At 54.0% G+C, this 46181-nt stretch carries 43 protein-coding genes and 2 tRNA genes; 18 read left to right on the top strand and 27 right to left on the bottom strand.

Going from position 1 to position 46181, the window contains the following annotated elements:
- Positions 1-49: 49 nt before the first annotated feature.
- Positions 50-436: a 2-iminobutanoate/2-iminopropanoate deaminase gene (ridA, locus tag ACFL9S_RS23175; protein ID WP_133844004.1), complete on the top strand. Its 387-nt coding sequence runs from the start codon at positions 50-52 to the stop codon at positions 434-436.
- A gap of 48 nt (positions 437-484) precedes the next feature.
- On the opposite strand, the gene ACFL9S_RS23170 is transcribed toward ridA, so the two are convergent.
- Entirely contained in the window at positions 485-2857 is a 2373-nt protein-coding gene (locus ACFL9S_RS23170; RefSeq protein ID WP_405264219.1) for a beta-N-acetylhexosaminidase, read from the bottom strand.
- A 141-nt stretch (positions 2858-2998) separates the two neighbouring features.
- A complete protein-coding gene (locus tag ACFL9S_RS23165) occupies positions 2999-5551 on the bottom strand; it encodes a DEAD/DEAH box helicase (protein WP_405264218.1) in 2553 nt (850 codons plus the stop codon).
- Positions 5552-5847: 296 nt separating this feature from the next.
- Between ACFL9S_RS23165 and nrdD the strand changes: the two genes are divergently transcribed.
- Together nrdD and nrdG are read left to right on the top strand one after the other, a co-directional pair.
- The gene (gene nrdD / locus ACFL9S_RS23160; protein ID WP_405264217.1) at positions 5848-7986 is read left to right on the top strand and encodes an anaerobic ribonucleoside-triphosphate reductase; all 2139 of its coding nucleotides are present in this window, start codon (positions 5848-5850) and stop codon (positions 7984-7986) included.
- Positions 7983-8447, top strand: coding sequence for an anaerobic ribonucleoside-triphosphate reductase-activating protein (gene nrdG, locus ACFL9S_RS23155; protein WP_405264216.1), 465 nt, complete (start codon positions 7983-7985; stop codon positions 8445-8447). Before nrdD ends, nrdG begins: the two co-directional genes overlap by 4 nt.
- A 3-nt stretch (positions 8448-8450) precedes the next feature.
- Here the strand turns inward: nrdG and ACFL9S_RS23150 are convergent, their stop codons facing one another.
- Complete coding sequence (locus ACFL9S_RS23150) at positions 8451-8849, bottom strand: DUF350 domain-containing protein (protein WP_405264215.1); 399 nt, start codon at positions 8847-8849, stop codon at positions 8451-8453.
- A 25-nt stretch (positions 8850-8874) separates the two neighbouring features.
- On the opposite strand from ACFL9S_RS23150, the gene ACFL9S_RS23145 reads away from it, so the two are divergent.
- Entirely contained in the window at positions 8875-9279 is a 405-nt protein-coding gene (locus ACFL9S_RS23145; protein ID WP_405264214.1) for a GIY-YIG nuclease family protein, read from the top strand.
- Here the strand turns inward: ACFL9S_RS23145 and ACFL9S_RS23140 are convergent.
- Positions 9266-9769 (bottom strand): GNAT family N-acetyltransferase, encoded by a 504-nt coding sequence (locus ACFL9S_RS23140; RefSeq protein WP_405264213.1) that lies wholly within the window; start codon positions 9767-9769, stop codon positions 9266-9268. The genes ACFL9S_RS23145 and ACFL9S_RS23140 overlap by 14 nt on opposite strands.
- Positions 9763-10290, bottom strand: coding sequence for an SCP2 domain-containing protein (locus ACFL9S_RS23135; RefSeq protein ID WP_405264212.1), 528 nt, complete (start codon positions 10288-10290; stop codon positions 9763-9765). The genes ACFL9S_RS23140 and ACFL9S_RS23135 overlap by 7 nt, the downstream gene beginning before the upstream one ends.
- A 205-nt stretch (positions 10291-10495) precedes the next feature.
- Between ACFL9S_RS23135 and ACFL9S_RS23130 the strand changes: the two genes are divergently transcribed.
- The 3 genes from ACFL9S_RS23130 to ACFL9S_RS23120 all read left to right on the top strand — a co-directional run bounded on the left by ACFL9S_RS23130 (position 10496) and on the right by ACFL9S_RS23120 (position 13666).
- Positions 10496-11491: a peptidase U32 family protein gene (locus ACFL9S_RS23130; protein WP_405264211.1), complete on the top strand. Its 996-nt coding sequence runs from the start codon at positions 10496-10498 to the stop codon at positions 11489-11491.
- An 8-nt stretch (positions 11492-11499) separates the two neighbouring features.
- Positions 11500-12378, top strand: coding sequence for a U32 family peptidase (locus ACFL9S_RS23125; RefSeq protein WP_405264210.1), 879 nt, complete (start codon positions 11500-11502; stop codon positions 12376-12378).
- Positions 12379-12658: 280 nt separating this feature from the next.
- A complete protein-coding gene (locus tag ACFL9S_RS23120; protein ID WP_405264209.1) occupies positions 12659-13666 on the top strand; it encodes a luciferase-like monooxygenase in 1008 nt (335 codons plus the stop codon).
- Between the two features lie 89 nt (positions 13667-13755).
- Here ACFL9S_RS23120 and ACFL9S_RS23115 read toward each other — a convergent pair whose 3' ends face one another.
- The 17 genes from ACFL9S_RS23115 to rlmE form a co-directional block, all read right to left on the bottom strand.
- Positions 13756-15687, bottom strand: coding sequence for a DEAD/DEAH family ATP-dependent RNA helicase (locus ACFL9S_RS23115; protein ID WP_405264208.1), 1932 nt, complete (start codon positions 15685-15687; stop codon positions 13756-13758).
- A gap of 16 nt (positions 15688-15703) precedes the next feature.
- A complete protein-coding gene (gene yrbN, locus ACFL9S_RS23110; RefSeq protein ID WP_100229640.1) occupies positions 15704-15760 on the bottom strand; it encodes a protein YrbN in 57 nt (18 codons plus the stop codon).
- Between the two features lie 104 nt (positions 15761-15864).
- A complete protein-coding gene (gene nlpI, locus ACFL9S_RS23105; RefSeq protein WP_405264207.1) occupies positions 15865-16749 on the bottom strand; it encodes a lipoprotein NlpI in 885 nt (294 codons plus the stop codon).
- 129 nt (positions 16750-16878) lie between these two features.
- Positions 16879-19014 carry a polyribonucleotide nucleotidyltransferase gene (gene pnp / locus ACFL9S_RS23100; protein ID WP_405264206.1) on the bottom strand — a complete coding sequence of 712 codons (2136 nt, stop codon included), beginning with the start codon at positions 19012-19014 and terminating at the stop codon, positions 16879-16881.
- A gap of 309 nt (positions 19015-19323) precedes the next feature.
- Positions 19324-19593: a 30S ribosomal protein S15 gene (rpsO, locus tag ACFL9S_RS23095; RefSeq protein ID WP_133844034.1), complete on the bottom strand. Its 270-nt coding sequence runs from the start codon at positions 19591-19593 to the stop codon at positions 19324-19326.
- A gap of 107 nt (positions 19594-19700) precedes the next feature.
- Positions 19701-20645: a tRNA pseudouridine(55) synthase TruB gene (gene truB / locus ACFL9S_RS23090; protein ID WP_405264205.1), complete on the bottom strand. Its 945-nt coding sequence runs from the start codon at positions 20643-20645 to the stop codon at positions 19701-19703.
- The gene (gene rbfA, locus ACFL9S_RS23085) at positions 20645-21058 is read right to left on the bottom strand and encodes a 30S ribosome-binding factor RbfA (RefSeq protein WP_405264204.1); all 414 of its coding nucleotides are present in this window, start codon (positions 21056-21058) and stop codon (positions 20645-20647) included. The genes truB and rbfA overlap by 1 nt, the downstream gene beginning before the upstream one ends.
- A gap of 73 nt (positions 21059-21131) precedes the next feature.
- Positions 21132-23825, bottom strand: coding sequence for a translation initiation factor IF-2 (infB, locus tag ACFL9S_RS23080; protein ID WP_405264203.1), 2694 nt, complete (start codon positions 23823-23825; stop codon positions 21132-21134).
- A gap of 24 nt (positions 23826-23849) precedes the next feature.
- A complete protein-coding gene (gene nusA / locus ACFL9S_RS23075) occupies positions 23850-25355 on the bottom strand; it encodes a transcription termination factor NusA (RefSeq protein ID WP_405264202.1) in 1506 nt (501 codons plus the stop codon).
- 24 nt (positions 25356-25379) lie between these two features.
- On the bottom strand, positions 25380-25832 hold the full coding sequence (rimP, locus tag ACFL9S_RS23070; protein WP_048914488.1) for a ribosome maturation factor RimP: 453 nt from the start codon (positions 25830-25832) through the stop codon (positions 25380-25382).
- Between the two features lie 210 nt (positions 25833-26042).
- Positions 26043-26119 (bottom strand) — tRNA-Met (locus ACFL9S_RS23065).
- Between the two features lie 48 nt (positions 26120-26167).
- Positions 26168-26254: transfer RNA gene (locus ACFL9S_RS23060), tRNA-Leu, on the bottom strand.
- Between the two features lie 57 nt (positions 26255-26311).
- Complete coding sequence (gene secG / locus ACFL9S_RS23055; protein WP_133844044.1) at positions 26312-26644, bottom strand: preprotein translocase subunit SecG; 333 nt, start codon at positions 26642-26644, stop codon at positions 26312-26314.
- Positions 26645-26921: 277 nt separating this feature from the next.
- Positions 26922-28256 carry a phosphoglucosamine mutase gene (glmM, locus tag ACFL9S_RS23050; RefSeq protein ID WP_405264201.1) on the bottom strand — a complete coding sequence of 445 codons (1335 nt, stop codon included), beginning with the start codon at positions 28254-28256 and terminating at the stop codon, positions 26922-26924.
- Position 28257: 1 nt separating this feature from the next.
- Positions 28258-29097 (bottom strand): dihydropteroate synthase, encoded by an 840-nt coding sequence (gene folP / locus ACFL9S_RS23045; protein ID WP_405264200.1) that lies wholly within the window; start codon positions 29095-29097, stop codon positions 28258-28260.
- A gap of 101 nt (positions 29098-29198) precedes the next feature.
- Complete coding sequence (ftsH, locus tag ACFL9S_RS23040; RefSeq protein ID WP_405264199.1) at positions 29199-31109, bottom strand: ATP-dependent zinc metalloprotease FtsH; 1911 nt, start codon at positions 31107-31109, stop codon at positions 29199-29201.
- A 114-nt stretch (positions 31110-31223) separates the two neighbouring features.
- The gene (gene rlmE, locus ACFL9S_RS23035) at positions 31224-31853 is read right to left on the bottom strand and encodes a 23S rRNA (uridine(2552)-2'-O)-methyltransferase RlmE (RefSeq protein WP_405264198.1); all 630 of its coding nucleotides are present in this window, start codon (positions 31851-31853) and stop codon (positions 31224-31226) included.
- Between the two features lie 128 nt (positions 31854-31981).
- Between rlmE and yhbY the strand changes: the two genes are divergently transcribed.
- The gene (gene yhbY, locus ACFL9S_RS23030; RefSeq protein WP_048914482.1) at positions 31982-32275 is read left to right on the top strand and encodes a ribosome assembly RNA-binding protein YhbY; all 294 of its coding nucleotides are present in this window, start codon (positions 31982-31984) and stop codon (positions 32273-32275) included.
- 143 nt (positions 32276-32418) lie between these two features.
- Here yhbY and greA read toward each other — a convergent pair whose 3' ends face one another.
- The gene (greA, locus tag ACFL9S_RS23025; protein ID WP_405264197.1) at positions 32419-32901 is read right to left on the bottom strand and encodes a transcription elongation factor GreA; all 483 of its coding nucleotides are present in this window, start codon (positions 32899-32901) and stop codon (positions 32419-32421) included.
- A gap of 249 nt (positions 32902-33150) precedes the next feature.
- Between greA and dacB the strand changes: the two genes are divergently transcribed.
- The 8 genes from dacB (at position 33151) to ACFL9S_RS22985 (ending at position 41413) form a co-directional block, all read left to right on the top strand.
- Positions 33151-34584, top strand: coding sequence for a serine-type D-Ala-D-Ala carboxypeptidase (gene dacB / locus ACFL9S_RS23020; protein WP_405264221.1), 1434 nt, complete (start codon positions 33151-33153; stop codon positions 34582-34584).
- 4 nt (positions 34585-34588) lie between these two features.
- The gene (gene pmrA / locus ACFL9S_RS23015; RefSeq protein WP_405264196.1) at positions 34589-35251 is read left to right on the top strand and encodes a two-component system response regulator PmrA; all 663 of its coding nucleotides are present in this window, start codon (positions 34589-34591) and stop codon (positions 35249-35251) included.
- The gene (gene pmrB, locus ACFL9S_RS23010; protein WP_405264195.1) at positions 35248-36303 is read left to right on the top strand and encodes a two-component system sensor histidine kinase PmrB; all 1056 of its coding nucleotides are present in this window, start codon (positions 35248-35250) and stop codon (positions 36301-36303) included. The genes pmrA and pmrB overlap by 4 nt, the downstream gene beginning before the upstream one ends.
- Positions 36304-36571: 268 nt before the next feature.
- Positions 36572-37747 carry an isochorismate synthase gene (locus ACFL9S_RS23005; RefSeq protein WP_405264193.1) on the top strand — a complete coding sequence of 392 codons (1176 nt, stop codon included), beginning with the start codon at positions 36572-36574 and terminating at the stop codon, positions 37745-37747.
- An 11-nt stretch (positions 37748-37758) separates the two neighbouring features.
- The gene (locus tag ACFL9S_RS23000; RefSeq protein WP_405264192.1) at positions 37759-39372 is read left to right on the top strand and encodes a (2,3-dihydroxybenzoyl)adenylate synthase; all 1614 of its coding nucleotides are present in this window, start codon (positions 37759-37761) and stop codon (positions 39370-39372) included.
- 16 nt (positions 39373-39388) lie between these two features.
- Entirely contained in the window at positions 39389-40243 is an 855-nt protein-coding gene (locus ACFL9S_RS22995) for an isochorismatase family protein (protein ID WP_405264191.1), read from the top strand.
- A complete protein-coding gene (gene dhbA, locus ACFL9S_RS22990) occupies positions 40243-41001 on the top strand; it encodes a 2,3-dihydro-2,3-dihydroxybenzoate dehydrogenase (RefSeq protein WP_405264190.1) in 759 nt (252 codons plus the stop codon). The genes ACFL9S_RS22995 and dhbA overlap by 1 nt, the downstream gene beginning before the upstream one ends.
- The gene (locus ACFL9S_RS22985) at positions 40976-41413 is read left to right on the top strand and encodes a hotdog fold thioesterase (protein WP_405264189.1); all 438 of its coding nucleotides are present in this window, start codon (positions 40976-40978) and stop codon (positions 41411-41413) included. Before dhbA ends, ACFL9S_RS22985 begins: the two co-directional genes overlap by 26 nt.
- 57 nt (positions 41414-41470) lie before the next feature.
- Here ACFL9S_RS22985 and cgtA read toward each other — a convergent pair whose 3' ends face one another.
- The 4 genes from cgtA to rplU form a co-directional block, all read right to left on the bottom strand.
- On the bottom strand, positions 41471-42652 hold the full coding sequence (cgtA, locus tag ACFL9S_RS22980) for an Obg family GTPase CgtA (protein WP_405264188.1): 1182 nt from the start codon (positions 42650-42652) through the stop codon (positions 41471-41473).
- Positions 42649-43635, bottom strand: coding sequence for a DMT family transporter (locus ACFL9S_RS22975; RefSeq protein WP_405264220.1), 987 nt, complete (start codon positions 43633-43635; stop codon positions 42649-42651). The genes cgtA and ACFL9S_RS22975 overlap by 4 nt, the downstream gene beginning before the upstream one ends.
- Positions 43636-43748: 113 nt before the next feature.
- Positions 43749-44006: a 50S ribosomal protein L27 gene (rpmA, locus tag ACFL9S_RS22970; RefSeq protein WP_013204035.1), complete on the bottom strand. Its 258-nt coding sequence runs from the start codon at positions 44004-44006 to the stop codon at positions 43749-43751.
- 15 nt (positions 44007-44021) lie between these two features.
- Complete coding sequence (gene rplU, locus ACFL9S_RS22965; RefSeq protein WP_405264187.1) at positions 44022-44333, bottom strand: 50S ribosomal protein L21; 312 nt, start codon at positions 44331-44333, stop codon at positions 44022-44024.
- A 254-nt stretch (positions 44334-44587) separates the two neighbouring features.
- Between rplU and ispB the strand changes: the two genes are divergently transcribed.
- Together ispB and ACFL9S_RS22955 are read left to right on the top strand one after the other, a co-directional pair.
- A complete protein-coding gene (gene ispB, locus ACFL9S_RS22960) occupies positions 44588-45562 on the top strand; it encodes an octaprenyl diphosphate synthase (protein ID WP_405264186.1) in 975 nt (324 codons plus the stop codon).
- Between the two features lie 310 nt (positions 45563-45872).
- Positions 45873-46133 carry a helix-turn-helix domain-containing protein gene (locus tag ACFL9S_RS22955; RefSeq protein WP_405264185.1) on the top strand — a complete coding sequence of 87 codons (261 nt, stop codon included), beginning with the start codon at positions 45873-45875 and terminating at the stop codon, positions 46131-46133.
- Positions 46134-46181 lie beyond the last annotated feature (48 nt).

Genomic DNA, 46181 nt, shown 5'->3' with positions numbered 1-46181 from the left:
GGGCATGCCCGACCCGCAGCCGTATAATCAACACTATCAAGGAGAGCACATGTCTCGCGAAATCAGTACGGAAAACGCACCCGCCGCTATCGGCCCTTATGTTCAGGGTGTGGACCTCGGCAGCATGATCTTCACGTCAGGCCAGATCCCGGTCGATCCTAAAACCGGTGCTGTGGCGGACGATATTGCCGCGCAGGCACGCCAGTCGCTGGAAAATGTGAAAGCGATTGTTGAGGCCGCAGGTTTGAAAGTGGGTGATATCGTCAAAACCACCGTGTTCGTGAAAGATCTGAATGACTTCGCCACGGTGAATGCCACCTACGAAGCCTTCTTCACAGAGCACCAGGCCAGCTTCCCGGCGCGTTCATGTGTGGAAGTGGCCCGCCTGCCAAAAGATGTGAACATCGAAATCGAAGCGATCGCAGTACGTCGTTAATCGATCGTGATGAACCGTTTTGCGGGTCGATCGCCGATCGACCCGCTGTTATTTCCCATAACGTAATAATTTCTCCACCGGATACACCAGCGCGATCACCACTTCATCCTGCGTGAGCGCCGCCTGATCCAGCCGTTGATGCATCTTCGCCACTTCGCGTGCGCCAAAGGTCTGTTCCTTTTCCATAGCATCCAGCAGTGACAATCCTATCTGAGTGATCTCCGCCACCTGCCCCGCCACCGGCAGCAGCGGCCGTAACTGCGGGTTCTGCGCCAGCACCGGTTCCACCAGCGGAATATTGTGCTGCCACAGCAGAAGCTGACGGCGAACCGCCTGCGCCGCCTGACGATCGCCGCGATTGGCAATCAGCGCGTCTACCTGCTGATCCAGCTCACGGACTTTGTTACTTTCGGATGGAAGCACATCGGCCAGCCGGTTCAACGGTTCCGCCTGCGTGTAATGCCCGGCCTGATATTTCAGATGCTGACGGGTATAGAACTGCGCAGGCTCCAGCGCTTCAGCGAAGATTTGCAGCGGCACCGTGTCGCTACTGTTCGCCAGACGCATCATCTGGAGCTGCGTTTCCGCGTGCTGTTGCAGGCCCACCGAAACGGCAGACCAGCTATCGACGGCCGCCAGGCGCTGATACATATTCTTTTCATCCGTCACGTCAGAAGCCGACCACAGCCGCTCTGCCACCACAAATGCCCGGGGCCACAAACGGACGTCGATAACGTTCTCATCGACGATTTCGCTCCACAGCGCCGCTTCCCCGCCCAGCAGATTATTTCTCAACTGTGCGTCATCCGGCAGTACCGGTTTCATGCCCTGCGGTGGCTGCGGCAGCCTGCTGCCCACCGTGGGATAGCGCACGTTACCGATGCGCCAGTAGCCGCTCATCTTGTCGCCCGCCAGGGTCAGCACCGGACGAAGTTCGCCCATCCAGCTGTCGACCCGGAAAGTGAACTGGGTAGGAGACAGCCAGCGCATCTCCCGCACCATGCGCCGCGAGCGCCCTTCAAAGTCAATAAACCCACGCCATCCGCCAGCGGCATCAATCAGCGTAAAACTGCCCGTTAGCGGCTTGCCCTTCAGGCGTGGCAGCGTAAATTGCCAGCTCTGCGCCGTTTCGCCTTCTTTGATCCGGTCGGCATCGTTCAGCCCCTGCGGCCAGACTTCATTACGATAATGGAACGCCGCAGGCTGGGCCTGATCGACATAGAAGCCGGTCGACAGGATGCCGCGATAGTTGTTTTTTGCCACTTCGCCCAGCGCATCCGGCCCGCGCCAGGACTGGATCACAATGCTGCGCGGCAGATCGGGATGATAGATTTCATCCCAGCCGATCATCTGCCGCTGGTGTTTTTCCAGGATCTTCTCCACCCGCTGATTGAAATACGCCTGCAACGCGTGGCTGTCTTTCAGCCCTTTCTGCTGCATAAACTGGCGGATCGCCTCAGAGTGTTCCCACTGGCTGGCATCCACTTCATCGCCACCAATATGCAGATAAGGATCGGGGAAGATAGCCGCCACCTCGCCCACCAGCGTATCGATAAACTGATAAACCTGTTCGCGCGACGGATCGAGCAGGGGTTTAAATACGCCCCAGCCACGTTCCATTTGATAAGGCCCCGGTGCCGCTATCAGTTCCGGCATCGCCACCGCCAGTGCGGATGCATGCCCTGGGAAGTCAATTTCCGGCACCACGCGCACGCCACGACGGGTGGCATAGCTGACGATATCGCGCATCTGCTGCGGGCTGTACCACAGTCCGTCGCTGGCTTTTTCCTGCAACTGCGGGAAATGGCTGGAACCAAAACGCCAGCCCTGGTCGTCGGTCAGGTGCCAGTGGAAGACGTTCATGCGCGCGGCGGCGATGCCATCAATCTGGCGCTTCAGCGTCTCAATGGGCATAAAGTGGCGGGCAGAGTCAATCAGGATCCCGCGCCACGGGAAGCGCGGATGGTCGTTAATCGTCACCAGTGGCACCGTGCTGTTGTGCACCAGTTGCAGCAGTGTTTCCATGCCGCGCATCGCGCCAAAACGGGTGGCCGCATCCAGCGTGATACCGTCAGCGCTGACCACCAGCCGGTAGCTCTCATCACTGTCCGGCTGGGGGATGGCGTCAACCTGTCGGGCGATACGGATTTGTAACGATGTGGCACTGGCAGAAATCGGCAGGTCAGGGTTGCCAGTCTGGCGCGCCAGGCGTTGCTGCCAGCGCGGAAGCGCCTCGTGCAGGTTATCGCCTTCGACCTGAATCGCCAGCGGCGTGGTCAGGGCCAGATTTCCCCCACCTTCAGGCTGCTCCACCTGCTGCGGCCAGGGCATCAGTGGCAGCGTCCCTGCCGGGTCGGCCACCACAGTGAATGGCAGGAACAGGGAACAGGCAAGCAGCAGCGGGCACAGTGACCATGACATATCAGAACATCCTTTTTTTGTGATGACCTCTTAAAACATAATTCGCGTGTTACATCAAGTTACATCCCATGAAACGAGATCCATGAGGTGCAGGAGCGCCTGTCTTTCTGACGCTATCTGAGGCGATGGTGTGGGGGTAAATCAGGAGAACAGCGCGGCCAGATCGTCCTGACTGAAGCTGGACGGTTCACTCAACTCATCGTCAAGGATCTCTCCGGCCAGTTCCGCTTTTTGCTGCTGCATCGCGACGATCTTCTCTTCGATGGTATCCGCCGCGATCAGCTTATACACAAAGACCGGTTTGTCCTGCCCGAGGCGATAGGCGCGATCGGTCGCCTGATTTTCAGCGGCCGGGTTCCACCAGGGATCGTAGTGGATCACGGTGTCTGCCGCCGTCAGATTCAGCCCAACGCCACCCGCTTTCAGGCTGATCAGAAACACCGGTACTTCACCCTGCTGAAAACGCCGTACCGGCTCGGTGCGGTCACGGGTGCTGCCCGTCAGGGTGACATAAGGAATACGTGCTTTCTGCAACTCTTCCGCGATGATGCCCAGCATGGTGGTGAACTGCGAGAAGATCAGGATACGCCGATCTTCTGCCAGCAGGTCATGCAGCATCTCGCGCAGCAGCGCCAGCTTGGCAGAATGTTTCACCCGCTCGGCGCGCGGATCGGACAACAGGCGCGGATCGCAGCAGATCTGGCGCAGTTTTAGCAACGCATCCAGCACCAGCAGATGGCTGCGGCCCGGTCCCTGCTGCTGCATCGCTAACTGTACGCGGTCCTGCATCGCGGCGCGTACCTGGTCGTACAGGTCTCGCTGCGCACCGTCCAGCGGCACGCTGCGCACAATGGTATTTTTCGGCGGCAGCTCTTTGGCCACCTCCTGCTTGCGGCGGCGCAGCATAAATGGCCGCACGCGCTTCGCCAGCAGCTCACGCCTGACTTTATCGCCGTTGCGCTCCACCGGAATACGCCAGTTCTGGGTGAAGTCGCGTTCGCTGCCGAGGAAGCCCGGCAGCAGAAAATCAAACTGCGACCACAGCTCTCCGAGGTGATTTTCCAGCGGTGTCCCGGTCAGGCAGAGACGATGCCGCGTCTTCAGGGTGCGGATCACCGAGGCCGCGCGTGAGGCGCTGTTCTTCACATACTGCGCTTCATCGAGGATCAGCAGGTGATAATAGTGCGCCACCAGCTGCGGCTGATCGCGCCACAAAAGTGAATAGGTGGTGATCACCACATCGTACTGTTCCATCTGATCGTAAAAGTCTTTGCGCTGCGGCCCGGTCAGTGCCAGCACCCGCAGGCCCGGCGCAAAGCGCCGTGCTTCACAGCACCAGTTATGGACCAGCGTGGTCGGCACCACGATCAGTGCAGGCCGGTCCAGGCGCCCCGCTTCTTTCTCCAGCAGCAGGTGGGCCAGCGTCTGAATGGTTTTTCCCAGCCCCATATCATCGGCCAGCACGCCCGCCAGCTGATGCTGACGCAGGAACTGCATCCAGTTAACCCCCTGCTGCTGATAGTCGCGCAGCGTGGCCCGCAAACCAACAGGTGGGTCAATAGCCTGCACACCGCTGTGCCCGTTCAATCGTTCTGCCAGCTGATGAACGGCGTTATCACCGTCAAATACCCAGCGGTTACGATCGCCGGACTCACTGAGACGCCCGATATCCCAGGCGGCCAGCCGCAGCGGTTGGTGTGCGCCAAACAGGTCAATCAGATTGCCCACCAGCGGCTTAAGCTGGCCTGCGCGGAACAGCAATCGCTGATTCTTATCGTCACGTAGCTCAATTTGCTCGTCGTCATCGATCAGGCGCAGATTGCCGGACATCCAGCGACGGTCGTGCTCAAACAGCTTCGCCAGCAGCGGTTCCAGACGCACGCGACGGCGGCCAATCTTCATCGCCAGCTCAAGATCGAACCAGCCGTCCTCGCCCTGTATTGCGCGCCCTTCAATGGCATCAACGTCGGAGACATTCCAGGTGAAATCATCATCCATGCTGATGCGCCAGCCGCGTTTGCGCAGCGCAGGCAGGCCTTTTTTAATGAAATTACGCCACTGCGGCGGCGATGCCGGGGCGAAGATCGCCGGGGGTAACGGAGCTGGCGTATAAATATGCCCGGCGGGGATGGCATTCAGCCCGACCGTGTCAATCTGCGCCAGCCAGGACTGCTCCTCTTCCGTGTGACGCTGAACGTGGTAACGCAGGCCATTGCGATCGGTAAAACTCTCCGCCCGGCTGCCTGCATCAACGTTCACGCCCGCGTAGTCAAAGCTGACGGAGGCAAAATCGAGGCGCTTCTGGCGATGACCATAATGACCATAGCCGCTGATAAATTTGGCGCGTGATTGCAGTTGCAGTATCGGGACCGGGATCGCTTCGATGGTTTTGAGTGCCACTGCCGATTTCGGCTGGCGGGGTTGCAGGTTCGCCAGCATCAACGCCGCAACATGCTTACAGTTATTTTTTACGGCACAGCTGCACTCCCCACTGGCAAGCAACTTGCCCTGGGGACGACTGAAATGCACGATCACGCTGAAAGGTTCCGCTTTACGTCCCGGCACTTCACCGGTCAGCAAATTATTTTGCCACTGCAGATTCTGTACGCTGGCGACCCGATCGCGCGCCCGGGCAACGGTACGCGCACCGAGCCAGCGAATGACCTGTTTTTCGTTATAAGCGACAGACGACATCGGACAGTATCCCTGAAAGACCAGAGCAAAATGGATTTAGCTCTACGGCAACCGGCAATAGTAGTGATTCCCTTGGGTTGAATGCAACCATCACAGCACACCTTGGTGGCAAAAATATCGTATAACCACACAAAACCAGCGCCGACGTTGACCATCGCTTATCTTTGCTTCGCTGCTGTCAGATCTTTGCCTCAGGTCAATAAAACGTCGTTTAAATCTGAACACAACACTATATATAGCGTTTACTATAGCCATCAAAACCTACATATAGATTTTCTTCATTCAGGAGAGCAGCGGTGGCAACTCAGGTAATCAAGCGGGACGGCTGTCAGGTCGCCTTCGATCCAGCGCGTATTGAGGCGGCAATTCGCGCCGCCGCACTGGCAGCGAAAATTAACGATGACGATTACTGCGCCACCGCTGCCAGTCAGATTAGTGCCCTGCTCACCGCCCGCACCCGCGTCGATATCGCTGAAGTCCAGCGCGCGGTTGAGAACCAGTTGATGGCAGGCCGTTATCCGCAGCTGGCGCGCAGCTATATTGAGTATCGCCACGATCGCGATGTTGCCCGCGAGCTGCGTGGTCGGTTAAATCATGAAATTCGCGGTCTGATTGAACAGAGCAACCCGGCACTGCTGAATGAAAATGCCAATAAAGACAGCAAAGTGATCCCCACTCAGCGCGATCTACTGGCCGGTATTGTTGCCAAACACTATGCACGCCAGCATATGCTGCCACGCGATGTGGTTAGCGCGCACGAACGCGGCGAGATCCACTATCACGATCTCGACTACTCGCCGTTCTTCCCGATGTTTAACTGCATGCTGATTGACCTGCGCGGCATGCTGACGCACGGTTTCAAAATGGGGAATGCCGAGATCGAACCCCCCAAGTCGATCTCTACCGCCACGGCCGTGACCGCACAGATCATCGCTCAGGTCGCCAGCCATATTTATGGCGGCACGACCATTAACCGCATCGATGAAGTACTGGCACCGTTTGTGGAGGCCAGCCTGGTGAAACATCGGGCCACCGCGCAGCAATGGCAGGTGGCGGATGTCGAGGCGTATGCCCATTCGCGCACTGAGAAAGAGTGCTACGACGCGTTCCAGTCACTGGAATATGAAGTGAATACGCTGCATACCGCTAACGGCCAGACGCCGTTTGTCACCTTTGGGTTTGGCCTTGGCACCAGCTGGGCGGCGCGCCTGGTCCAGCAGTCAATTTTGCGTAACCGTATTGCCGGGCTGGGGAAAAATCATAAAACGGCGGTGTTCCCAAAACTGGTGTTTGCTATCAAAGCCGGGCTGAATCATGCCGCAGGCGAACCCAACTACGATATCAAACAGCTGGCGCTGGAGTGCGCCAGCAAGCGCATGTATCCCGATATTCTCAACTACGATCAGGTGGTAAAAGTCACTGGATCCTTTAAAACCCCGATGGGCTGCCGCAGCTTCCTGGGCGTGTATGAAGAGAACGGCGAGCAGATCCACGATGGCCGCAATAATATCGGCGTGATCAGCCTTAACCTGCCGCGTATTGCGCTGGAGACACAGGGTGATGAAAGCCGCTTCTGGGCGCTGCTCGACCAGCGCCTGCTGCTGGCGAAGAAAGCCCTGATGACGCGTATCGCCCGGCTGGAAAATGTGAAGGCGCGCGTGGCACCGATCCTCTACATGGAAGGAGCGTGCGGGGTGCGCCTGAAAGCCGATGAGTCGGTGGCATCTATATTCCGTCATGGCAGAGCATCGATTTCGCTGGGCTATATTGGCATTCACGAAACGCTGAATGCCCTGAGCGGCGGCAGCGTGCATCCTTATGATGATGAAAAATTGCGCGCCAAAGGGCTGGAGATTGTTGCCCGGCTTCGCGCCGCCGTCGAGGCATGGAAAGAGGAAACGGACTACGGCTTCAGTTTGTACAGCACGCCAAGCGAGAACCTGTGTGACCGTTTCTGCCGCCTCGATGCCGCCGAGTTCGGCGTGGTGCCGGGCGTCACCGATAAGGGCTATTACACCAACAGCTTCCACCTCGACGTGGAGAAGAAGGTCAATCCGTACGATAAAATCGACTTCGAAGCCGGTTATCCACCGTTAGCGAATGGCGGTTTTATCTGTTACGGCGAATACCCCAATATTCAGCACAACCTTAAGGCGCTGGAAGACGTCTGGGATTACAGCTACAGCCGGGTGCCTTACTACGGCACCAATACGCCTATCGACGAGTGCTATGAGTGCGGTTTTACCGGCGAGTTTGAGTGTACCAGCAAAGGCTTTACCTGCCCGAAATGCGGTAACCATGACAGTACCCGCGTCTCGGTGACGCGCCGGGTGTGCGGCTATCTCGGCAGTCCTGATGCCCGGCCGTTTAACGCCGGGAAGCAGGAGGAGGTTAAACGCCGGGTGAAACATCTGGGTAACGGTCAGCTGGGGTGAATATCCATCAGTATTACCCGGTGGATATCGTCAACGGTCCCGGCACGCGCTGCACGCTGTTTGTCGCGGGCTGCGTGCATGAATGCCCCGGCTGCTATAACAAAAGCACCTGGCGGCTGAACTCCGGGTTACCGTTCACCATTGAGATGGAAGAGCAGTTGATCGCCGACCTCACCGATACGCGCATTCCGCGCCAGGGGTTGTCGCTGTCCGGTGGCGATCCGTTGCACCCGGCCAATCTGGCGGATGTCGGGCGGCTGGTACGTCGGGTCCGGCGTGAGTGTGCTGGCAAAGATATCTGGATGTGGACAGGTTACCGCCTGGAAGAGCTGAGCACAGCGCAGCAGCAGGTGGTTGCCCACGTGAATGTGCTGATAGACGGGAAATATATTCAGGATTTGCGCGACCCGGCGCTGCTGTGGCGCGGCAGCAGCAACCAGGTGATCCATCAACTGCGCTGAGGATTAATACGTCATACAGGCGGCATTAAGGATACCGACGCAGGTCGAGACGCCCCCCAGGAACAATCCGGCCGCAGTATGACTGTCCTCAATACGGCGGCTGATATCCCGCATAAAGAGGCGTACGGCAGTAAATACCAACAGCTGCACCACCAGCGCTACCGCGCCCCATACCAGATAGTCCAGCAGGTTGACGGAGTTAATCGCCACGCTGGCCAGTGGAATGATGTAGCCCAACAACGCACCAATAAAGCCCGAGGTAGCCGCCAGGTTATTCTCTTTAATCAGGCGCCATTCGTTATGTGGCGTGATGCGGGTATAGACAAACAGAAATACCAGAACCAGCACGCCGCTGGTGAGAAAATAAGAAGCAAAAGCGAGTAACGCGTACAGAGTAGCCATTGTTGTTCCTTAACAGGGAGGAGTGATGATGGGCGCCATCATAGAGCGCCGGGAGCGGGAGTCTGTAGCGTCTTTACCGGACTTTGCGTTACAGTACGTCATTCCTGCCGACCTGAGAAAGACGATGAGCTCAGCTGTGCCTGCCGACTGGCGCCTCTATATTCTGCGTACCGCGAACGGCATGCTGTATACCGGCATTACTAATGATGTAGCGAGACGCCTTGCCCAGCACCAAAGCGGGAAAGGCGCGAAAGCACTGCGTGGCAAAGGGCCGCTGGAGTTGCTGTTCCACTGTGAGGCGGGAGATCGCTCACTGGCATCGAAGCTGGAATATCAGGTGAAACAACTGAAAAAAACACAGAAGATCAGGCTGGTAGAACACCAGCCTGTATCGCTCGCTCAGTGGCTTGCTGCCCTCAGAAACGATTAAAGGGCGCCGAGAACTCGATGCGACCTTCAACACCATCAAAGGCATCATCCGCCAGCTTATACACCTGAAACGTCGTCTCGGTGCCTTCCCAGCGGCAGTGCAGTTGGTGGCGTGCAGCAGGTTCAAAGCCATAAGGACCGAAGAAAGCGGGATCACCCAGCACGACTACGGCGGCATAGCCGAACTCATTCAGCGTATCCAGCCCTTCGTAAATCAACTGTTTACCCAGCCCCTGCTGACGCACGCTTTCATCAACCGCCAGCGGCGCTAACCCCACCCACTGCCGATCTTCTTCGTTGAGCGTGACCGGGCTGAAGGCCGCATAGCCCAGCACCTGACCATCGTCATCGGTCGCAACGACACCAAGGGTTAATAACCCGTCTTCCCGAAGTTGCTGCACCAGTTCCGCTTCCGCAGAGGTGGGGAAACTACGGCGCAGCAGGCTGTCGATGCTTGCCGCATCGATGCCAATTTCTGAACGAATTAACATGGCGCACCTGCGCGATCCGCCGGGGGAATCGCGTCCTCTTTCATTCCGGCCTCAATAAAATCAGCCAGTTGCATAAGCCCGATGCGTAACGGCGCTGGCATGGAGTCCAGATCAATCGCATCCATCATATTTTTGACCTCCAGACCCAGTTCCGTATCACCTTCAATCAGCAAACGGCGCTGGAAAAACAGGGTGTCCGGATCCTGTCTGCGGGCAGCGATCAATGCTAAATCATTGGCATTGCCGCGAAACCAGACATCAGCTTCGTCACGGTCGGCGACCCGAAGTTGTCCCTGTTCCAGCGTGACTGACCAGCGCAGTTCGAGGTCGTTGACCTCAATTCCCAGCCAGCGCCCTTCCAGAAAGTCCAGCTCACCTTCAGCCAGCGCCTGCTGAAACTGCCAGCGTAACAGCGCCTGTAATAACGGCTTCTTCACTGCAAACGGGGTAAACCGCAACGGGAAACGCAGTAATTGCGGACCGTGACGGACACAGCGGCTGCGTAGCGGGTTCAACACCATTATCACTCCTTACGAATAAATTTCAGCTATTTTGCCACAGCAGCAAAAAGCGTCTGACGGTTGGATCAACAAAGTGTGCGAACTCCATGAGTTTTATCAGGGAATACGAACACCATCAATACGCCATTAGCTGCCTTAAATCAAAATTTGTCTCGGCCTTCCTCACTAAACTCTTCAACTCTTCTGATTAGTTGGATCGCTTATTATGGAACTTCTCTGCCCGGCCGGAAATCTTCCGGCACTGAAGGCCGCCATCGAGAATGGTGCCGACGCGGTGTATATCGGCCTGAAAGATGAGACCAATGCCCGCCATTTTGCAGGGCTGAACTTCACGGATAAACGCCTGCAGGAAGCCGCACATTACGCGCATCAGCGTAAACGCAAACTCCATGTGGCCATTAACACCTTTGCTCATCCCGATGGCTACGAACGCTGGCAGCGTGCGGTGGATATGGCCGCAAATGCAGGTGCCGATGCCTTAATCCTGGCAGATATTGCCATGCTGGCCTATGCCGCTAACAAATATCCCCATATTGAACGCCATGTTTCGGTACAGGCGTCTGCGACTAATGCCGCTGCCGTGCGTTTTTATCAGCGTAACTTTGATGTTGCCCGCGTAGTATTGCCGCGAGTGCTATCGATGCATCAGGTGCGCCAACTGGCACGTGATACCACGGTTCCGCTCGAAGTGTTCGCTTTTGGCAGCCTGTGCATTATGGCGGAAGGACGGTGTTATCTTTCGTCTTACCTGACCGGCGAGTCACCCAATACCGTCGGTGCCTGCTCCCCCGCGCGCTTCGTTCGCTGGCAGCAAACGCAGGCCGGCCTGGAATCACGTCTGAATGAAGTGCTGATTGACCGCTATGACAGCGGAGAAAATGCCGGTTATCCCACGCTGTGCAAGGGCCGCTATAAGGTGGATGAGGTGCGCTATCATGCGCTGGAAGAACCGACCAGCCTGAACACGCTGGCACTGTTACCCGAGCTGATGGCAGCCAATATTGTCTCCGTCAAAATTGAGGGACGTCAGCGTAGCCCGGCGTATGTTGAGCAGGTGGCACGGATCTGGCGCCAGGCCATCGATCGCTGTAAAGCCGACCCGCAAAATTTCACCGCGCAGCCGCAGTGGATGGCCGCACTCAGTGCGCTGAGCGAAGGCACTCAGACAACGCTTGGTGCTTATCACCGCCAGTGGCAGTAGGAGATATCATGAAATACTCACTGGGTCCGGTACTGTGGTACTGGCCAAAAGAAACGCTGAATACTTTTTATCAGGCTGCCGCCAGCAGCAAGGCCGACGTGATTTACCTCGGCGAATCCGTGTGCAGCAAACGCCGCGCCACGAAAACAGCTGACTGGCTCAGTATGGCGAAATCGCTGGCCTCCGCCGGTAAACAGGTGGTTCTGAGCACCCTGGCGCTGGTGCAGTCTCCTTCCGAGCTGACAGAACTTAAGCGCTATGTCGATAACGGCGAATTTCTCATTGAAGCCAATGATGTGGGTGCGGTGACGCTGGCAAATGAAGCGGGCGTGCCTTTTGTCGCCGGACCTGCGCTGAATGTGTATAACGCCGTTGCGTTGCAACTGCTGCTGAAAATGGGTATGACCCGCTGGTGCATGCCGGTGGAACTGTCGCGCGACTGGCTGGTGCAGTTACTGAAGCAGTGTGACGAGCTGGGCATTCGTCAGCAGTTTGAAGTCGAGGTGTTGAGCTACGGTTATCTGCCGCTGGCGTACTCTGCCCGTTGCTTTACCGCCCGCGCTGAAAATCGCAGCAAGGATGAATGCCAGACCTGCTGCATTGACTATCCGCAAGGGCGCCGCGTTCGCACTCAGGAAGATCAGCAGGTGTTCGTCCTGAACGGGATCCAGACCATGAGCGGCAATTGCTATAACCTCGGCAATGATCTGATCTCGATGCAGGGGCTGGTCGATATTGTGCGTCTGTCGCCGCAGGATGCAGACACGCTGTCGATGGTGGAACAGTTCCGCGCCAACGAAACCGGTCATCAACCACTGATGATGGCACGCAGCAATGATTGTAATGGCTACTGGCGCCGTGTCGCCGGGCTTGAGTTGGTCAGCTGATCCCCATTCCTATCTAAACCCACCGTCACTCTGGCGGTGGGGATATCCCGGCGCGGAAACAATACCCCTAAAAATAATAGCAGTTTTATTCTGGCAGACGATGGATGATACTTTCATTGGCTAGCAGCCTAACTATCCGCAGGCCGCGACTGTTTCGTCTGTTCTGCACACACTTTATTGTCCTGAGTGCTGCAAACGGACAATAACAGGGACAGCAGATCCCGTAGCCTGTCGTTTTTGCACATGGCGCAGTGTCGGCCGTTAGACAAAGTGAGCAACTATGCCTGATAAAAAAAATGTTCCTCTTTCCGTACTGGATCTTGCCCCTATCCCACAGGGTTCATCCGCACGCGATGCTTTTCATTCATCACTCTCTCTGGCGCAGCAGTCCGAAAAACTCGGCTTTCATCGCTACTGGCTGGCCGAACACCATAATATGACCGGGATTGCCAGTGCGGCGACCTCGGTGCTAATAGGTTACCTGGCGGCGAATACGCAGACGCTGCGCCTGGGTTCTGGTGGTGTAATGCTGCCGAATCACGCACCGCTGGTGATTGCAGAACAGTTTGGTACGCTGGAGTCACTTTATCCTGGCCGTATCGATCTTGGGCTGGGCCGCGCTCCCGGTTCAGACCAGCGTACGATGCTGGCGCTGCGCCGTCATATGGCGGGTCACGTCGATAACTTCCCCGCAGATGTGGCTGAGTTGGTCCGCTGGTTTGATCATTCCGGCGATGAGATGCCGATTGTCCAGCCCGTTCCGGGGACAGGGCTGAAAATTCCCGTCTGGCTGCTCGGGTCCAGCCTTTACAGCGCTCAACTGGCGGCCCAGATGGGCTTGCCGTTCGCTTTCGCCTCCCATTTTGCACCAGAAATGTTGTTACAGGCGCTGGATCTGTACCGCGACAACTTTAAACCATCAGAGCGGCTGGAGAAGCCGTACGCGATGGTGTGCGTTAACGTTGTCGCCGCCGACAGCGAACGCGATGCCCGCTTCCTGTTTACCTCCATGCAGCAGCAGTTTATTAACCTGCGCCGTGGCAAACCTGGCCCGCTGCCTGCACCGGTGGAAAATATGGATAATCTGTGGTCACCGTCCGAGCAGTACGGCGTGCAGCAGGCGCTGAGTATGTCGGTGGTTGGCGATAAAGAGAAAGTTCGTCAGGGATTGGCGACACTAATGCGAGAAACGCAGGCGGATGAAGTGATGGTTAATGGGCAGATCTTTGATGCTCAGGCACGCCTCTACTCCTTTGAGCTGGCAATGCAGGCACGTAACGCGCTGTAAATATTGAAGGTGCGCCAGTAACCACGTCACCCAAACCGCAGACATAAAAAAACCAGCCCGAAGGCTGGTTTTTTATTGGGCATCAGTGATTACGCATCACGACGACGGGTTGGTGCTGCGCCGCCTTCAGTGCGTGGACCACGGCTGGTGCCACCTGGACGACGTTCGCCGCCACGGTCATTGCTGAAACGACGACCGCCTTCAGCACCACCGCGTGGAGCGCCGCCTTCACGACCTGCGCCAGCGCCGAAGCCACCACGTGCAGGGCCGCTTGGACGACGTTCGCCACCACGGTCATTGCTGCGTGGCTGTGCATCACCAATCAGCTGCATATTCATTGGTTTGTTCAGAATACGCGTACGAGTGAAGTGTGAAAGAACTTCGCCCGGCATGCCTTTTGGCAGTTCGATAGTAGAGTGAGTACCGAACAGCTTGATGTTACCAATGTAACGGCTGCTGATATCGCCTTCGTTAGCGATAGCGCCAACGATGTGACGCACTTCAACACCATCATCACGGCCAACTTCGATGCGGTACACTTCCATATCGCCAACATCACGACGCTCACGACGTGGTGCATCACCACGTGGTTCACCACTGCGTGCTTCGCGTGGTTCACGTGGACCACGGTCCGGACGGTCACCACGGCGAGTGTCACGGCTGTCATCACGGTCACGGAACTGGCTGCGTGGACGCTGCGGCGCATCAGCTGGAACGATCAGTGGACGTTCGCCCTGAGCCATTTTCAGCAGTGCTGCAGCCAGCGTTTCGATATCCAGCTCTTCTTCCGGCTGCATTTTAGCCAGCAGAGCACGGTACTGTTCCAGATCGCTGCTTTCCAGCTGCTGCTGAACTTTAGCAGCAAATTTAGCCAGACGACGCTCACCCAGCAGTTCTGCATTTGGCAGTTCTACTTCTGGAATAGTCAGCTTCATGGTGCGTTCGATGTTACGCAGCAGACGACGCTCACGGTTCTCAACGAACAGCAGAGCACGGCCAGCACGGCCAGCACGGCCAGTACGGCCGATACGGTGAACGTAAGATTCTGCGTCCATCGGGATGTCATAGTTAACAACCAGGCTGATACGCTCAACGTCCAGACCACGGGCAGCAACGTCTGTCGCGATCAGGATGTCCAGACGACCATCTTTCAGGCGCTCCAGCGTCTGCTCACGCAGTGCCTGGTTCATATCACCGTTCAGTGCAGCACTGTTGTAACCGCTACGCTCCAGCGCTTCAGCAACTTCCAGCGTGGCGCTTTTGGTGCGCACGAAGATGATTGCTGCGTCAAAGTCTTCAGACTCCAGGAAGCGAGTCAGTGCATCGGTTTTACGGCCATAGGCAGTCCAGTAGCTCTGGCTGATGTCAGGACGTGTCGTCATGCTTGACTGGATGCGCACTTCCTGCGGATCTTTCATGAAACGTTTGGTAATACGACGAATCGCTTCTGGCATGGTCGCAGAGAACAGAGCAGTCTGATGATTGTCTGGGATCTGAGCCATGATAGTTTCAACGTCTTCGATGAAGCCCATACGCAGCATTTCATCGGCTTCGTCCAGCACCAGACCGCGCAGGTTAGACAGATCTAACGTGCCGCGTTTCAGGTGGTCAAGCAGACGGCCAGGTGTACCCACAACAACTTGTGGTCCCTGACGCAGAGCGCGCAGCTGCACGTCGTAACGCTGGCCGCCGTAAAGGGCCACCACGTTCAGGCCGCGCATGTGTTTGGCGAATTCGGTCATCGCTTCAGCAACCTGAACCGCCAGTTCGCGGGTCGGTGCCAGCACCAGAATCTGTGGTGCTTTAACGTTAGAATCAATGTTGTGTAATAAAGGCAGCGAGAATGCTGCGGTTTTGCCGCTGCCGGTCTGTGCCATACCCAGGACATCACGACCAGCCAGCAGATGAGGAATACACTCAAGCTGGATTGGAGATGGCTTAACGTAGCCCATGCCGGTCAGTGATTCGAGGAGTTCGGCGTTCAGGCCAAGGTCAGCAAAAGTAGTTTGGATATCAGTCATGTAGTACACGTGCCTCTTAGATTGCGGCGGCCAGTCTACATAACTCGTCGTGAAAATTTTCAGTCATTTTCATCAAAAAGTGTGAACCGGCTCAAATTAGTGGTTTCGACGAACAAAAAGGCCCTCATCCGCTAAGATGATGACTTTTCGAAAATTCGGGCAATAAAAGTTCGTCAGCTATTGCTGGTCAGATTCTGATAAATCGTCTTGTGTCTGGCCGAGTAGCGCCAGCTCCAACAATGCATATCGATGCTCAACAAAGTTGTGAACGTTGTTGGCGACCGTCAGCTTGAACAACGCTTGGGCGTTGTCCTTCTCCCCCAGACTTAGGTAGTACTTACCTAAATAGAAGTTGGTTTCACTGAGATGTTCAGCGAGCGAGGTGTTATCCGTTGCGTCCGCCTGGAGCCGTTCAGTCAGCGTTTTTTCGCTGATATCGCCCAGGTAGAACTCGACAATATTCCATCCCCATTGTTCCTTCACCGCTTTGTCGTAACGCTGCTTGAGCGAGACTTTGGCCTGGTCTGCGTTTATCTCACGTTCTGTGAGATACAGCCACAGGCTGCGGAAGGGATCGTTAGGATCGTCTTGATAAAACGCCAGCAGATCATCTTGCGCCAGTTTAAATCTTCCGCCGTAGTAGAGAGCGATACCTCGATTTAAACGCGCATAATTGTAAGTTGGATCAAGCTCAAGTACAGAATCGAACGCTTCATAGGCAGCATCAAAATTGCCTGCCTGCGTTAAATATATGCCTAAGTAATTGAATACTTCGGGCATATCAGGTCGAATAGACAGCGCTTGTGAAAAATCATTTCGCGCCAGTGCTCTCAGACCAAGACTATCATACAACACTCCGCGCTCATATAACAGCTGTGCGCGTTCATCATCGGTCAATGACCGACTGGCAAGTATTTGTTCCATACGAGCGAGAATGACTTCCTGTTGCAGCGTAGGCTGCAATGGAACCGCCAAGACTTCGTTCTTACGCCAATCGGTGTTGCTGCATCCTGCCAGCGTCAAAGCTGTCGCAACAATACACCAGCGCAAAAATGGCTTCATTTACCACTCCCGAAAACAAACATTAGGACGAGCATCCTGTCATCCGCCTGCCGTTCACGAGGCCATCCCGCCCTCGCGTTATAACAATCCCCCACATCCGAAGATGCGGAGGACTCAATGGTAATGCGTTTATTCTGCTTCAGGTGCTGGTGCTGCAGGAGCTTCAGCTTCAGGCTGTGCCTGTTCGCTGGCTTCTTTGATGCTCAGGCGTACGCGACCCTGACGGTCGACTTCCAGTACTTTCACTGGCACTTCCTGGCCCATCTGCAGGTAGTCAGTCACTTTCTCTACACGCTTATCAGCGATCTGAGAGATGTGTACCAGACCTTCTTTACCACCACCGATAGCGACGAAGGCACCGAAGTCAACGATGCGGGTCACTTTACCGTTGTAGATACGGCCCACTTCGATTTCTGCGGTGATTTCTTCGATACGACGGATAGCAAATTTCGCTTTCTCACCGTCGGTCGCTGCGATTTTAACGGTACCGTCATCTTCGATTTCGATGGTGGTGCCAGTTTCTTCGGTCAGCGCACGAATCACAGAACCACCTTTACCGATCACGTCTTTGATCTTATCAACGCTGATCTTGATGGTGTGAATACGTGGTGCAAACTGAGAGATATCGCCACGTGGAGTGCTGATAGCCTGTTCCATAACGCTCAGGATATGCAGACGCGCACCCTTAGCCTGGTTCAGTGCCACCTGCATGATTTCGCGGGTGATACCTTCAATTTTGATGTCCATCTGCAGCGCGGTGATACCTTCGCGGCTACCGGCTACTTTGAAGTCCATGTCGCCCAGGTGATCTTCGTCGCCCAGAATGTCAGACAGAACAACAAAGTTGTCGTTGTCTTTGACCAGACCCATCGCGATACCGGCTACAGCAGCTTTGATTGGTACACCTGCATCCATCAGTGCCAGAGAAGCACCACATACGGACGCCATTGAAGACGAGCCGTTAGATTCAGTGATTTCAGACACAACACGTACGGTGTACGGGAACGCGTCGCCTTTTGGCATCACTGCCAGCACGCCGCGTTTTGCCAGACGACCGTGACCGATTTCACGACGCTTAGGCGAACCGACCATGCCGGTTTCACCGACAGAGTACGGAGGGAAGTTATAGTGGAACAGGAAGTTGTCAGTACGCTCGCCCATCAGCTCGTCAAGGTTCTGCGCATCACGGGCTGTACCCAGTGTTGCTGTAACCAGTGCCTGAGTCTCACCACGGGTGAACAGCGCTGAACCGTGAGTACGTGGCAGAACGCCGGTACGCACATCCAGGCCACGGATCATGTCTTTTTCACGGCCATCGATACGTGGCTCACCGCGCAGAATGCGGCTACGCACAACGTTCTTCTCCAGCGTGTGCAGGATGTCACTGATTTCGCCAGCATCCAGGGTCTCTTCTTCCGCCAGCAGTGCTGCAGTGGTTTCAGATTTGATCACGCCAACCTGGTTGTAACGTTCCTGTTTTTCAGTGATGCGGTAAGCATCGCTCAAACGAGATTCAGCCAGCGCAGCAATACGAGCGTGTAACGCTTCGTTGACAGCTTCTGGCGTCCAGTCCCAACGTGGTTTGCCTGCTTCAGCGACCAGTTCGTTGATGGTGTCGATAACGATCTGCTGCTGGTCATGGCCAAACACCACCGCACCCAGCATCTGATCTTCGCTTAACAGCTCAGCTTCAGACTCAACCATCAGCACGGCACCTTTGGTACCAGCAACCACCAGGTCCAGCTTGCTCTCTTTGAGTTCGTCGGTGGTTGGGTTCAGTACGTACTGGTCATTCAGGTAACCGACGCGTGCTGCACCGATTGGACCGTTGAATGGCAGGCCAGACAGCGCCAGCGCAGCAGAAGCACCGATAAGGGCTACGATATCCGGGTTAACCTGTGGGTTAACGGAAACAACGGTAGCGATAACCTGCACTTCGTTCACGAAGCCTTCCGGGAACAGTGGGCGAAGTGGGCGGTCAATCAGGCGAGAGGTCAGTGTTTCGCCTTCGCTTGGACGGCCTTCACGACGGAAGAAGCTACCCGGGATACGACCAGCAGCATAAGTACGCTCCTGGTAGTTTACAGTCAGTGGGAAGAAGTCCTGACCTGGTTTAGGCGTTTTGCGGCCTACAACGGTAACGAACACTGCAGTGTCGTCCATGCTTACCATTACGGCTGCCGTTGCCTGGCGGGCCATCATACCGGTCTCAAGCGTGACGGTGTGCTGACCATACTGGAATTTTTTGACGATCGGATTCAGCAAAATTAGTTCCTTAACTTCAGGGCCGGTAGTTTTTTATACCGACCGTGGATTTCTAACCTTCATTCTCGCATCCTCGCGACTAATGACAACCCTGATCCCAAATGGGATAAAGCCTCTCATTAGCCGCGCGAACCTCTGCAACTGAAGATCACACTCACCAACAATACAATAGTTTGCGTTTAATTGCTGCCGCTTGCTTGAAAAAAGGGGCCATAAAGGCCCCTTTCCAGCGAAACTCGCACCAGGTTATCCGATTACCCACTTTAGTGTTCAGATGTTCTGAAACCGGGGCGGGACAACCTGTAAGAATTAGCGACGCAGACCCAGACGTTCGATCAGGCTGGTGTAACGTGCAACATCTTTACGCTTCAGGTAATCCAGCAGCTTACGACGCTGGGAAACCATACGCAGCAGGCCGCGACGGCTGTGGTGGTCTTTCTTGTGCTCAGAGAAGTGACCCTGCAGGTGACTAATCTGTGCGCTCAGTAATGCAACCTGAACTTCAGTAGAACCACTGTCATTTGCGCCACGACCGAAATCAGCAACGATCTGTGCTTTAGTTTCAACACTTAGAGACATGAGACAACTCCAAAAATTAAGATAAATGTACAGGCGCCGATCTCTAATTCAGCCACCCAGTGTAAAGCCGCGCCATTCTACTCTTAGCGCCAGACAAGCGCAAATAGCTAGTCGAAATATTCTACAACCAGCCGGCGCGGTGCCACGCGCCCATCGTCGGCGATTTCTGCCATGCCGATAAACTTCTGATTATCGCCTTCCGTGACGCGTACCAGCCCACTGGCGGGAGCACCCGCAGCCTGAACCGGCATACCTTGCTTGAAGTAGGCAGCCACTGAACTCAGCAGGTTTACCACCGGATATTCAGCCGCAGGGCTGTCCATTGGCATCAACAGTGCGTCCAGCAGATCGGCGGGCAACTGTTCGCTACGGTGTGCTTCTTCCGTCAGCGCATGCAGTTGCTCCAGCGTCACCATCTTTTCAATCGGATAGGTAGCAACCTGCAAACGTCGCAGATACGTAACATGCGCGCCACAGCCAAGCTTTTCACCGAGATCGTCGATGATGGTACGAATATACGTCCCTTTCGAAACGTGGATTTCCAGCTCAAGTTCATTCCCTTCATGGCGAATAAACAGCAGCTCGTATACCTGAATGCTGCGCGATTCGCGCGGCACTTCAATGCCTTCACGGGCATATTCGTACAGCTTACGGCCCTGATATTTAAGTGCCGAATACATTGAAGGGATCTGCTGCGTAATACCGCGGAAACTTTCCAGCGCCTGTTCAAGAGCTTCTGCAGTAAACGTGACCGGACGCTCACTGACAATCACACCATCCGCATCCGACGTATCAGTGCGCTGCCCCAGGCGGGCTATCACACGGTAACGCTTATCAGATTCCAGCAAATACTGGGAGAATTTCGTCGCTTCACCCAGGCAAATCGGCAGCATACCGGTCGCCAGTGGATCCAGCGCGCCGGTATGACCGGCACGATTGGCGTTATACAAACGTTTCACTTTTTGCAGCGCATCGTTGGAAGACAAGCCCGTTGGCTTATCCAGCAACAGCACGCCGTGGATATCGCGACCGCGACGGCGAGGACGACTCATTACTCTGCTTTACCTTCTTCCTGGTCTTCTTCTGCCGGACCGCGACGCTCTTCATCATTTCTGACCACGTTAGTGACGAGGTTAGACATGCGCATCCCTTCAACCAGCGAGTTATCGTAGAAGAAGGTCAGTTCAGGCACGATACGCAGGCGCATCGCTTTGCCGAGCAACGAACGGATATAGCCAGCAGCGTCACCCAGGGCCCGCAGGCCGCCTTTGATAGCAGCTTCGTCTTTGTCATTCAGGAAGGTCACGAACACTTTGGCGTAGGCCAGGTCACGTGACACATCAACACCTGAAACGGTGACCATCATGCCAAGGCGGGGATCTTTAATCTCACGCTGCAAAATCATAGCAATCTCTTTTTGCAGCTCTTGAGAAACGCGCTGAGGGCGACCAAATTCTTTCGCCATAATATTATCTCTCTATAAAGAATTGGGAGGCCAGAAGCCTCCCAAATTAGTGTTGCTGATTGCGGTCGTCGACTTAGTCGATGGTACGCTGGATTTCGATAATTTCGAATACTTCGATCATATCGCCAACACGTACATCGTTGTAGTTCTTCACGCCGATACCACATTCCATGCCGTTACGGACTTCGTTAACGTCATCTTTGAAGCGGCGCAGGGATTCCAGCTCGCCTTCATAGATCACCACGTTGTCACGCAATACGCGGATTGGGTTGTGACGTTTGATATTACCTTCCGTCACCATACAACCTGCGATAGCACCAAATTTCGGTGATTTGAACACGTCACGTACGGCAGCCAGACCGATGATCTGCTGTTTGTACTCAGGTGCCAACATGCCGCTCATCGCTGCTTTCACTTCGTCAATCAGATTATAGATGACGGAGTAGTAACGCAGATCCAGGCTTTCAGAATCAATCACGCGGCGCGCAGATGCATCAGCACGAACGTTGAAGCCAACCAGGATTGCGTTAGACGCTGCTGCCAGCGTGGCGTCGGTTTCAGTAATACCACCCACACCAGAACCGATGATTTTCACTTTCACTTCATCAGTCGACAGCTTCATCAGGGATTCGGAGATAGCTTCAACAGAACCCTGTACGTCAGCTTTCAGCACGATGTTCAGTTCAGACACTTCGCCTTCGGTCATGTTCGCAAACATGTTTTCCAGCTTAGATTTCTGCTGACGAGCCAGCTTAACTTCACGGAATTTGCCCTGACGATACAGTGCAACTTCACGTGCTTTCTTCTCATCACGTACTACGGTCGCTTCATCACCCGCTGCCGGCACACCGGACAGGCCGAGGATCTCAACCGGAATAGATGGACCTGCAGTCAGTACTTCGCGACCCAATTCGTCACGCATCGCACGGACACGGCCGTATTCGAAGCCACACAGGACGATATCGCCTTTGTTCAGCGTACCTTCACGAACCAGTACGGTTGCAACCGGGCCACGACCTTTATCCAGGAAGGACTCGATAACCACACCGCTCGCCATGCCCTGACGTACTGCACTCAGTTCGAGTACTTCAGCCTGCAGCAGGATAGCATTCAGCAGGTCATCAATACCGGTACCGACTTTAGCAGAAACGCTAACGAACATGTTTTCGCCGCCCCACTCTTCCGGAATGATTCCGTACTGAGTCAGTTCGGTTTTAACACGGTCTGGATCCGCTTCAGGCTTATCGCATTTGTTCACCGCAACGACAACCGGCACTTTGGCCGCTTTCGCATGCTGGATCGCTTCGATAGTCTGTGGCATCACGCCATCGTCTGCTGCAACCACCAGGATAACGATATCCGTTGCCTGAGCACCACGAGCACGCATTGAAGTAAACGCTGCGTGACCTGGGGTATCCAGGAAGGTAACCATACCGTTGTCAGTTTCAACGTGGTAAGCACCGATATGCTGAGTAATGCCGCCCGCTTCGCCAGAGGCGACTTTAGTGGAGCGAATGTAGTCCAGCAGGGAGGTTTTACCGTGGTCAACGTGGCCCATGATAGTCACGACCGGAGCACGAGACTCATGCACCGCATCGGTATCACGGTCACTCATTACCGCTTCTTCCAGCTCATTTTCACGGCGCAGAGTCACTTTGTGACCCATTTCTTCCGCTACCATCTGAGCCGTTTCCTGGTCGATGACCTGGTTGATGGTGGCCATAGCGCCCATTTTCATCATCGCTTTGATGACCTGGGAGCCTTTCACCGCCATCTTGTTAGCCAGTTCCGCTACGGTGACAGTTTCACCGATGATAACGTCACGGTTAACAGCCTGAGCTGGCTTGTTGAAGCCCTGCTGCAGGGTGCTTGGTTTACGTTTGCCGCCTTTGCCGCCACGAACCTGCGCACGCGCTTCTTCACGGTCAGTTTTCGCTTCAGAATGCTTGTTGCCTTTCTTGCGAACAGGGGCTTTAGCTGGACGTGTTGCAGTACGAGTACGACGGTCACCTTCGACCTGTGCGTCATTTTCGTCTTCTGCTGCACGAGCGTGAGTTGAAGTCGTAACGTGGTAATCAGAAGTGTCTTCCACTTCTTTAACCTGCGTCCACTCTTCGCCTTTCTCTTCCGCCATTTTGCGTGCTTCTTCGGCTACGCGCTTCGCTTCTTCTTCGATCTTGCGACGCGCTTCTTCTTCAGCTTTACGCTTCAGTTCTGCCGATTCCGCTTCACGGCGGGCTTTATCGGACTGAGAAGCCCGGGTTGTTTCGTCGGTATGTTGATTGCTCACTTTATCTTTTTCCGCTGCATCACGTTTGGCTTTATCAGCTGCCTCACGTTTGGCCTGCTCCTCGGCTTCACGCTTCGCTTTGTCTTGAGCTACGCGCTGGGCTTGTTCTTCAGCCTCGCGACGAGCCAGTTCTTCCGCTTCACGCTCTGCCTGGGCTTCAGCTTCTGCTTGTTCAGCATCAGCCGGATCGCCTTTTACATAAGTGCGTTTTTTGCGGACTTCGATTTGCACCGACTTACTTTTGCCCCCGGTGCCTGGAACATTCAAGGTGCTGCGCGTTTTGCGCTGCAGAGTAAGCTTACCAGATCCGCCGCCATGTTCGCGGTTCAGATGGGTCAGCAAAGTCTCTTTTTCGTGCTGGGTAACAGAGTCAGTCTCAGACTTTTGGATCCCTGCATCAGCAAATTGCTGTACCAGGCGTTCTACCGGTGTCTGAATCTCTGCGGCCAGCGATTTTACGGTTACATCTGTCGTCATGCTGTTCCTTCCTGCTACAGTTTATTACGCGTCGTCGCCGAACCAACAGATATTTCGTGCAGCCATAATCAGCTCACCAGCCCTTTCATCGTTCAGGCCCTCAATATCTGACAGATCGTCAACACCCTGCTCGGCAAGATCTTCCAGCGTGCATACGCCTTTAGCTGCCAGCTTGAAGGCCATCTCGCGTTCCAGTCCTTCCAGGCTCAGTAAATCTTCTGCCGGTTGGGTGTCGCCGAGGCTCTCTTCCTTGGCCAGTGCCAGGGTGGTTAACGCGTTTTTAGCTCGGTCGCGCAACGCTTCTACTGTCTCTTCATCAAGACCGTCGATTTCCAGCAGCTCGTTAATCGGCACATAAGCCAGCTCTTCCAGAGAAGAGAAGCCTTCTTCAACCAGAATGGTAGCGAAGTCTTCGTCGATATCGAGATGTTTGGTAAAGACGTCGATGGCAGCATGAGCTTCAGCCTGATGCTTGGCCTGCAGGTCGTCGACCGTCATCACGTTCAGCTCCCAGCCACTTAACTGTGAAGCCAGACGCACGTTTTGGCCATTACGGCCGATCGCCTGGGCCAGATTACCGGCTTCCACTGCGATATCCATGGTGTGATTATCTTCATCCACCACGATAGAGGCGACATCCGCCGGGGCCATCGCGTTGATCACGAACTGCGCAGGATTATCATCCCACAGCACGATATCAATACGCTCGCCACCCAGCTCACTGGATACCGCCTGAACACGCGCACCACGCATACCTACGCAAGCACCGACCGGGTCGATACGCTTGTCGTTGGTTTTCACTGCAATCTTAGCTCGGGAGCCTGGATCGCGCGCAGCGGCTTTAATTTCAAGAACTTCTTCAGCAATTTCCGGCACTTCAATGCGGAACAGTTCGATCAGCATTTCTGGTTTAGAACGGCTGACGAACAGCTGAGCACCGCGCGCTTCAGGGCGCACAGCGTACAGTACGCCACGGATACGGTCACCCGGACGGAAGTTCTCACGTGGCAGCATATCTTCACGGATAATTACGGCTTCTGCGTTGGTGTTAGAACCATCGTTTGGACGCACTTCGAGTGAGATATTGTCACGGTTAACTTTCTTCACCACGCCAGTGATGATCTCGCCTTCCTGCTCGCGGAACTGATCAACGACCATTGCGCGTTCAGCTTCACGAACTTTCTGGACGATAACCTGCTTGGCAGTCTGGGTCGTGATACGGTCAAAGGTAACAGATTCGATCTGATCTTCAACAAAGCCACCCAGGCCCAGTGATTCATCTTCATAGACGGCAGCATCCAGCGTGATTTCACGCGTCGGCATCGTCACTTCGTCCACAATCAGCCAACGACGGAAGGTATCGAAATCGCCGCTTTTGCGATCGATACTGACGCGAACGTCAATTTCCTGCTCGTATTTTTTCTTGGTGGCTGTGGCCAGCGCGCTCTCCAGAGCTTCGAAAATCTTCTCGCGTGGGAGGGACTTCTCATTAGAGACCGCTTCTACAACAGCTAAGATTTCTTTGTTCATCCTGGTATGCCTCAATCCGGACTTTTAAAAGTGGGGAACCAGGTTCGCCTTCTGGATATTACTCAGCGCGAACACTTCGTCGTTACCCTCAACGGCAACAGTGATCATCTCACCCTCGACAGACTTAATGATACCTTGCCATTTGCGACGGTTCTGGACCGCCATACGCAGAACCAGGCTCACTTCTTCGCCAGTAAAACGGACATAATGTTCTGCGGTAAACATTGGTCGGTCAAGACCAGGCGAGGAGACTTCGAGGTTGTAAGCAACGGTAATTGGGTCTTCGACGTCAAATACCGCACTGACCTGGTGGCTCACATCAGCGCAATCATCAACATTGATGCCATCTTCACTATCAATATAGATGCGCAAGGTGGATGTGCGACCGCGTACAAACTCAATACCAACCAGTTCGTAGCCTAGCGCTTCTACCGGTGCTGAGATCAGCTCTGTTAATTTTTGCTCTAACGTGGACAATCCCACCCCCAAGACGTAAAAAAAGGGCCTATAGCCCAGTGATGCTGCTTCCTGATAACAAAAAACCCCGAAATATCGGGGCTTAATGCGACTGGACCCTGTAAACCGCCACTGGCGGCTCGGCACAATCCAAAAGAATTTTTTTCAAAATCAACTGAGATACGTCATGTTAAGTATACAGTTTATTTGAAAAAGAACTCTAAGGGAAAGTGGTTGCGGGAGCCGGATTTGAACCGACGACCTTCGGGTTATGAGCCCGACGAGCTACCAGGCTGCTCCATCCCGCGTCCGAATACTACGCAAAACTTGCAGAAATTGCAAGCAAAACTGAGATTTGGTACCGAGGACGGGACTTGAACCCGTAAGCCCATGCGGGCACTACCACCTCAAGGTAGCGTGTCTACCAATTCCACCACCACGGCACTAAAGAGGCGACTTTTTTATTTCTGTCGCGTCGAAACGGTTACTGCTTTTACTGCTTATTGTGGGATATCGCTGCCCGGTGTTACCGGTTTGGCTGGCTGAGTCTGTTGGGACTGCGCCGGCTGAGTCAGGTTTTCCCACTCGCTTCCTTTCTGGGTCTTGTTGCTGTTGATGTTACCCAGAACCAAGCTGATAATGAAGAACAGGGTTGCCAGTACTGCAGTCATACGGGTCATGAAGTTACCAGAACCGTTAGAACCGAACAGTGTACCAGAAGCGCCTGCACCAAATGATGCTCCCATATCAGCGCCTTTACCTTGCTGAAGCATGATCAGACCGACAAGGCCGATTGCCACAATAAGGAAAACTACTAAAAGAGCTTCGTACATAATCAACCTTGTTCCTGGTGCGTTAAACGCACATCAAAAGCTTCAAGCCAGTTAGTCTTAATAAGTAGTTAACGACCTACCTATGAAGCGGGTGTGAATACTAACCAAAGGTGACCGCACGTGCAAGGGCAATTTCATACGCCATTGCTGATTGCGGAAAAAAACGACAAAACACAATTTTTTGGAGAAAAAACACGCGTTTTAGTCCGGGAAATCATATGCATCATACAAACTGCCCGCCCGGGAAGACCAAAAAATGATCGTCCCGGGCATCGGGTTAAACCGCTTTTACCGCATCTGCAATACGGTGTGCCAGCGCAGTCACCTGCGCTTCATCCTCACCTTCAACCATCACCCGGATAAGAGGCTCGGTGCCTGACTTACGTAACAGCACGCGCCCACGCCCTTTTAATTCGGCTTCAACCTCAGCAGTGATCGCTTTAACCTGGCTGTCTTCCAGCGGATCATTGGTACCACTGAAACGCACATTCACCAGAATTTGTGGCAACAGTTTCATTCCACTGCACAGATCGTGCAGGGTCATATGGTTACGCACCATCGCCGTCAGCACCTGCAAACCAGCAACAATACCGTCGCCCGTAGTGGTTTTATCCAGCAGAATAACGTGGCCTGAGTTCTCAGCACCCAGACGCCAGCCCTTTTCTTTCAGTTTTTCCAGTACGTAGCGGTCGCCCACCTTGGCGCGTGCGAACGGGATACCCAACTGTTTCAGCGCCAGTTCCAGGCCCATGTTGCTCATCAGAGTACCTACTACGCCACCGCGCAGTTGCCCCTGACGCAACCCTTCGCGGGCAATAAGATAGAGGATCTGATCGCCATCTACTTTGTGCCCGAGGTGGTCAACCATCATGATACGGTCGCCATCGCCATCATAAGCCAGGCCAACATCCGCTTTTTCTGCCAGCACACGCTCCTGCAGCAAGCGGAGATCGGTTGCACCACACTCTTTGTTGATGTTCATGCCGTCTGGCTGCACACCAATCGCGATGACTGTAGCACCCAGTTCACGTAATACGTTTGGTGCGATGTGATAGGTGGCGCCATTCGCGCAGTCGACCACAATTTTCAGGCCATTCAGGCTCAATTCGCTCGGGAATGTCCCTTTGCAAAATTCGATATAGCGCCCGGCTGCATCAACGATACGGCTGGCGCGTCCCAGCTCGGCAGATTCGACGCAGGTAATCGGTTTTTCCATTTCCGCTTCAATCGCTTCTTCCACTTCATCCGGCAATTTAGTGCCTTCGGTAGAGAAGAATTTGATGCCATTATCGTCAAATGGATTGTGGGATGCAGAAATAACAATGCCCGCTTCTGCACGGAAAGTGCGGGTCAGATAAGCGATTGCCGGAGTTGGCATCGGGCCGGTGAATGCCGCAGACAGGCCAGCAGCAGCAAGGCCCGCTTCCAGCGCAGACTCCAGCATATAGCCTGAAATGCGCGTGTCTTTGCCAATGATGATCTTCTTGGAGCCGTGGCGCGCCAGCACTTTACCTGCGGCAAAACCCAGCTTCAGCACGAAGTCAGGAGTAATCGGAGACTCACCCACTTTGCCGCGGATGCCATCTGTACCAAAATATTTACGCTCACTCATACTATTTTTCTTCCCTTGCAGACTGTGTGGCTTCGACGACGCGCATCGCCTCTACGGTTTCTTTCACATCATGCACGCGCAGAATATGGGCTCCCTGCATGGCGGCAATCACGGCACAAGCGAGACTCCCGGTCAGGCGCTGTGTCGGCCCGACATTCAGTAGCTGACCCACCATACTCTTGCGTGACATACCCACCAGCAGCGGCAGACCAAAGTGATGGTAATCCGCCAGATGCGCCAGCAGTTGATAATTGTGGGAGAGATTCTTACCGAAACCGAAACCGGGGTCGAGCAAGAGTTGTGATTTTTTGATCCCGGCCGCTTCACAACGGGCGATATGCTCGACAAAAAAAGCATCCACATCATGCAAAACATTCTGATACTGCGGTGCCTGTTGCATGGTTTTCGGCTCACCCTGCATATGCATCAGGCAGACAGGCAGGCCGGCTTCTGCCGCCGCTACCAGCGCACCTGGTTCCTGGAGGGAACGAATATCATTGATGATGTGCGCACCTGCACGTGCAGATTCGCGGATAACTTCAGCTTTCGAGGTGTCGACGGAGATCCAGACTTCAAAACGCTGTGCGATGGCTTCCACCACTGGCATAACACGATCCAGTTCCTGTTGAACACTGACCTCTGCCGCGCCGGGGCGGGTAGATTCACCACCAACATCGATGATGGTCGCACCTGCATTGATCATCTCGTTGGCATGGGTCAGCGCCTGGATTAACTCATTATGCTTGCCGCCATCGGAAAAAGAGTCAGGGGTGACATTCAAAATCCCCATTACGTGGGGATGTGAAAGGTCGAGCACGGAATCTCTGGCGTACAGCTTCATAACAAGTTTTCTCCGGTAACAGGGATAAAAAAACCCCGGTCAGCGCCGGGGTTTTGATTATATCAATTTACAGCACGGCGAATGAAACCGCCGCACAGTTTTTACATGGTGCCTGTAGGCGACGGCGGATCATCAACCGGGCGCGGAGCCTGCGGGCTGCCACCGTTTTTATCGGAGTTGTCAGAGCTGGTGCTCTCTTCCCAACCCGCTGGTGGGCGCACTTCACGTCGAGCCATCAGATCGCTAACCTGCGGAGCATCAATGGTTTCATACTTCATCAGCGCATCTTTCATCGCGTGAAGGATGTCCATGTTCTCATCCAGAATACGGCGAGCACGGGCGTAGTTGGTATCAATCAGTTTTTTAACTTCCTGATCGATAATACGCGCCGTTTCATCAGACATATGTTTCGCTTTTGCCACTGAACGACCAAGGAATACTTCACCTTCTTCTTCAGCGTACAGAAGCGGACCCAGCTTCTCTGAGAAGCCCCACTGAGTCACCATGTTGCGCGCAACGCTGGTTGCCATCTTAATGTCTGAAGAAGCACCGGTAGAGACATAGTCTGAACCATAAATGATCTCTTCAGCCAGACGACCACCGTAAGCAACGGAAATACGGCTTTCCAGCTTCTGACGATTGGCGCTGATCTCATCACCTTCAGGCAAGAAGAATGCGACGCCCAATGCACGTCCTCGCGGAATAATCGTCACTTTATGTACCGGGTCATAACCTGGTACCAGTGTACCGACAATGGCATGTCCTGCTTCGTGGTAAGCCGTCGACTCTTTCTGCGCTTCGGTCATCACCATGGAGCGGCGTTCTGCACCCATCATGATTTTATCTTTGGCTTTTTCGAACTCAACCATCGACACCACACGCTTGTTACCACGTGCCGCAAACAGAGCCGCTTCGTTGACCAGGTTAGCCAGGTCTGCACCGGAGAAGCCCGGAGTACCACGAGCGATAACAGAAGGCTCCATATCAGTAGACAGCGGTACACGTCGCATATGCACTTTCAGGATCTGCTCACGACCACGAACATCTGGCAGGCCAACAACAACCTGACGGTCGAAACGGCCCGGACGCAGTAATGCCGGGTCCAGTACGTCTGGACGGTTAGTTGCCGCGATCACGATGATGCCTTCATTACCTTCGAAGCCATCCATTTCAACCAGCATCTGGTTCAGGGTCTGCTCACGTTCGTCATGACCACCGCCTAAACCAGCACCACGCTGACGGCCCACTGCATCGATTTCATCGATGAAGATAATGCACGGCGCAGCTTTTTTAGCCTGTTCAAACATGTCACGAACGCGGGATGCACCCACACCAACAAACATTTCAACGAAGTCAGAACCGGAGATGGTAAAGAAAGGCACTTTCGCTTCACCAGCAATCGCTTTTGCCAGCAAGGTCTTACCGGTACCCGGAGGACCGACCATCAGTACGCCTTTCGGAATTTTACCGCCGAGTTTCTGGAAGCGGCTTGGTTCACGTAGGTATTCAACCAGCTCGCTGACTTCTTCTTTTGCTTCGTCACAACCGGCAACGTCGGCAAAGGTGGTCTTGATTTGATCTTCTGTCAGCATGCGGGCCTTGCTCTTGCCGAAGGACATCGCGCCCTTTCCGCCGCCGCCCTGCATCTGACGCATAAAGAAGATCCAGACACCGATAAGAAGCAGCATTGGGAACCATGAGATGAAGATCGACGCCAGCAGGCTCGGCTCTTCTGGTGGTTCACCCACTACTTTCACATTTTTAGTCAACAGATTGTCGAGCAACTTAGGATCGTTGACGGGAATGTAAGTCGTATATCGATTACTGTCTTTTTTGGTTACGTTAATTTCACGCCCGTTAATACGTGCCTCGCGGACCTGATCCTGGTTCACTTCCGACAGGAAGGTTGAATAATCAACCCGACGGCCATTCGACTCGCTGGGCCCAAAGCTCTGGAATACAGACATCAGCACGACTGCGATGACTAACCAGAGAATCAGGTTTTTCGCCATGTCACTCAAGGGATTAACCTCATATTACAACGGTGTTAACAGACAGCGGAGGGTACTCTATATCCTTCACACTTGGAATCGCTGAGGTGCTCACAGCCAATCCAGTTATTCGGGTTACAGTTTGCGCCCTGTCGCTACAATGTACACTTCACGCGAACGAGAGCGCGAAGCGTCCGGCTTACGAATTTTTACTTTCGTAAACAGGGAGCGAATTTCCCGGAGGTAATCTTCAAAGCCATCTCCCTGAAACACTTTCACTAAAAAGCTGCCGCCAGGTGCCAGAACGTCACGACACATTTCTAACGCAAGCTCACATAAATACATCGACCGGGGAATATCAACTGCAGGTGTACCCGTCATATTAGGTGCCATATCTGACATCACAACCTGAACCTTGGTCTCACCTACGCGTTCCAGCAGAGCTTTCAGCACTAATTCATCACGAAAGTCGCCCTGAAGGAAATCGACACCGACGATAGGATCCATCGGCAGAAGATCACAGGCAATAACGTGACCCTTTGCCCCAATCTGGGTGACCACATACTGTGACCAGCCGCCGGGAGCCGCACCGAGATCGACCACGGTCATCCCAGGTTTGAACAGTTTGTCGCCTTGCTGTATTTCATCCAGTTTAAACCAGGCGCGCGAGCGCAACCCTTTTTTCTGTGCTTCAAGCACATATTTATCGCTAAAGTGTTCCTGTAGCCAGCGGCTGGAACTGGCCGAACGCTTTTTACCAGTCATACAATTTCCAACTATGATTCAACGTAAGCGATAAATAAACCGCGCAAATCAGCGCTGCCGATTTGGTGATACACACGAGATGGCGGTAGAATGACCCGTTTTCAATCCCAATGTAAGTAAAAAATACGATGAATCTGAGTACCAAACAAAAACAGCACCTGAAAGGTCTGGCCCACCCGCTGAAGCCAGTTGTTATGCTGGGCAACAATGGTTTGACCGAAGGGGTGCTGGCCGAGATCGAACAAGCACTGGAGCACCATGAACTTATCAAGGTGAAAATCGCCACAGAAGATCGTGAGACGAAAGCCCTGGTAGTTGAGGCCATCGTGCGCGAAACGCGTGCAGTCAATGTGCAGGTTATCGGCAAGACGCTGGTACTGTACCGTCCAACGAAAGAGCGCAAGATCTCCATTCCGCGTTGATGAGCAGGTCGGTTTTCGGGCCGACTTGTCCATACTAAGCTCAGGACTGGAGAAAGTGCCATGCTCCTGATTCTGATAAAAGGCCGCGTTGCGGCCTTTTTCTTATCTTTACAAAACCTCAGTTATTTTGAGGGCTGTAAAAATTAGAGATATTCTACTTTTAAGATTTCGTATTCCACATCACCACCTGGGGTTTTGATAATGGCAACGTCATCAACTACCTTACCCACCAGGCCACGCGCCATCGGTGAATTCACTGAAATCAGGTTCTGCTTAAAGTCCGCTTCGTCATCGCCTACGATGCGGTAGGTAGCCTTTTCATCAGTATCAATATTTAACACGCTTACTGTGGCACCAAAAATAACGCGGCCGTTAGCATTGCCCGCCATTTTAGTGACATCGATCACCTGAGCATTAGACAGCTTGGCTTCAATTTCCTGGATACGGCCTTCGCAGAACCCCTGCTCTTCGCGAGCAGCATGATATTCCGCATTTTCTTTTAAATCGCCGTGTTCACGTGCATCAGCAATTGAGGCAATAATTCTAGGGCGTTTAACGGTTTTCAGCTCTTCCAGCTCTACGCGCAGTTTTTCCGCGCCCCTTAACGTCATCGGAATCTGGTTCATCTCAATACCTCTTAAAATCTATCCTGTTTAAAGTGTCGTCATCCTGACGGGTGGCATGCAGGAAGGGCGTCCTGCGGCGCTTACTACTGATTTGAAACGAAAGAAGCCTGACCCGGAGCAGGCTCCAGGACAGGTTCGATTTTGCAATTTGATACGTATTTTACCCCAGAGTTCCCTGGGGGTCATCGTTTACTTTCCACCGCAATGCACCGTAGTATGACAGCATCACCTGTCAGTTACCGCGAGATTATGCGATTTTCACGAATTGTCACCGGCTTTACCTGCGCATTTATGCTGCAAGCGCAGGCTGCGCCCGTCGAAGACTATACCCAATATTTACCCGACGGCGCCAATCTGGCGCTGGTTGTGCAAAAAATTGGCGCTACAACGCCCGTTATCGACTACCACAGCCAACAGATGGCGCTGCCCGCCAGCACCATGAAAGTGATCACCGCTCTCGCCGCGTTGTTACAACTCGGCCCGGATTATCGCTTCCACACTCAGCTGGAAACTAAAGGCAGAGTGAGCGGCGATACACTGCGCGGCGATCTGGTGGCTCGTTTCGGTGGCGATCCCACCCTGACACGTCAGGATGTGCGTAATATGGTCACCGCACTGAGAAAACAAGGTGTGGAGCATATTGACGGCAACGTGGTCATTGATACGTCCGTTTTTGCCAGCCACGATAAAGCCCCTGGCTGGCCGTGGAATGACATGACGCAATGCTTCAGTGCCCCGCCGGGCGCAGCAATTGTTGATCGAAACTGCTTCTCGGTATCGCTTTATAGTGCGCCAAATCCGGGTGATAAGGCGTTTATTCGCGTCGCATCTTACTATCCGGTCAATATGTTCAGCGAAGTCCGTACGCTGGCCAAAGGCTCACCTGATGCGCAATATTGCGAGCTGGATGTGGTACCGGGTGAACTTAACCGCTTTACTCTTACGGGTTGCCTGACGCAGCGTTCTGAGCCATTACCGCTGGCTTTTGCTATCCAGGATGGCGCCAGCTACGTAGGAGCAATCCTGAAAGCTGAGCTACAAAATGCAGGTATTGATTATACTGGCCACCTGGTCAGGCAGACTCAGGTCACACAGCCTGGCACGGTTTTGGCCGCAACCCAGTCAGCACCGCTGCATGACCTGCTAAAAATCATGCTGAAGAAGTCAGACAATATGATCGCTGACACCGTCTTCCGCACCATTGGTCATGAACGCTTTGGCGTGCCGGGAACATGGCGTGCGGGATCGGATGCCGTGCGTCAGATCCTGCGTCAGAAGGCGAATATCGATATGGGTAACAGCATTCAGGTGGATGGATCCGGACTGTCGCGCCACGATCTGATCTCTCCGGCAACCATGATGCAGGTGCTACAATATATTGCGCAGAATGATGAGCAATTAAATTATATTTCGATGCTGCCACTGGCGGGCTATGACGGTACATTACGCTATCGCGGTGGCCTGCACGAAGCGGGCGTTGATGGCAAAGTATCGGCAAAAACGGGCTCCTTACAGGGCGTGTATAACCTGGCTGGCTTTATGACGACCGCCAGCGGCCAACGCGTTGCCTTTGTTCAGTTCCTGTCCGGATACGCTGTACCACCGGAAGATCAGCGCCAGCGCCGTATTCCTTTGGTTCGCTTCGAAAGCCGGTTGTATAAAGACGTTTATCAGAATAATTGAGCCGATGAAAATACTGATCGTTGAAGATGATACTCTCCTGCAACAGGGATTAACCCTTGCCCTGACGGGTGAAGGTTATGCCGTCGACTGTGCAGCCAGCGCCGCGCAGGCTATTGCGTATTTGAACAGCGGTCAGTACAGCCTGATTGTTCTGGATCTTGGGCTGCCGGATCGTGATGGTGCCGATCTGCTGCGTCAGTGGCGCAAAGAGCTGGTTGATCTTCCGGTGTTGATCCTGACGGCACGCGATGCATTATCTGACCGCGTTGACGGGCTGGATGCCGGGGCCGATGACTATCTGATCAAACCCTTTGCGCTGGTTGAGCTGAAAGCCCGGGTCCGTGCGCTGATCCGTCGCTATCAGGGAAAAAGCGATAACCTGTTACAGCATGGCGATATTGCACTTAATCTCTCTTCGCAACAGGTCGCCGTCGATAATCAGGCCGTTGAAGTGACCCCCAAAGAGTTTTCTCTGTTAACACGCCTGCTGATGCGCATCGGTCAAACGGTGCACCGGGAAACACTCCAGCAAGATCTCTACAGCTGGCAAGATGATACCGGCTCCAATACCCTTGAAGTTCATATCCATAATCTGCGGCGCAAGCTGGGTAAAGACCGGATTAAAACCGTACGCGGCGTTGGCTATCGCCTGGAAGAACGCGAATGAACAGTATGCGTCGGCGTTTGATGATTATGCTGGCGCTCATTCTATTGAGTTGCCAGTTGATGAGTGCTTTCTGGCTGTGGCATGAAAGCCGCGAACAGATCACTTTTCTGGTCAATGAAACACTCTCTGCACACGCTCGTAATGAACAGGTAGAAAATGAAATCCGCGAGGCCATCGCCTCTCTGCTTCTGCCTTCTCTGGTGATGGTCTGTTTTACTCTGCTGCTTTCGTTCTGGGCCATCAGCTGGATTATCCGTCCGCTGCGATCGCTACAACAAAGCCTTGCTGCCCGTTCTTCTGACAATCTCTCTCCCCTGCCGCTGCATTCAGAAATGGACGAAATTGTGGCGGTCACCGGGGCGTTAAACCAGTTACTGGGTCGCCTTGATCATACGCTACAGCAAGAGCGCCTGTTCACCGCAGATGCCGCACACGAACTGCGTACGCCGCTGGCAGGCCTGCGGTTGCACCTTGAACTGCTGGAGCAGGCAGGCGTAAAACAGGGTCCGATGCTGGTTGAGCGCACCGATCAACTGATGCACATTATTGAGCAACTCCTGATGTTGTCACGCGCTGGTCAAGCCCTGGCCAGCGGCCATTATCAGACCCTGAACTGGCATGATGTTATTGGCCCGTTGCGTCAGGAAATGGATGAGTTGCTGGCCTTGCGTCAGCAGCGGCTTATGGTCCACATTACCACGATGCGCACGGTACAGGGCGATGCCATATTGCTGCGACTGATGTTACGTAACCTGCTGGAGAATGCTTCACGTTACAGTCCGGAAGGCAGCACGATTACATTGCTGCTGGAAGATGATGAAACAGGGAGCCGGGTCAGTGTCCGCGATGAAGGTCCCGGCATTGATGCCAGTATGGTGAATGATGCCATCAAAGCCTTCCGCCGCATGGATCGTCGCTATGGCGGTAGCGGGCTGGGTTTAAATATCGTCCAGCGCATTGTGCAAATCCATCGTGGCCACCTTAGTCTGACGAACCGTAGCGACCGTAGCGGTCTGGATGCCCGCTGCTGGTTACCCAATCAGCTCGACTAAACGTTTCCTGCTACCCGCCTAAAATCCTCAGTGGCTCCACGGACATTCAATCAGCAACGCTTACCTTTTATGTGGATTCATCTGGCATGTCTTTTCACAGGCAATGGCAGCACTGATAGCGAACAGCCCCCACTATGTAAGGATGAGTTTACGATAATTAAATTAATTTACCTTTATTGACACTCTACAATAATAGACGTAGCTTACTGCACCTGAAAGCAAATGATAATGGTTATTACTTCGTTTATCATTTAAATAAGGATGCCCGATGGAATCATTAACGTCAGAAAGTACGCTACAGTTTGCCTCACAGGCCGCCGCCAGTGGCTTTTTCTTTATGTCTCCCTGGCGTAGCCTGGCAGCGCAAGGCTGCTTTACCACCGTCACCACCCCCGCACTCGGTGGCGAGGCGCTACAAAGCGGATTTCAACACGAGATCCGGCAACGATTCCTTGATGCGAAACGCCAGGGAATTGCTCATCCCGTCCTCGTCGGGGCAATCCCCTTCGATGCCAGCCAGCCTTCATCCCTGTTTATCCCCGAATCCAGCCAGTACTTCGATGGCAAGACGTATCTGCAACAAATGGGGACGCCAAAGAGTGAGCTTCCTGACGTCTTGCGCCGTACTGCCCTGCCGGAGCAGGATGCCTTTATGCAGATGGTCAGCCGGGCAGTCAATGCAACCACCACGAAGCAGCTGGACAAAGTGGTGCTGTCGCGCCTGATGGAGATCGTCACCAGCGAGAAGGTCGATATTGCCAATCTGATGACGCGCCTGATGACGCAGAATCCCGGAAGCTATAACTTCCATGTTGCACTTCCAGAAGGCGGTTCATTGCTGGGTGCCAGCCCGGAGTTGCTGATGCGCAAGCATGACAGCCGCTATTACACCCATCCGCTGGCCGGTTCGGCGCGTCGTGAAAGCGATGCACAGAAAGATCGTCAGGCTGGACAACAGCTGATGGCATCCACCAAGGATCGCTACGAGCATAAGCTGGTGACCGATGCGATGCGTGACGTGCTGCAACCCCGCAGCGCTTCCCTCGCCATGCCAGCGACCCCGGAGCTGTTGACCACTTCGACGCTTTGGCACCTGGGCACGGCGATTGAAGGTGAAGTGAGTCAGAAAGCCGATACCGCCCTGTCACTGGCCTGCCTGCTACATCCGACACCTGCGCTAAGCGGCTTCCCGCATAACACCGCTCAGAAACTCATTGCTGAACTGGAACCGTTCAACCGCGGCCTGTTTGGTGGCATCGTCGGCTGGTGTGATGAGTACGGCAACGGAGAATGGGTCGTCACCATTCGCTGCGGCAAAGTTAACGGGAATCGCGTTCGTCTGTTCGCCGGTGCCGGTATCGTCCCGGCCTCCAGCCCGGAATCCGAATGGCGGGAAACCGGCGTCAAACTGAACACCATGCTACGGGCTTTTGGCCTGAACTAAAGAGTGCTGTCATGACCATCCCTTATTCTCGCTGGCCGGACGATCTGGCCACACGGTATCGCGCTAAAGGTTACTGGCTGGATTTGCCGCTAACAGACATTCTGCAACGTCACGCCGACAGCAACACCGTGGCAGTGATTGACGGTACACGCCGTTACCGCTATCAGGATCTGGCACAGCAGTCCGATCGCCTGGCCGCCTCGCTGCAGCGTCGTGGCCTGAAGTCAGGTGACACTGCGCTGGTACAACTGGGTAACGTTGCGGAATTTTACGTCACCTTTTTTGCCTTGCTGAAAATTGGCGTCGCCCCTGTTAACGCCCTGTTCAGCCATCAGCGCAACGAACTGAGCGCCTATGCGCTGCAAATCCAGCCCGCGCTGCTGATTGCTGACCGCCAGCACAGCCTGTTTAGTAACGATGATTATCTCAATCAGCTTCGGCAGGAGATCCCGGCGCTGAAGGTCGTGGCGTTGCACAATGAGAATAGCGTTGCGCTTTCACTGTCAGGGCTGATTGACGCGGATGCCGACGATTTTATCGCTGATCCTTCCGCTGCCGATGAAGTGGCCTTCTTCCAGCTCTCCGGCGGCAGTACCGGAACACCAAAACTGATCCCGCGTACCCACAATGATTATTACTACAGCATTCGTGGCAGCGTTGAGATCTGTGAATTCAACGCCCAGACCCGTTATCTGAATGCCCTGCCTGCTGCTCATAACTACGCGATGAGTTCACCAGGTTCCCTCGGCGTGTTCTACGCGGGTGGCTGCGTGGTCATGGCGAACGACCCCAGTGCCAACCTCTGCTTCCCGCTGATTGAACAACATCAGGTTAACGTGGCTGCACTGGTGCCACCGGCCGTCAGCCTGTGGTTACAGGCGATCCAGGAATGGGGCAGCAACCGGGCACTGACGTCACTGACACTGTTACAGGTCGGCGGTGCCAAACTGAGTGAATCACTGGCCTCACGCATTCAGAAAGAAATTGGCTGCCAGCTCCAGCAGGTCTTTGGGATGGCTGAAGGTCTGGTGAACTACACCCGCCTGGACGACGACCAGCAGCATATCCTCACCACGCAGGGTCGCCCGATCTCTGACGACGACGAAGTTTGGGTCGCGGATGAGCAGGGTCAGCCACTGCCTGCGGGAGAAACCGGCCGCCTGATGACGCGGGGTCCTTATACCTTCCGTGGTTACTACAATAGCCCGGATCACAATGCGACCAGCTTCGATGAGCAGGGTTTTTACTGCTCCGGCGATCTGATCGCTATCGCGGCAGACGGCTACATCACCGTTCAGGGGCGCGAGAAGGATCAGATCAACCGGGGTGGCGAAAAGATCGCAGCGGAAGAGATCGAAAACCTGCTGCTGCGCCATGAGGACGTGATCCATGCCGCGCTGGTGTCCATGGAAGACAACCTGATGGGCGAGAAAAGCTGTGCGTTTATTGTCGCGCGTCGCGCGCTGAAACCCGTGGTCTTGCGTCGTCATCTGCGTGAACTGGGCGTGGCCGAATTTAAGCTGCCGGATCGCATTGAATGTGTCGATGAACTGCCGCTCACCCCGGTGGGAAAAGTGGATAAAAAACGCCTGCGCCAGCAGCTAGCCAGTCAGCAGAACGGATAATTTTCAGGAGAGATTAATGGCTATTCCAACGTTAAATTCATACGCGCTGCCAACGGCAGCCGAACTGCCCGCCAACAAAGTGAGCTGGGCCTTTGAACCGGCTCGAGCCGCGTTACTGATCCACGATATGCAGGAGTATTTCCTCAACTTCTGGGGTGAAGACAGCCCGCTGATTGAGCAAGTCGTGGCCAATATTGCCCGGTTGCGCGAATACTGCAAATCCCAGGGGATCCCGGTGTTCTATACCGCACAGCCGAATGAGCAAAGTGCGGAAGATCGCGCTCTGCTGAACGACATGTGGGGACCTGGCCTCAATAAACACCCAGACCAACAGAAAGTCGTGGCCGCACTGGCACCGGATGAACATGACCAGGTGCTGGTAAAATGGCGTTACAGCGCATTCCATCGCTCACCGCTGGAGTCGATCCTGAATGAAACCGGACGCGACCAGCTGATTATTTGTGGCGTATATGCCCATATTGGCTGTCTGACCACGGCGACCGACGCCTTTATGCGCAACATCAAGCCCTTTATGGTGGCTGACGCCCTGGCTGACTTCAGCCGCGAAGAACATATGATGTCGCTGACCTATACAGCAGGTCGCAGCGGCAGCGTCGTGATGACGGAAACACTGCTGCCACTGCCACAAAGCAAAGAGCAGCTGCGCGCCGTGGTGCTGCCATTGCTGGATGAAGACAGTGATGACCTCCTTGATAGCGAAAATCTGGTGGACTACGGGCTGGATTCGGTACGCATGATGGCACTGGCTGCCCGCTGGCGTCAGGTGCATAGCGATATCGATTTCATCGCCCTGGCAAAAAACCCCAGCATTGATGGCTGGTGGGCACTGCTGTCGAGGGAGTCTGCGTAATGTCATGCCGTTTTGACTTCAGTAACAAACAGGTGTGGGTCACCGGCGCGGGCCAGGGGATTGGTTATCACACTGCGCTGGCATTTGTTGCTGCGGGCGCTTCTGTGGTGGGTTTCGATAAGCAGTTTTCACAACGCGATTACCCTTTCCAGCGTGCCATTGTCGATATTTCCGATGCCGATCAGGTTAAATGTGTCTGTCAGCGCCTGCTGTCAGATACACCCCGCCTTGATGTACTGGTGAATGCGGCTGGTATTTTACGTACCGGCAGCACCGAAGAGCTTGCGGTGGAAGACTGGCAGGCCTGCATGGCCGTCAATGCCGGTGGCGCATTCAATCTGTTCCAGCAAACGCTGCCGCTGTTCCGTCAGCATCGTGCCGGAGCGATTGTGACGATTGCCTCCAATGCGGCACACGCGCCGCGTATCGGTATGTCAGCTTATGGTGCTTCAAAGGCCGCGCTGCGCAGCCTGTGCCTCACGGTGGGGCTGGAAATGGCGCCCTTTGGTGTCCGCTGCAATATTGTTTCTCCTGGCTCCACAGACACCGCGATGCAGCGGAGCCTGTGGGATAAACCGGAAGATGAACAGCAGATGATTGCCGGGTACCCCGATCAGTACAAACTGGGTATTCCGTTGCAGAAAATTGCCCAGCCTCAGGAAATCGCCAACGCGGTATTGTTCCTTGCCTCTGACAGCGCCAGCCACATTGTGATGCAGGATATTGTTGTCGATGGTGGAGCAACCCTGGGTGCCTGATATGTGGAAACGACAAAGCAGCCTGACGGAACTGAATCAGATGGCTGAAGGGACGCTGATTGCCGGGCTGGGTATGGTCTTTACCCGGCTGGAGCCTGACTGGCTGGAAGCCACCATGCCTATGGATGCGCGTACACAGCAGCCGTTTGGGTTGCTGCATGGCGGCGCATCCGTGGCGCTGGCAGAATCACTGGGGTCAATGGCAGGCTGGCTCTGTTCGCAGCCGGGTCAGAACGTGGTAGGCATTGAAGTCAGCGCCAGTCACCTGCGTGCAGTTTATAGCGGAACTGTACGCGGCATCTGTCGTGCGCTGCATAGCGGTAGTATGAATCAGGTCTGGCAGATTGAGATTGTGAATGCGCAGGATCAGCTGTGCTGCATTGCGCGCCTGACGACCGCGCTTATTGGCTAATCTTTATCACGGAATAGAAAACGGGACGCCAGTGGCGTCCCGTTTTATTGAGCGAGATTAACGCTGATAGACGGTTTCAACACCTTCTTCGTCGTCTTCATCCCAGTCGTCATCCCAGTCATCATCTTCTTCTTCAACTTCTGGCTGGGTTTCTTCCAGCTGCTGACGATGATAGTCATCCCACATGAATTCCACTTTCTCTGGCTGTTTCGCTTCCAGTTCAGCTTCTTTCGGGTTAGCGATGATGAAGGACATCAGATCCCAACACAGTGCATTAACGCCTGAGCGGTTGGCCGCAGAGATGACATAGTATTTCTCTGTCCAGCCCAGCGCATCTGCAATGGCTTTGGCGCGCGATGCGGCTTCTTCTTCATCCAGCAGGTCAGCTTTGTTGAATACCAGCCAGCGTGGCTTCTGGAACAGTTTATCGCTGTATTTCTCCAGCTCAGCCAGGATGATGCGGGCATTTTCAACCGGATCGCTTTCATCAATCGGCGCCAGATCGATGGTGTGTAGCAATACACGACAACGCTCAAGATGCTTCAGGAAGCGAATCCCCAGACCGGCACCATCCGAAGCCCCTTCGATCAGACCCGGGATATCGGCAATAACAAAGCTCTGCTCGCTATCCATACGGACAACACCGAGGCTTGGTACCAGAGTGGTAAACGGATAATCCGCCACTTTTGGTTTCGCAGCAGAAACAGCGCGAATAAAGGTCGATTTACCTGCGTTAGGCAGGCCGAGCATACCCACGTCAGCCAGCAGCATCAGTTCCAGCTGAATATCACGTTTCTCACCCGGCGTACCCATCGTTTTCTGACGAGGGGTACGGTTAACGGATGACTTGAAACGGGTGTTACCCAGGCCGTGCCAACCGCCTTTAGCAACCATCATCTTCTGCTGATGATGCGTCATATCACCGAGGGTTTCACCGGTTCCCTGGTCAATAATGCGCGTTCCAACGGGTACTTTAACAACGATGTCCACACCGCGTTTACCGGTACAGTCACGGCTCTGGCCATTCTGCCCACGTTCCGCACGGAAGGATTTTTCAAAGCGATAGTCGATCAGGGTATTGAGGTTTTCGTCAGCCTGCATATACACATCGCCGCCATCACCACCATCACCACCGTCAGGACCACCACGAGGGATATATTTCTCACGACGGAAGCTCACGCAGCCATTACCGCCATCGCCAGCCACTACCAGGATCGTCGCTTCATCAACAAACTTCATTTTACTTCTCCGTCACTCATACGCCCGTGGCCCGATGCAGGTGGCACCGGAACGGGATTGCTCCGCCGTGGCCATAAGCGATGACCAATTGCGGAAAACATGGCGCCTGACACCACAACGATTGCTCCGACAAACCCTAAGGTATTGAGTTGCGGAATGGCAAAAAAGTCGGGCCAGCCAAGCGATAAAAATTCTGAAAACAGCAGGGTAAAAAGTGGCGTCAGCGTCACGATTGCGCTGACCTGCGCCGCTTGCCAGCGAGCGTAGGCTTCCGCCAGTGCGCCGTAACCCACGAGGGTATTCAGCGCACAAAAAATCAGGCATCCAAGCTGCCATCTGTCCAGTTGCCACACCAGCTCGGTGTGCGCAAAAGGCAGTAACGCCATTGCACATAAAGTGTACAGCAAAAACAGGATCTGCTGCGAGCCAAGTCGACGCAACAAAATTTTTTGCGTCACACCATACACCACCCACACCAGCGCCGCGCTGACGCCAAGGATAACACCCCAGGTGTAATTGGTCAGACGGGTAAAAATTTCCACCAGGCTGGTATTAAAAAACATCACCAACCCGCAAAGCAGCATACAGACACCGATAATCTGACTACCGCGCATCTTCTCTTTCAGGATAAATACGCTGGCAAGCATCATACCAGGAGGGGCCAACTGGGCAATCACCTGGGACGCCGTCGGGCTGAGATACTGCAATGATGAGCCAAACAATATGAAATTGCCTACCAGTCCGGCAGTGGCGATCATAACCCACACCAGCCAACGCGGGTGCCGGAAGAAATCACGCGGCGGCAGCTGACGTTTCAAGGCCAGAATCGTACCCAGACCTAATGCTGCAAGACAAAAACGATAGAACACCACGGTGAACGGATCCATCACCTGCAGCACCACTTTCATCGCAATGGGTAACGAACCCCAGCTTATGGCGGTAACCAGCGCAAGCGCAATCCCCATTCCAGCCTGTTGTTTGATGACTGACATCAGTGTTCCCTGGCAGAATGTAAAAAGCCCCGCAGTCTAGTGCGGGGCTTTTATTTTCGCAGCAGTGAACGGCTTAACAGCCGTTCCGCGGCACGAAAACCTAATTACTCAGCAACGATGCTGATGTATTTACGGTTGTTCGGGCCTTTAACTTCGAATTGGACCTTGCCGTTTGCAGTTGCAAACAGGGTGTGGTCGCGACCGCAGCCTACGTTGGTGCCCGCGTGGAATTTGGTGCCACGCTGACGAACGATGATGCTACCAGCCAGTACAGATTCGCCGCCGAAACGTTTTACGCCCAGACGTTTTGCATTGGAGTCACGACCGTTACGGGTCGAACCACCAGCTTTCTTATGTGCCATTTGTCAGGTCTCCTGTTATGCGCTGATGCCAGTGATCTTCACATCAGTGAACCACTGACGGTGACCCTGCTGCTTACGGTAATGCTTACGACGACGGAACTTAACAATCTTGATCTTGTCGCCACGACCGTGAGCTACGATTTCAGCCTTGATCACGCCACCTGAAACTAAAGGCGCGCCGATTTTAACGTCTTCGCCATTGGCAATCATCAGAACCTGGTCGAATTCAACTACTTCGCCGGTTGCGATGTCCAGCTTTTCCAGGCGAACGGTCTGACCTTCGCTTACTCGGTGTTGTTTACCACCACTTTGGAAAACCGCGTACATATAAACTCCGCTTTCGCGCTTACCTTCTTTGATTTCAGGCTGCGCTATAAATATTCACAATAGGGCGCGAATTCTACGCAACTTCACAGGTAAAGACAAGTGCCTGTTTCGCTCTATTGCAGAAAAAAAACGCAACGTGAATGGGGACGTTTCACCGCCGCGTTTTTCAAGTACAATCTGTCATACATTTCATGCCACTGGCACGGTAAAGGCGCTTATCATAGCAGCGAACTGAGTGATAGCTGAACAGACTGATGAACTTAGAACAGATAAATGAACTCACCGCGCAAGATATGGCGGACGTCAATGCGACAATACTCGACCAGCTGAACTCGGATGTATCCCTCATCAACCAGCTGGGCTATTACATTATCAGTGGCGGAGGTAAGCGGATCCGTCCGATGATTGCTGTGCTTGCAGCACGCGCCATCAATAATTACGAAGGTAAACAACACATTACCGTCGCGGCATTGATCGAATTCATTCATACCGCCACGCTGCTACACGATGACGTCGTGGATGAATCGGATATGCGCAGAGGTAAAGCTACCGCGAACGCCGCGTTTGGCAATGCTGCCAGCGTGCTGGTCGGTGATTTTATCTACACTCGCTCTTTCCAGATGATGACCAGCCTCGGCTCACTGAGGGTTCTGGCTCTGATGTCTGAAGCGGTCAACGTGATTGCGGAAGGGGAAGTCTTGCAGTTGATGAACTGTAATGACCCGGATATCACCGAAGAAAGTTATATGCGCGTCATTTACAGCAAAACCGCACGCCTGTTCGAAGCGGCAGCTCAGTCCTCGGCCATCCTGGCAGGTGCCAACGCGGTGCAAGAGCAGGCCTTGCAGGATTACGGCCGCTACATTGGCACCGCATTCCAACTTATTGATGATCTGCTGGATTACAGTGCCGATGGCAAAACGCTGGGTAAAAACGTCGGTGATGACCTGAGTGAAGGCAAACCGACACTGCCGTTATTGCATGCCATGCGCAACGGAACACCGCAGCAGGCCAGCATGATTCGTACCGCCATTGAAGAAGGTAACGGACGCCATTTATTGGTACCCGTTCTGGAAGCGATGCACCAGTGTGGCTCGCTGGAATGGACGCGCAATGCTGCGGAACAAGAAGCAGATAAAGCCATTACTGCTCTTCAAGCCCTGCCGGAATCGCCATGGCGTAGTGCGCTCGAATCCCTCGCACATATGTCCGTGCAGCGCGAATTCTAACGTCATAAACTAAATAGAAAGCACGGTCTACCGTGCTTTCTATTTTTTCGTCCGTCATTCCGATAATGTGTGCTCACGCACTCTCCCCCATGAAACAACCTCGGCACTTAACCTTAAATTTTGCGTAGCGTTACGCAAAAAAACAGTTACATCTGAAATTTATTGGAATTTAATGGAAGTTGTTTGCTATAAACAACCTGTTATAGCGAGATATAACAAGTTGCTTTATCAGAATAATACCTACACCAGGATGCAATTGATGACAACAATCTGCCCCTGCTTTCCAAAAGTGCCCATGGAGGATAAGCACATGAAACACCCTCAGCAAGACTGGCACCCAGCCGACATTATTGCCGGGCTGCGCAAAAAAGGAACCACCCTCGCCGCCCAATCCAGACTGGCAGGCTTAAGCTCATCGACATTAGCCAACACGCTGAGTCGCCCCTGGCCTAAAGGAGAGTGGCTGATCGCCGATGCCCTGAACGTGCATCCGGCTGAAATCTGGCCCAGCCGCTACTACGATCCACACACACATCAACTTATCGACCGTAAAAAACTGATCCGCAGTTAAAAAAAAGGGCCGGTATTTATTCAATATGAACTGCACCCAAAAAGTTGG

This window comes from Erwinia sp. AnSW2-5 (assembly GCF_045107195.1).
Lineage (GTDB): Bacteria > Pseudomonadota > Gammaproteobacteria > Enterobacterales > Enterobacteriaceae > Erwinia.
The sequence above is the reverse complement of the archived record's forward strand: the minus strand, read 5'-3'. Positions and strand labels throughout refer to the sequence as shown.

What these genes read in the sequence shown, in the direction of transcription:
- ACFL9S_RS23135 (WP_405264212.1), bottom strand. Translation starts at nt 10,290, where the DNA reads ATGGTGTTGAACCCGCTACGCAGCCGCTGTGTCCGTCACGGTCCGCAA.
- truB (WP_405264205.1), bottom strand. Translation starts at nt 20,645, where the DNA reads ATGAGTCGTCCTCGCCGTCGCGGTCGCGATATCCACGGCGTGCTGTTG.
- ACFL9S_RS23120 (WP_405264209.1), top strand. Translation starts at nt 12,659, where the DNA reads ATGCCTGATAAAAAAAATGTTCCTCTTTCCGTACTGGATCTTGCCCCT.
- ridA (WP_133844004.1), top strand. Translation starts at nt 50, where the DNA reads ATGTCTCGCGAAATCAGTACGGAAAACGCACCCGCCGCTATCGGCCCT.
- glmM (WP_405264201.1), bottom strand. Translation starts at nt 28,256, where the DNA reads ATGAGTGAGCGTAAATATTTTGGTACAGATGGCATCCGCGGCAAAGTG.
- ACFL9S_RS23005 (WP_405264193.1), top strand. Translation starts at nt 36,572, where the DNA reads ATGGAATCATTAACGTCAGAAAGTACGCTACAGTTTGCCTCACAGGCC.
- dacB (WP_405264221.1), top strand. Translation starts at nt 33,151, where the DNA reads ATGCGATTTTCACGAATTGTCACCGGCTTTACCTGCGCATTTATGCTG.
- pmrB (WP_405264195.1), top strand. Translation starts at nt 35,248, where the DNA reads ATGAACAGTATGCGTCGGCGTTTGATGATTATGCTGGCGCTCATTCTA.
- ACFL9S_RS23145 (WP_405264214.1), top strand. Translation starts at nt 8,875, where the DNA reads ATGATGGGCGCCATCATAGAGCGCCGGGAGCGGGAGTCTGTAGCGTCT.
- infB (WP_405264203.1), bottom strand. Translation starts at nt 23,825, where the DNA reads ATGACGACAGATGTAACCGTAAAATCGCTGGCCGCAGAGATTCAGACA.
- folP (WP_405264200.1), bottom strand. Translation starts at nt 29,097, where the DNA reads ATGAAGCTGTACGCCAGAGATTCCGTGCTCGACCTTTCACATCCCCAC.
- ACFL9S_RS23140 (WP_405264213.1), bottom strand. Translation starts at nt 9,769, where the DNA reads ATGTTAATTCGTTCAGAAATTGGCATCGATGCGGCAAGCATCGACAGC.
- rplU (WP_405264187.1), bottom strand. Translation starts at nt 44,333, where the DNA reads ATGTACGCGGTTTTCCAAAGTGGTGGTAAACAACACCGAGTAAGCGAA.
- ACFL9S_RS23125 (WP_405264210.1), top strand. Translation starts at nt 11,500, where the DNA reads ATGAAATACTCACTGGGTCCGGTACTGTGGTACTGGCCAAAAGAAACG.
- ftsH (WP_405264199.1), bottom strand. Translation starts at nt 31,109, where the DNA reads ATGGCGAAAAACCTGATTCTCTGGTTAGTCATCGCAGTCGTGCTGATG.
- cgtA (WP_405264188.1), bottom strand. Translation starts at nt 42,652, where the DNA reads ATGAAGTTTGTTGATGAAGCGACGATCCTGGTAGTGGCTGGCGATGGC.
- ACFL9S_RS22995 (WP_405264191.1), top strand. Translation starts at nt 39,389, where the DNA reads ATGGCTATTCCAACGTTAAATTCATACGCGCTGCCAACGGCAGCCGAA.
- ACFL9S_RS23130 (WP_405264211.1), top strand. Translation starts at nt 10,496, where the DNA reads ATGGAACTTCTCTGCCCGGCCGGAAATCTTCCGGCACTGAAGGCCGCC.
- rpsO (WP_133844034.1), bottom strand. Translation starts at nt 19,593, where the DNA reads ATGTCTCTAAGTGTTGAAACTAAAGCACAGATCGTTGCTGATTTCGGT.
- secG (WP_133844044.1), bottom strand. Translation starts at nt 26,644, where the DNA reads ATGTACGAAGCTCTTTTAGTAGTTTTCCTTATTGTGGCAATCGGCCTT.
- dhbA (WP_405264190.1), top strand. Translation starts at nt 40,243, where the DNA reads ATGTCATGCCGTTTTGACTTCAGTAACAAACAGGTGTGGGTCACCGGC.
- nusA (WP_405264202.1), bottom strand. Translation starts at nt 25,355, where the DNA reads ATGAACAAAGAAATCTTAGCTGTTGTAGAAGCGGTCTCTAATGAGAAG.
- yhbY (WP_048914482.1), top strand. Translation starts at nt 31,982, where the DNA reads ATGAATCTGAGTACCAAACAAAAACAGCACCTGAAAGGTCTGGCCCAC.
- ACFL9S_RS23165 (WP_405264218.1), bottom strand. Translation starts at nt 5,551, where the DNA reads ATGTCGTCTGTCGCTTATAACGAAAAACAGGTCATTCGCTGGCTCGGT.
- ispB (WP_405264186.1), top strand. Translation starts at nt 44,588, where the DNA reads ATGAACTTAGAACAGATAAATGAACTCACCGCGCAAGATATGGCGGAC.
- ACFL9S_RS23000 (WP_405264192.1), top strand. Translation starts at nt 37,759, where the DNA reads ATGACCATCCCTTATTCTCGCTGGCCGGACGATCTGGCCACACGGTAT.
- rbfA (WP_405264204.1), bottom strand. Translation starts at nt 21,058, where the DNA reads ATGGCGAAAGAATTTGGTCGCCCTCAGCGCGTTTCTCAAGAGCTGCAA.
- greA (WP_405264197.1), bottom strand. Translation starts at nt 32,901, where the DNA reads ATGAACCAGATTCCGATGACGTTAAGGGGCGCGGAAAAACTGCGCGTA.
- rlmE (WP_405264198.1), bottom strand. Translation starts at nt 31,853, where the DNA reads ATGACTGGTAAAAAGCGTTCGGCCAGTTCCAGCCGCTGGCTACAGGAA.
- ACFL9S_RS23150 (WP_405264215.1), bottom strand. Translation starts at nt 8,849, where the DNA reads ATGGCTACTCTGTACGCGTTACTCGCTTTTGCTTCTTATTTTCTCACC.
- ACFL9S_RS23115 (WP_405264208.1), bottom strand. Translation starts at nt 15,687, where the DNA reads ATGACTGATATCCAAACTACTTTTGCTGACCTTGGCCTGAACGCCGAA.
- ACFL9S_RS22955 (WP_405264185.1), top strand. Translation starts at nt 45,873, where the DNA reads ATGAAACACCCTCAGCAAGACTGGCACCCAGCCGACATTATTGCCGGG.
- ACFL9S_RS23170 (WP_405264219.1), bottom strand. Translation starts at nt 2,857, where the DNA reads ATGTCATGGTCACTGTGCCCGCTGCTGCTTGCCTGTTCCCTGTTCCTG.
- ACFL9S_RS22985 (WP_405264189.1), top strand. Translation starts at nt 40,976, where the DNA reads ATGGTGGAGCAACCCTGGGTGCCTGATATGTGGAAACGACAAAGCAGC.
- nlpI (WP_405264207.1), bottom strand. Translation starts at nt 16,749, where the DNA reads ATGAAGCCATTTTTGCGCTGGTGTATTGTTGCGACAGCTTTGACGCTG.
- rpmA (WP_013204035.1), bottom strand. Translation starts at nt 44,006, where the DNA reads ATGGCACATAAGAAAGCTGGTGGTTCGACCCGTAACGGTCGTGACTCC.
- pmrA (WP_405264196.1), top strand. Translation starts at nt 34,589, where the DNA reads ATGAAAATACTGATCGTTGAAGATGATACTCTCCTGCAACAGGGATTA.